The 57,671-nt window shown below is 43.6% G+C and carries 41 protein-coding genes and 2 tRNA genes (2 of these 43 only partly in view); 25 read left to right on the plus strand and 18 right to left on the minus strand.

All coding sequences use genetic code 11. The features are described from left to right. A protein-coding gene (gene rarD, locus JMX18_RS05275) for an EamA family transporter RarD (RefSeq protein ID WP_201585340.1) crosses the window boundary here: on the minus strand, positions 1-916 show its 5' portion. It extends 155 nt beyond the left edge of the window; 916 of the gene's 1,071 nt are visible here — the first part of the coding sequence; the start codon lies at positions 914-916; its stop codon lies beyond the left edge, outside the window. 235 nt (positions 917-1,151) lie between these two features. Continuing rightward, on the minus strand, positions 1,152-3,935 hold the full coding sequence (gene gyrA, locus JMX18_RS05280) for a DNA gyrase subunit A (protein ID WP_201585342.1): 2,784 nt from the start codon (positions 3,933-3,935) through the stop codon (positions 1,152-1,154). Positions 3,936-4,529: 594 nt separating this feature from the next. On the opposite strand from gyrA, the gene JMX18_RS05285 reads away from it, so the two are divergent. Together JMX18_RS05285 and JMX18_RS05290 are read left to right on the plus strand one after the other, a co-directional pair. Beyond that, positions 4,530-4,805 carry a hypothetical protein gene (locus JMX18_RS05285; RefSeq protein WP_201585344.1) on the plus strand — a complete coding sequence of 92 codons (276 nt, stop codon included), beginning with the start codon at positions 4,530-4,532 and terminating at the stop codon, positions 4,803-4,805. A gap of 85 nt (positions 4,806-4,890) precedes the next feature. Next, positions 4,891-5,769 carry a methyltransferase domain-containing protein gene (locus JMX18_RS05290; RefSeq protein ID WP_201585346.1) on the plus strand — a complete coding sequence of 293 codons (879 nt, stop codon included), beginning with the start codon at positions 4,891-4,893 and terminating at the stop codon, positions 5,767-5,769. A 7-nt stretch (positions 5,770-5,776) separates the two neighbouring features. On the opposite strand, the gene JMX18_RS05295 is transcribed toward JMX18_RS05290, so the two are convergent. The 7 genes from JMX18_RS05295 to JMX18_RS05325 all read right to left on the minus strand — a co-directional run bounded on the left by JMX18_RS05295 (position 5,777) and on the right by JMX18_RS05325 (position 15,899). Beyond that, positions 5,777-7,099: an ABC transporter ATP-binding protein gene (locus JMX18_RS05295; protein ID WP_201585348.1), complete on the minus strand. Its 1,323-nt coding sequence runs from the start codon at positions 7,097-7,099 to the stop codon at positions 5,777-5,779. Positions 7,100-7,231: 132 nt separating this feature from the next. Next, positions 7,232-8,899 carry an ABC transporter permease gene (locus JMX18_RS05300; RefSeq protein ID WP_201585350.1) on the minus strand — a complete coding sequence of 556 codons (1,668 nt, stop codon included), beginning with the start codon at positions 8,897-8,899 and terminating at the stop codon, positions 7,232-7,234. Positions 8,900-8,952: 53 nt separating this feature from the next. Then, positions 8,953-10,086, minus strand: coding sequence for an extracellular solute-binding protein (locus JMX18_RS05305; protein WP_201585352.1), 1,134 nt, complete (start codon positions 10,084-10,086; stop codon positions 8,953-8,955). A 212-nt stretch (positions 10,087-10,298) separates the two neighbouring features. After that, on the minus strand, positions 10,299-11,063 hold the full coding sequence (locus JMX18_RS05310; RefSeq protein ID WP_201585354.1) for a 16S rRNA (uracil(1498)-N(3))-methyltransferase: 765 nt from the start codon (positions 11,061-11,063) through the stop codon (positions 10,299-10,301). A 162-nt stretch (positions 11,064-11,225) separates the two neighbouring features. Then, a complete protein-coding gene (locus JMX18_RS05315; RefSeq protein WP_201585356.1) occupies positions 11,226-12,821 on the minus strand; it encodes a 3-deoxy-D-manno-octulosonic acid transferase in 1,596 nt (531 codons plus the stop codon). 59 nt (positions 12,822-12,880) lie between these two features. Continuing rightward, on the minus strand, positions 12,881-14,227 hold the full coding sequence (locus tag JMX18_RS05320) for a tetratricopeptide repeat protein (RefSeq protein WP_201585358.1): 1,347 nt from the start codon (positions 14,225-14,227) through the stop codon (positions 12,881-12,883). Between the two features lie 34 nt (positions 14,228-14,261). Next, positions 14,262-15,899, minus strand: a complete 1,638-nt coding sequence (locus JMX18_RS05325) for a cardiolipin synthase (protein ID WP_201585360.1) — start codon at positions 15,897-15,899, stop codon at positions 14,262-14,264. 393 nt (positions 15,900-16,292) lie between these two features. Here JMX18_RS05325 and JMX18_RS05330 point away from each other — a divergent pair. The 10 genes from JMX18_RS05330 to JMX18_RS05375 all read left to right on the plus strand — a co-directional run bounded on the left by JMX18_RS05330 (position 16,293) and on the right by JMX18_RS05375 (position 30,662). Then, positions 16,293-16,368: transfer RNA gene (locus JMX18_RS05330), tRNA-Val, on the plus strand. Between the two features lie 51 nt (positions 16,369-16,419). Next, positions 16,420-16,496: transfer RNA gene (locus tag JMX18_RS05335), tRNA-Asp, on the plus strand. A gap of 252 nt (positions 16,497-16,748) precedes the next feature. Beyond that, on the plus strand, positions 16,749-18,482 hold the full coding sequence (locus tag JMX18_RS05340) for a BCCT family transporter (RefSeq protein ID WP_201585362.1): 1,734 nt from the start codon (positions 16,749-16,751) through the stop codon (positions 18,480-18,482). A 415-nt stretch (positions 18,483-18,897) separates the two neighbouring features. Further along, on the plus strand, positions 18,898-19,659 hold the full coding sequence (phbB, locus tag JMX18_RS05345; RefSeq protein WP_201585364.1) for an acetoacetyl-CoA reductase: 762 nt from the start codon (positions 18,898-18,900) through the stop codon (positions 19,657-19,659). 104 nt (positions 19,660-19,763) lie between these two features. Continuing rightward, the gene (locus JMX18_RS05350) at positions 19,764-20,333 is read left to right on the plus strand and encodes a phasin family protein (RefSeq protein WP_201585366.1); all 570 of its coding nucleotides are present in this window, start codon (positions 19,764-19,766) and stop codon (positions 20,331-20,333) included. A gap of 235 nt (positions 20,334-20,568) precedes the next feature. Then, positions 20,569-22,755: a class I poly(R)-hydroxyalkanoic acid synthase gene (gene phaC / locus JMX18_RS05355; RefSeq protein ID WP_201585368.1), complete on the plus strand. Its 2,187-nt coding sequence runs from the start codon at positions 20,569-20,571 to the stop codon at positions 22,753-22,755. 105 nt (positions 22,756-22,860) lie between these two features. Further along, positions 22,861-25,374, plus strand: a complete 2,514-nt coding sequence (locus JMX18_RS05360) for a DUF3141 domain-containing protein (RefSeq protein ID WP_201585370.1) — start codon at positions 22,861-22,863, stop codon at positions 25,372-25,374. Between the two features lie 269 nt (positions 25,375-25,643). Continuing rightward, positions 25,644-26,378 carry a tetrathionate reductase subunit TtrB gene (gene ttrB / locus JMX18_RS05365; protein WP_201585372.1) on the plus strand — a complete coding sequence of 245 codons (735 nt, stop codon included), beginning with the start codon at positions 25,644-25,646 and terminating at the stop codon, positions 26,376-26,378. Further along, positions 26,378-27,436: an NrfD/PsrC family molybdoenzyme membrane anchor subunit gene (gene nrfD, locus JMX18_RS05370; protein WP_201585379.1), complete on the plus strand. Its 1,059-nt coding sequence runs from the start codon at positions 26,378-26,380 to the stop codon at positions 27,434-27,436. Before ttrB ends, nrfD begins: the two co-directional genes overlap by 1 nt. Beyond that, on the plus strand, positions 27,429-30,662 hold the full coding sequence (locus JMX18_RS05375; RefSeq protein WP_201585388.1) for a molybdopterin-dependent oxidoreductase: 3,234 nt from the start codon (positions 27,429-27,431) through the stop codon (positions 30,660-30,662). Before nrfD ends, JMX18_RS05375 begins: the two co-directional genes overlap by 8 nt. 74 nt (positions 30,663-30,736) lie before the next feature. Here the strand turns inward: JMX18_RS05375 and JMX18_RS05380 are convergent, their stop codons facing one another. Beyond that, positions 30,737-31,117 (minus strand): carboxymuconolactone decarboxylase family protein, encoded by a 381-nt coding sequence (locus JMX18_RS05380; protein WP_201585396.1) that lies wholly within the window; start codon positions 31,115-31,117, stop codon positions 30,737-30,739. Between the two features lie 52 nt (positions 31,118-31,169). Beyond that, complete coding sequence (locus JMX18_RS05385) at positions 31,170-31,820, minus strand: GntR family transcriptional regulator (protein ID WP_201585398.1); 651 nt, start codon at positions 31,818-31,820, stop codon at positions 31,170-31,172. Positions 31,821-31,964: 144 nt separating this feature from the next. Between JMX18_RS05385 and JMX18_RS05390 the strand changes: the two genes are divergently transcribed. The 8 genes from JMX18_RS05390 (at position 31,965) to JMX18_RS05425 (ending at position 41,965) form a co-directional block, all read left to right on the plus strand. Next, positions 31,965-32,582: an amino acid synthesis family protein gene (locus JMX18_RS05390; RefSeq protein ID WP_201585399.1), complete on the plus strand. Its 618-nt coding sequence runs from the start codon at positions 31,965-31,967 to the stop codon at positions 32,580-32,582. A gap of 13 nt (positions 32,583-32,595) precedes the next feature. Next, complete coding sequence (locus JMX18_RS05395; protein WP_201585401.1) at positions 32,596-33,438, plus strand: alpha/beta fold hydrolase; 843 nt, start codon at positions 32,596-32,598, stop codon at positions 33,436-33,438. 18 nt (positions 33,439-33,456) lie between these two features. Beyond that, positions 33,457-34,368 carry a flavin reductase family protein gene (locus JMX18_RS05400; RefSeq protein WP_201585403.1) on the plus strand — a complete coding sequence of 304 codons (912 nt, stop codon included), beginning with the start codon at positions 33,457-33,459 and terminating at the stop codon, positions 34,366-34,368. Between the two features lie 89 nt (positions 34,369-34,457). Continuing rightward, positions 34,458-35,495 (plus strand): LLM class flavin-dependent oxidoreductase, encoded by a 1,038-nt coding sequence (locus JMX18_RS05405; protein WP_201585405.1) that lies wholly within the window; start codon positions 34,458-34,460, stop codon positions 35,493-35,495. A 70-nt stretch (positions 35,496-35,565) separates the two neighbouring features. Next, on the plus strand, positions 35,566-37,053 hold the full coding sequence (locus tag JMX18_RS05410) for an aldehyde dehydrogenase (RefSeq protein ID WP_201585407.1): 1,488 nt from the start codon (positions 35,566-35,568) through the stop codon (positions 37,051-37,053). A gap of 199 nt (positions 37,054-37,252) precedes the next feature. Continuing rightward, positions 37,253-38,677: a purine-cytosine permease family protein gene (locus JMX18_RS05415; protein ID WP_201585416.1), complete on the plus strand. Its 1,425-nt coding sequence runs from the start codon at positions 37,253-37,255 to the stop codon at positions 38,675-38,677. Positions 38,678-38,726: 49 nt separating this feature from the next. Beyond that, positions 38,727-40,190 carry a dipeptidase gene (locus JMX18_RS05420; RefSeq protein ID WP_201585418.1) on the plus strand — a complete coding sequence of 488 codons (1,464 nt, stop codon included), beginning with the start codon at positions 38,727-38,729 and terminating at the stop codon, positions 40,188-40,190. Positions 40,191-40,228: 38 nt separating this feature from the next. Continuing rightward, positions 40,229-41,965 carry a BCCT family transporter gene (locus JMX18_RS05425; RefSeq protein ID WP_201585420.1) on the plus strand — a complete coding sequence of 579 codons (1,737 nt, stop codon included), beginning with the start codon at positions 40,229-40,231 and terminating at the stop codon, positions 41,963-41,965. Positions 41,966-42,243: 278 nt separating this feature from the next. On the opposite strand, the gene JMX18_RS05430 is transcribed toward JMX18_RS05425, so the two are convergent. The 6 genes from JMX18_RS05430 to JMX18_RS05455 form a co-directional block, all read right to left on the minus strand. After that, positions 42,244-42,573 carry a DHCW motif cupin fold protein gene (locus tag JMX18_RS05430; protein WP_201585422.1) on the minus strand — a complete coding sequence of 110 codons (330 nt, stop codon included), beginning with the start codon at positions 42,571-42,573 and terminating at the stop codon, positions 42,244-42,246. Positions 42,574-42,624: 51 nt separating this feature from the next. Next, positions 42,625-43,203: a GNAT family N-acetyltransferase gene (locus JMX18_RS05435; protein WP_201585424.1), complete on the minus strand. Its 579-nt coding sequence runs from the start codon at positions 43,201-43,203 to the stop codon at positions 42,625-42,627. Positions 43,204-43,254: 51 nt separating this feature from the next. Beyond that, a complete protein-coding gene (locus JMX18_RS05440; protein ID WP_201585426.1) occupies positions 43,255-44,301 on the minus strand; it encodes an AraC-like ligand-binding domain-containing protein in 1,047 nt (348 codons plus the stop codon). A gap of 148 nt (positions 44,302-44,449) precedes the next feature. Further along, a complete protein-coding gene (capA, locus tag JMX18_RS05445) occupies positions 44,450-46,534 on the minus strand; it encodes a caprolactamase subunit alpha (RefSeq protein ID WP_201585427.1) in 2,085 nt (694 codons plus the stop codon). Between the two features lie 129 nt (positions 46,535-46,663). Continuing rightward, positions 46,664-48,454: a caprolactamase subunit beta gene (capB, locus tag JMX18_RS05450; RefSeq protein ID WP_201585429.1), complete on the minus strand. Its 1,791-nt coding sequence runs from the start codon at positions 48,452-48,454 to the stop codon at positions 46,664-46,666. A gap of 164 nt (positions 48,455-48,618) precedes the next feature. Next, positions 48,619-50,001, minus strand: coding sequence for a purine-cytosine permease family protein (locus JMX18_RS05455; RefSeq protein ID WP_227674569.1), 1,383 nt, complete (start codon positions 49,999-50,001; stop codon positions 48,619-48,621). 679 nt (positions 50,002-50,680) lie between these two features. Between JMX18_RS05455 and JMX18_RS05460 the strand changes: the two genes are divergently transcribed. The 5 genes from JMX18_RS05460 to JMX18_RS05480 all read left to right on the plus strand — a co-directional run bounded on the left by JMX18_RS05460 (position 50,681) and on the right by JMX18_RS05480 (position 57,107). After that, positions 50,681-52,474 (plus strand): glycosyltransferase family 2 protein, encoded by a 1,794-nt coding sequence (locus tag JMX18_RS05460; RefSeq protein ID WP_201585436.1) that lies wholly within the window; start codon positions 50,681-50,683, stop codon positions 52,472-52,474. Between the two features lie 85 nt (positions 52,475-52,559). Then, on the plus strand, positions 52,560-53,801 hold the full coding sequence (locus tag JMX18_RS05465; RefSeq protein ID WP_201585438.1) for a glycosyltransferase: 1,242 nt from the start codon (positions 52,560-52,562) through the stop codon (positions 53,799-53,801). Between the two features lie 74 nt (positions 53,802-53,875). Continuing rightward, positions 53,876-55,177, plus strand: coding sequence for a hypothetical protein (locus JMX18_RS05470; protein WP_201585440.1), 1,302 nt, complete (start codon positions 53,876-53,878; stop codon positions 55,175-55,177). Positions 55,178-55,208: 31 nt separating this feature from the next. Continuing rightward, positions 55,209-56,222, plus strand: a complete 1,014-nt coding sequence (locus JMX18_RS05475) for a glycosyltransferase family 2 protein (protein WP_201585442.1) — start codon at positions 55,209-55,211, stop codon at positions 56,220-56,222. 132 nt (positions 56,223-56,354) lie between these two features. Beyond that, positions 56,355-57,107, plus strand: a complete 753-nt coding sequence (locus tag JMX18_RS05480) for a YidX family protein (RefSeq protein WP_201585444.1) — start codon at positions 56,355-56,357, stop codon at positions 57,105-57,107. Positions 57,108-57,388: 281 nt separating this feature from the next. On the opposite strand, the gene JMX18_RS05485 is transcribed toward JMX18_RS05480, so the two are convergent. Then, positions 57,389-57,671: the 3' end of a lytic murein transglycosylase gene (locus tag JMX18_RS05485; RefSeq protein ID WP_201585446.1), read on the minus strand. It continues 1,043 nt past the right edge of the window; 283 of the gene's 1,326 nt are visible here — the last part of the coding sequence; its start codon lies off the right edge, out of view; the stop codon is at positions 57,389-57,391.

Consider the following 57,671-nt stretch of genomic DNA (forward strand, 5'->3'; position numbering starts at 1 on the left):
TATAACCATGCAAGCGGTCATCACGACGACGGGAGATATAGCCGATTATACTGTCCATAATCATGAATAGTAATGCCAAGCTAACCATGCTATACATAAATAGAGAGCCGCCTTCATCGAGACTTTGTTGTAAAACCGTCACGGATAATACGAATAAAAGCATAGGCTCAAGGTAGCTTAAAGCTCCAAATAGCGATACTGGCAACTTACTACTGGCCACCATAGATAATGACATCGCCAGCGCACTAAAAGCACCCAATAGTGGCAGTAAGTACCAAAATTTACTCGAAGCTGCCGCCATACTAAAGCCACCAGTGATAAACAGCATAATTAACACTATAGGTGTCAGTAAAGTTAGATCAGATAGTAAGCCAGTAATTGGCGGCACAGCAAGCTTTCGCCGTAAAAGGTAATAAGGAGGATACCCCAAACAAGCAAATAAAGTCACCCAAGATACCGATCCATATTGAAAGATATCATAGCCCACACCCGCTGCTGCCACTGTCGCAGCCACCCATTGCAAGCTGCTCATAGGCTCTTTATAAAAAAAGCGGCCCACCAATATCATAACTAAAGGTAGTAAGAAGTAGCCTAAAGTGACATCTAGACCAAAACCATTGACTGGCCCCCACATAAATAGCCAAATCTGTCCACCCAAAATCGGTGTAGGTAAGATAAATAACAGCCAATCCTGCGGCGTTTTCAAGGTTTTTAGGTAATCAAAGACATGCTGCCACTGCTTGGTAAAACTGACCAATAGTACCAAACTTAACAACATCATTAATATACGCCACGAGGCTACTTGCGTACCTGATAAAGGCTGCATGAACAACCCAAACAAGAACATTAGTGAGAATAAAACGCTCGATAAAACCGATGCTACGGTTCCTTGAAAGGTTCGATTGGTAGTTAACATAACAACAGCCTTTGAAAATGACACTCCTTCCAAAAAAACCAATCAGCTCGATCAAAAGACTCATTAACACTGCTATTTCGTTAGTTTTTGCTATGGTTTTCTTGATTTTGAAAGTGGTATTAAAATTTTTTATTAGCAATTTTTAGAAAAAAACAAAAGCCTCCGACGATAACGTCAGAGGCTCTTTTCTAGAACCGTTATAAAAAACTAAACTAAAAGCTATGCCGCTAGACTTTTAATCGTCATTATCAATTATATTGTCTTCATGCTCTGACTGATCGTTTGATTGGTCGTTTAATGAATAGTCATTGGCAATATCAATTACTTCATTAACATCAGTTAGTACCGTGCTATCAGTCACCGTATCAACCGCTAGCTGCTCTTGACCTTCTAGCTCAAAAGTCCCGTCATTCTTCATCGCATCGACTAGCGCTTCATCATTTTCTTCGTGTTCGACACGGGCCATCGAAACCAATTTCTCGTCTTTTGACAGACGAATCAAGGTGACCCCTTGGGTATTACGACCCGCACTAGCAACGTGCTCTACTGGCGTACGTACTAGCGTGCCTTTGTCTGATATCAGGATAATATCATCCTCAGGATCAACTTTAGTCGCACGAACTAGAGCGCCATTACGCTTACTAGTCTTGATAGCGATAACGCCGCCACCGCCACGGTTTTGAGTATTGAATTCATCAATAAAGGTACGTTTACCAAAGCCATTTTCGCAGGCAATCAGCACTTCTTTAACATCGTCGTTAATAACCACCAAGGACTTGATAAACTCATCATCAGCGAGGCGCATACCACGCACCCCTTTAGCTGTCCTGCCCATAGAGCGCGCATCGTTTTCATCAAAGCGAATGGCTTTACCACTTGAGGCAAACAACATCACATCTTGGCTACCATCAGTAATATGGGCACTGACCAGCTTATCGTCATCTTCAAGACTGATAGCGATGAGACCATTAGAACGAATATTAGCAAACTGCTCAAGCTCAACACGTTTAACCGTACCGTTAGCTGTTGCAAAGAAGACAAAATGATTGCTTATTTCGTCAGACATCTCAGGTATTGGTAAAATAGTCGTAACCGACTCGTCACCATCGATACCGATTAGGTTAACCAATGGACGTCCACGCGAACCACGGCTGGCAATTGGCACCTCAAAACCACGCAAACTAAAGACTCGCCCAGTATCAGTAAAGCACAGCACCGTAGCATGAGTTGAAGTCACTACCAAATGATCAATAACGTCATCTTCTTTCATGGCAGTAGCCGACTTACCTTTACCACCCCGTTTTTGGGCAACATAATCGTCAATAGGTTGAGTTTTGGCATAGCCGGTACGTGAGACCGTCATTACGACTGTTTGTTCAGGGATTAAATCCTCACGGCTAAAGTCAGTACGCGAGTCAATAATGTCAGTACGACGCTCATCACCAAAATTCTCACGAATCTCAATTAGCTCGTTTGAGATAATAGTCATCAGCTTATCAAAATTACCTAGGATAGACTCTAAATTAGCGATTTCACGCAGCAGATCTTGATACTCCTCGGTTAACTTATCTTGCTCAAGACCGGTTAGACGATGCAACTGCATATCTAAAATAGCGTTAACCTGCTCAAGCGATAAGCGGTAGCTTTGCTCTACATGCGTGCCACCTTCAATCAAGCCAAACGGCGCTTTGGGGTCTTCGCCTTCGATATAATCAGGGCGTACTGACTGACTGCCAGCCGCTTCTAACATAGCAACCACGCTACCCGAACCCCAAGTATTATCAAGCAAACTCTCACGAGCTTCACCGCGATTGGCAGAAGCTTTGATCGTAGCAATAATATCGTCAATATTGGCCAATGCTACAGTCAAACCCTCGAGCAAATGTCCACGTACGCGCGCTTTATTAAGCTCAAAAATAGTACGGCGGGTCACTACTTCTTGGCGATGGCGCACAAAGGCGGCGATCAGCTGACGCAAGGTCAAAAGCTTAGGTTGACCATTGTCGAGTGCCACCATATTGATACTAAAGCTAGTCTCAAGCGGGGTTTGCAAGAATAAATTATTAACAATAACTTCAGCCGTTTCTCCCCGGCGCAGATCAATAGCGATACGCATACCGTCTTTGTCAGACTCGTCACGAATCTCAGTAATACCCTCAATTTTCTTATCACGTACCAGCTCAGCAATACGCTCAATGAGCTTGGCTTTATTGGCTTGATAAGGAACTTCGGTAAAGACAATGCGCTCACGATCTCGGTTGACACCGGTATCGCTCATAGCTTCAATATGATAGCGTCCACGGACATGCAGGCGACCTTTACCGGTGCGATAAGCGTCTTGAATACCAGCACGGCCGTAGATGATCCCTCCTGTAGGGAAATCAGGGCCTGAGATATGCATCATTAACTCTTCACCGGATATTTGTGGGTTCTCGGCATAAGCTAAACAAGCATTAATCACTTCAGTTAAATTATGCGGTGCCATATTGGTCGCCATACCTACAGCGATACCGGTTGCACCATTGACTAACAGGTTTGGAACGCGTGCGGGCAGCACGCTGGGCATGCGCTCAGAACCATCGTAGTTATCTTCCCAGTCGACGGTATCTTTATCTAAATCGGCGAGCATTTGATGGGTTAACTTGGTCATACGCACTTCGGTATAACGCATCGCTGCCGGTGGATCATCATCGATTGAACCAAAGTTACCTTGACCATCGACCATCGGATACCGCAAGCTGAAGTCCTGCGCCATCCGTACGATAGCGTCATAGACGGCACTATCGCCATGTGGGTGATATTTACCGATGACATCACCGACTACACGTGCTGACTTTTTATAAGGCTTGTTATAATCATTGGACAACACGTGCATCGCATACATCACACGGCGGTGTACTGGCTTGAACCCATCACGCACATCAGGTAGCGCGCGTGAGACAATCACGCTCATCGCATAATCCAAATAGGACTGTTTCAACTCATCTACGATGGCAATAGGACTGACCGATTCGCTCATATACGTTCCTTCACTCACATCCACTCTCTAGTATTTGCTATTCACAATCACATCACTGTCTAATTATCAGAAATAACGGCGCAAACGCACCGTTATGTTATAAATATCCTGACCCTAAAAAGTGTTGCTGCCTGTAAAAATAATAGGAAAATGGCGATAGTTTTAATGTTGAATAAAAGAAGCTATTTTAGCACAAATTTGCCTACTTGGGGGTATCTATACGCTATTAAAATCAAGCAAAATTACTCACAGTAAGCGCTATCCATGGTGATTTGACTGCAATAAACCAAAGTCAAGCTATCAAGGATTCTCCGTGTTATTTACGAGAACTTAAACCGGATATTTTAATTATTTTTAGAGAGCGTATTAGGGGTCTATCTCAAAGATTAACCACAAAATTACCTTGCACACTAGGTACCACAGTAGTAGCATCCCATTTATTCATTAAAGCTTCACCAATCATAATAAAAAGTGCTTTGCGTCATTCGTTTGGCAAATCTTCAGCGGGCAAACCTGTATTGAGTGGGGATTAAACCATTAGGGTTTTGCAATATATACACAACATACTGCGCTCTACAAATAGGTATTAATATTATGGACATCGTTTTAGCAATTATTTGGATATTAGCGATGGTGCTATATAGCTTTTCTAGCGACTACGCGCACCATTTTCCCGCTCATAATAACCGCGCACTCCCCTTTATCCGCTGGGGTTCATTATTGGTTGCTATAGCTTTATCCGTATATCTCACCCAAGTCTATCAGCAGAATTTGCAAGATACTGGTATCTGGATATTTATAGCCGTGGTCTTTGTCATTATCACGGTATCCAAACTGATATTTCAGTGGGTGCTTAAACGCCGGCGCTGAACCTGTTCATAAAAAACCTTTAGCAATAATCATTAAATTCAACTGCTTATGCAAACTAATTTCTTATCGAGATTAACGATAAACAATGATAAATAATAATAGCCAAACTGAAGCGCTCACAGAGCACCGAACCGATCGCAGTTTTGAGGCGATTGCTGATCACTTTGAAAAAAAGGTCTATGGTGGCTTAAAAGGTCAGATTAGGCTGGCGGTTTTGCGCCGTGATATTTTTGAATATACTGAGCAAACGAGCAAGGATTTGGGACGACCCTTAAGGGTCTTAGATGTGGGGGCAGGACTGGCGCAAATCGCCATAGAGCTTGCCGTTCAGGGTCACAGTGTGGTCATTAATGATATCTCGGAGAACATGTTAGCTAAGGCAAAAACTCATGCGGATAAAAAGGATAAGAATCTCGATATCACTTGGTATGCCTGTCCTTATCAACAGCTTGAAAATAAATTAAGTACAGACCACTCAAGCCAATCTCTAGATCAAGATAGCAATAAATTCGATTTAATTTTGTGTCACGCTTTGCTGGAATGGCTGGCAGAGCCTGCGGAAATTATGGACTTCTTTGATCGTCAGCTGACTGAGAATGGCGGGTTATCGTTATGTTTTTACAATCCTGCTAGCTTTGATTATCGTAACCTGATTATGGGTAACTTTAACCTGCTTAATAATCAAGATTATAAAGCGGACAATAAGAAAAGCTTGACTCCGAACCATCCGGTCGCACGGCAGGAGGTGGAGTCTTGGTTGCAACAGCATCAATATAAAACAATACTCACGAGTGGCTTACGAGTCTTTCATGACTACGCTCCGCTAAAGCGTGGTGGCCATAATGACCCAGAAGCCGTTATAGAAATGGAGTTACGCTACTCACGCCAGGAGCCTTATAAATGGCTTGGGCGTTATTTGCATATATTGGCCAGTCGTCATACTAACGATAGTTTTTTGATTTAAAAGTAGTTTATATCCTATCGTACTCTGACCAAGTCGTGGCATTGATGTCTTTTTCATCAAATACCACCACGTGCTCAAGTATAGGTAAGATACCAATGTGGGTGCCGATTTCATGATTATGATGGCTAGCCACTAGTGACAAAACCGTTTGTCCATTGTCTAGTTGCAAACGATACAGATAGTTAGCGCCACGAAATACTCGTCCAACCACCAATGCCGTCTGGGTACTTTCATCATCATGAATAATATCATCAGGGCGTACTAGCACTTTAATAGGCGTTCCATTAGGATAATCATACTCGCAGTATTGCGGCTGTCCTGATTCATCATAGATCTCCATGCGCCGATAGATATCACCCAGTGCGGTCTCAACATGCCCTTCTTTAATAATGCCATCTATCATAGCCCCTTCACCAACGAATTCAGCAACAAAGGGGCTAACAGGCTCATGATAAAGCTTACTAGGTGTTGCCCATTGTACCAATTTACCTTGATGCATGACCCCTACTTTATCAGCAATAGCAAAAGCCTCATTTTGGTCATGAGTCACCAAAATCGCCGTAGTATTAGTACGTTTTAAAATATCACGCACGCTCATGGCAAGCGATTCTCGCAGCATCACATCAAGATTGGAGAAGGGCTCATCTAATAATAATAATTTTGGCTTGGGTGCCAGCGCGCGTGCTAATGCTACTCGCTGCTGTTGACCACCAGAGAGCTCATTTGGACGTTTATCCGCATGCTCAGTCAACTCGACCAAGGCTAACATCTCGCTCACCCGTGCTTTGGCATCTGCCGCTGACCATTTATTCAAACCAAAAGCGATATTCTTTTTGACACTTAAATGACCGAATAAAGCATAGTCCTGAAAGACCATGCCCATACCGCGCTTAGCGGGCGCCACCGCAAAAGATTTACGGGCACTCTTATGAGTCAAGCGCTGACCATTTAAGTAAATCGAACCGTGTTGGCTTTGCTCTAACCCTGCAATCGCTCGTAAGGCTGTGGTTTTTCCGCAGCCGCTATAACCCAAAAAACAACCAATCTCGCCCTGTTGTAAATTTAACGAGAGTCCATTAACTACTGTGACATCGTCATAACCTACTACTAAATCTTTTACGGTCAGATAAGGTTTATCCGCGCTTTTTTTATCCCTATCATCAGGTAGTGAGTTATTAGCATAATTAACGTGCTGATCACCGTTCTTTGATACCGTCGATGCTGCAGCTACCGAACCCTTAGCATCATGCACTTGTGCTGCAGTAGTTACCTTCTTATGTTTAGTAGGCATTTTTTGGTCTGTCACATTATTCATTAGATCAGTAGGCATAGACGGTACCAATAGGTTAAAAGCAATTAGGTAAAACAATTGAGAGACACCATACTATATTTGGGTCATATACAACATTCACAAGAGACTTGTGAGCTGATTCACTTTAAAAACGATACAGTGCTGCGGCGATTAACTGGTTTTATCACTTTGACGCAGTAATATCCAAACAGGAATCAGACCGACCAGCACTATCAGTAAACTTGGCAAGGCGGCGCGGCCCCACATCCCTTCACTGGTCATCTCAAACACGCGTACAGCAAGCGTGTCCCAACCTTGCCTACGGGTCATTAAAGTGATAGGCATTTCTTTCATGACCTCTACAAAACCCATTAATAAAGCGGTCAGCACACCCGGACTAAGCACCGGTAATACCACTTGTCGCCAGCGCTGAACCGGACTATCACTCAGTAATTTAGCAGCCGCTTCTTGATTGACAGTTAAGCGCTGCAGTTGGCGGTCTATTGGCTGAAAGCTAACGGTCATAAAGCGAGTGGACAGAGCTAAGAGCATCACAATAACGCTGCCTGAGAGAATTTGCTGTGAAGTAATACCAAAACCAATCAGCTGATTGTCCAGCCAAGCAATGGGAATAAAGACCCCAACCGCCAGCACCGTACCCGGAACCACGTAGCCTAAATTGGCTAAAGTGACCATCAGCTTGGTCGATTTATCCGGATATTGGCGCTTAATCCACGCAATAATAATCGCCAAAACCGCAATAAGCAGCGTAGTCATACTGGCAATCATAAGGCTATTAGTCACAAAGTCGATATAACGCGCATCAAAATCTTGGCGAAAATTAGTTGCGGTCCAATATATGAGTTGCAAGAACGGCACTAAAAAGGCAATTAAAAATACTACGCTACATAGCAAGCTCATGGCTATTTTAGCAGGTTTACTGGCCTCAAAGCGACGAGTACTACCTTGAGTGATGGCATTGCCGCGCCGTGCTTGCCAATACTGCTCAAAGAGCACCACGATAAATATGACCCCAATAAGTAAGGCAGCTAATTGAGCGGCCGTAGTTAGACTAAAAAAGCCAAACCACGCTTTGTAAATAGCCGTAGTAAAAGTATCGACATTAAATACCGATACGGCTCCAAAGTCAGCCAAAGTCTCCATAGTAGCAAGTAATAAACCGCCTAAAATCCACGGTAGCGCTTGCGGTAATGCTAATCGGAAAAACACTCGGCTACGGCTAAGCCCTAACATTTGACCGGCTTCGATAGCCCGTCGCCCTTGCGATAAAAAGGCTTGGCGAGCTAATAGATAGACATAAGGATAGAAGGCTAATGACAATATTAAACCTGCGCCCCATACATTACGGACAGAGGGAATAGCTGTAGTCATACCCATATCGCGTAACATCGTCTGTAGAGGCCCACTAAAATCTACAATACCCACGGTAACAAAGGCCAATACATAAGCGGGCATCGCCAGCGGTAGCATGAGTGCCCATGAGAAAAAACGCTGGCCTGGAAAGCGGTACATACTGGTCATCCATGCCAGCGCAGTACCAATACTACCGGCAATCACCGTTACCATCAGCAATAAAATCGCCGTATTTTTTAGGACTTGCGGCAATACATATTCACGCATATGCGTCCAGATGTCAGCCGGCGGCTGCAGCCAAGAGAGCAACACAATAGCAATCGGTACCAGCATAAACAACGAAATCAGTCCTAGGACTGATTTTGAAGTGATGCGCTTACGCACAGTATGGTCTGGGCTAACCGCTTGGCTGTCAGTGCTAACCGTGTCGTCTGGATTAGCGGACACATTTGGCGTTGTCATCATAAAATTATTACCACATCAGCTGCGCAAGCAACCGATAGATTTATTAGGAACGATTATTTATAGCCTGCTTTATCCATCATTTGAATAGCTTGGGTTTGCAAAGAGCCAAATTTTTGCACATTAATATCGTCTTGCTTAAAAGTGCCCCAAGATCTAAGTAGCTCAGACTCATCAATACCTTGCTTCACAGGGTATTCTTTGTCAGCGCTGGCATAAATACCTTGAGCTTCATCTGAAGACAGCCATTCCATCAATTTTAATGCGCCATCTGGATTGTCAGATCCTGCTACTACACCAGCGCCAGAGATATTAACATGGGTACCGGTTGTACCTTGGTTAGCCCAAAATATCTCTACTGGAAAGTCAGGCTTTTCATCAAGGATACGACCATAATAGTAGCTGTTAGCGATGCCCACTTCACATTGACCAGCAGCAATAGCTTCTAATAAGCTAGTATCATCACTGAAAACGTCAGTTGCTAAATTATCTACCCAACCACGAATGACCTGTTCGGTTTGTTCAGCGCCTAAATGCTCAATCATACTGGCAACCAGCGATTGGTTATAGACTTTTTTTGAGGTACGCAAACACAGCTTGCCTTTCCACTTTGGATCCGCCAAATCGGCATAAGTAGATAACTGATCCGCATCAACTTTAGTAGGATCATAAAAGATAGTACGGGCACGTAGGGATAGTCCAGTCCAATGACCAGCTGGATCACGATACTTCGCAGGAACGTTAGACTCAAGCACGGTAGAGGCTACTGGCTGCAATAGACCTTGTTCGCCTGCTTGCCATAAGTTACCGGCATCAACCGTTAATAGTATGTCAGCTGGTGTATTGTCGCCTTCAGCTTGCAAACGAGCCATCAATGGACCTGTTTTATCGGTTACCAGCTCAATCTTAACGCCAGTCTGCTCGGTATAGCGATCTAATAATGGCTTGATCAATTGCTCATTGCGTGAAGAATAAATGGTAACGGTTTGATCATCAGTACTGCTAGCGGTTGTGCTATCAACCACCACCTCTTGCTCACCTACTGGCGTCTCTGTATCAGTATTCTGCTCAGGAGTAGACGCATTATTACATCCTGCCAGCCCCAACATCATGCCAAATACGGCAACAGATAAGGTAGCCTTGACAGGACGGTTAAAAGATAATGATTCTGTGATCGCATTCAATGACATCGTTTTCTCCAGGATAGTGCAGCAGATATATAAGAGGGTAAATGTAGGCTACTAACCCAAATTGATAATAAGTGAGTAGACGAATATAAAGTATGATGAAATCTAACAGCAACATACTAATACAAATGATAGTAATTATCAATAACTTTGTTTGACTGGCTAAATGAGTTTACTTGTTGAATGACCTTTTATTTTTCCCTGATATATATTGTTCAACTATGTAATAACCATTGACCCAAAATGACATTGACGGCAGCTTCTGTACGTAAGATACGCGAGCCTATATTAACGGCCTGACAACCTTGCGCCTTTAACAAGTCAACTTCATAATCAATCCAGCCGCCCTCAGCACCAATACAGACCACTTTGGGTAGCTTTTTGTCTATACTAGAATCTGTATCAGAGCACTCATTGAAAGCTAATTGCTGTAAGTATTGCGCTAATGACTGCTCACTATAAGGATGCGCTACGATTGCAGGTGACCCCTCAATTAGACTTTCCAGCTTATCTTCCACAAACGGTTTAAAACGTTTTTGTAGGCTAATAGTAGGTTTTACTGTATCAATCCCTTGTTGCAATCCCTCTAGTACAAACTCGTCTAAACGTGATAATAACGGACTTTGCCAATAGCTTTTTTGCGTTCGGTAACTATTAATTAATACGATATCATTTACACCCAGGGCGGTCATATCCATAATCAAACGGCGCAGCACTTTAGGTCGTGGTAGCGCTAAGATAACGCTGACGTTAAGCTTTGGCGGTGGCAAGCTATCTAACTGCACCTCCTTTAACTGAATATGATCCAAAGTCATGCTATCGATAATAGCGCTACCTAAATTTCCCTCCAGTTGTCCTATTTTTAGGCTATCGCCTACTTGTGCTCCCAACACTTTATAAATATGGGTAATTTGTACGGGGTCATCGATATAAGCGCTGGATGACGAGAAATGATCGGCAGGCAATAAAAGACAGTTCATAAACTTTGCTACTTATAGTTAAGATAATTTAAAAACGGCACAATATGGCGCTGCTGGGACTAAATAGCGCTGCTGGGACTAATTTTACTTGCGTGCTGTGTCTGCGCTGACAGAGGCTGCGTAAAATTAATCCCAGCAGCACGTGACAGTTTTATTTAGGGTTTACTTTATAGCCTTCCCGACGACATCTTCAATCAACGCTAACTGACGGCTAAGGACATTTTGTTGTTGCACCGTCATTTGTTCTCCAGCCTGTCCTGCCTGTTGAGCCAACTCTGGCTCGCTAAGCCAAAACTGCAACTGCTGATAAATAAGTGCAGTGTCCTCTATGACTGGTGAGCCGGAGGTCAGTTGTTCATTTTGTAGATCTTTACTATTCTCTATACTCTTTATATTCTGCTCCATATTAAGCGCTTGGTAAAAGTTATTATTAGGTTGATATAACGCCCCCACACTAGCGAGCTGATCGACGACACTTTGGCAAGACTGAGTATATTGACCCATGATTACTGGCGTTGCCACACTAGCGGGCTCCACTGGATTATGACCACCAATATCTACCAAGGAGCCGCCAACCAGCGCCACATCAGCCTGCGCATACCAGTGCATCAACTCGCCCATGGTATCAGCCAGATATACTTGCGTTTGAGCACTAATAGCATCATTGGTACTACGCCGCGCCATCTGTAGCCCTGCTTGTTTAATCAAGTCCGCTACTTCGTCAAAGCGCTCAGGATGGCGTGGGACGATAATCAATAAAGTATTTTTCAGCTCAGGAACGGTCAATAACTGCTGATGCCAAGATAATGCCGTCCTCTCCTCACCACTATGCGTACTGGCGGCTATCCATACAGGACGGTTTAGGTGGGTAAGATCAGGCTTGGTCGGTTGTGATGATTCGAGCTCGGTAGCAGTGTCATTAGCTCTAGCATGGATTTGATGGGTAGGTTTGGGTGTATTAATTACCCATTTAAGAGAGCCGGCCGTATGTATCTGCGCTGGACTTGCGCCTAATTGTTCAAAACGTTTGGCAGAGTCTTCATCTTGAGCAATGATTAAAGTAAGGTTCTGCATCATACTAGCACTGACAGCAGCAATCTTTTGATAGCGAGTAAACGACGCAGCTGATAAGCGCCCATTGACCAAAATACTTGGAATACGTTGTGTGGATAGCTCGATGAGGATATTTGCCCACAGCTCAGTCTCCACAAATAAAGCAGCAATCGGCTGCACATGCGCCAAAAAAGTCTTAATCACTGCTGGAGAGTCTACCGGTACATAGCTATGGCTCATAAACCCTTGCTCAATCTCATCAGCAAAACGGCTCGCCCCTCTAGCATAGCCAGTTTGCGTAGTATTGGTGAGCCAAACCTGATAACCCTTGGCTATCAAAGCATCTAGTAATGGCGCAATAGTATTAGTTTCACCTAGCGATACCGCATGACACCAAATCACTTGGTTTTTGATATCCAAATTAGCACTATTTACTTGAGAATTAATGGTTTGAATATTTTGCAAGCGAGCGTCAGCCATAGGGCGCGGCGGATAGTGCTTGCCAAAGCGTTGAGCGACTTCTTGTTGATAATTATCTCGTTTATGCGAGCGTTGCCATACTTGCAAACGATATAAAGGCTTTAATAGGCTGATAACCAAGCGATAATACCAAGGTGGATGAACAGGTGTTCTCATCGCTACAGTATGATTCAGTGGCTGATTTTCAGCTGCTGGATGTTTTGGTGGCATAGAAGAAGATGGCATAAATAAGCCCAGATTGATAAGTGATAGAAGTTTAAGGGAATTAAGGTTATAAATTAAGGCTATATAAGTACCATCAGCAACAGCGAGCCTGCCACAACTGCCCCAATTAATAGCTGGTAACGCTTGATGCTGTGCTGTTCTTGTTTCTGAGTTAGGATAAGAGTTTGGGCTTGCTGCCATTTTTCAATCAAATCAGCCGCCTCGAGATGACCATTTTTAGCAGCGCGCTCGAGCCATAGCTGCCCTTCATCGATGTCTTGCGGCACGCCGACGCCTTGGTAATACATTTTACTTAATAAACGCTGAGCACGGCTATCTTGCTTATCAGCGGCCTGTTTGACCCAAGCCGTTCCGGCTTCGCGGCTAGCCTTTTGATTATCTAGCAGTCCCTCACCTAATAACTCATACATTGCTAGACGCAGCATGGCACTGGTGTGACCATCGCTAGCGGCTTGTTTTAGAATACTAAGCGCTTGCTGGCGAGCCTCTCGATGCGATGCTGCAAACAGCACTTGAGCGCGCGGTTTATTTTGGTGAGCTATATGACGCTCAAATTGATCTAAAACTTTTCGCGCGCGCTGATAGTCATGATCGCCTATATTTTGCAGCATCTCAATCTCATCTAGCTCTACTAATAGCTGCGTGAATATCTCAGGTGTTGGCGTTATTTTTTTCTCTTGCGGTACTGATTTAAGTGATGGCTTAGCTATTGATGAGTGATTAGGCGTCATTTTCGCCTTTAGTACTTTGATGCCGCCATCATTAGTTGAAGCTGGTATTTCTTGGATTACTGGAGGGAGATTTTGATTGGTGGCCGGCAAACGTGCCGTTACTGCTTGATAGAGACCATTGGCAACCTGCCCGCCTTGTACCGCTAAGAACTTTCTATCAACACTCCCAAATAAGCGTAACCCTATGGGCTCTAAAGCAAAAAATAGCTCTGCATTAGCATTAGCATTACTGTTATCGTGGTTAACATCATTACGATAGCATACCGCCATTCGATGATAAAAATTATCAGCGCTTAGCGGCAGTTGCGGATAAAGGCTACGCAGCTCAGAGACTTCATACCAATGAGGTACATGTTGCCACTGTTTCGCTAATACGCGCCCTGCATAAAATGCCAAAAACAATAATAAATGACGATAACGCTCATCAGCTAATAGCTCTTTTTCAACTAAAGTGCCCGCTTTGATATGATTGCGGCGTATTGTTAATAATAAATCATCTACGCGCTGCAAGCTTATCAAGGTCTCATCTAATTGACAGCTCCTCAGCTCAGTTTCGTAAGCCACGCTATTACTACAACTGCTATCAATAGGACGAACCATTACGTAATCTTGCCAATAGCTATCCGCTATAGCTTCAATAGGTGTTTTTGTCACAGTAGCTGATTTAGCAGACATAAAAGCGGCGTATCCTTCAAAATATAAATCAAAATTATAGCAAAGGACTAAACAGGCGGATAACATTATCGAATAAATACTGATAATAGGGCCGCTTTTGCCACTCTTCTAATTGTAAATAATGGCAGTTCTGCAGATAAGCCTGCTGGCAATCCGCTATTTGAGCAACCATCTCTGGGGTATAAATGGCCAGACTGACTTCCATATTCAAATAAAAGCTGCGCATATCAATATTAACGGTGCCAAACAAACAGTAATCATCGTCTATCACTACCATTTTGGCATGTAACAACCCCCCTCTAAACAGCGCAATATTTACTCCAGCTTCTAGCAATTCCTGATAATAAGCCTGGGAGGCATGTTGCACCAAAAATGAATCGACCTTTTCAGGAATGATAAGAGTGACGTCCAAACCACGCTTGGCAGCGGTCATCAACGCTCCTGATAAGGCTTCATCGGGGACAAAATAAGGGGTAGTGATATGAATACGTTTATTAGCACGGTGAATGAGGGTCACTAAAGTATTATAAATGACATGTCCTGTGAGCTGCGGTGCTGAAGGAATAAGCTGGGCTATGACATTATCAACTACCGGCTTTTGCGGTATCGCAATAGAGGTCGAGCCGGTCTCCATTGGGATATAGTTATCCAGCTCATCGCTTAGTACCCTGACTCGACTATTAATCTCATTAATGGTTGGATTCGATATATAAAGCTTACGGGTATAGTTATTCAGACGCTGATTGAGCGCATTCAAATTATCATTACTCTCAGCGCTAATATCAGTCACCACTACCTTGGTCATAGCCGTCGAAATGCTCACTGGCTGCTGACTAACACTGCGCATCATGACATCAATCCACTGCCCTACATTTTTATTTTGTTTAAAAAACTCAGGATCAACCAAATTAAAACTGCCGGTATAACCGATATAACCATCGATAACGATGATTTTGCGATGATTGCGCAAATCTGAACGTTTAAATAAGGTCTTGAATAAGCCTACGGGCAAGGATTGATGGACAAACACCCCTGCCCGCTCAAGCTCTCGGTGCGATTGACTATTAAAAAAGCTAAAGCTCCCCACACTATCAGCCAATATATGACACTCTACTCTACGTTTAGCTGCTGCCTTTAAAGCCTCAAGAACGTCTAAAACCTGACCTTTGGGATAAATAATATAGAACTCTATCAAAATGTTACGCTTAGCATTATTGATATCGTTAATAAGGCGATCAAAGAGCGTTTGCGGTGAAGTTAGTAGCTGCATTTTATGGTCAGAGAACACCCCAAATCCAGTTTTACTAGTACCAATGAGGCTAACCCCGCGATAATTATCAGGAATAAGGTCTTGACCCTGATCAAATATCAATCGCTCACGTGCTGCCATATTGCTCATCAACAGACTAGCTTCGTCCATACGCTCACGATAGCGACGCCCAATCATCGGCTCACCCAGCAAGATATAAGCAATAAAACCAACTAGGGGCAACGTATAAAGCACTGCTATCCATGCAATCGATACCCCAATATTGCGCTGTATCGATACAATCCGCAAGGTCATCACCACCATGAGGATAATATGTAATATCAGACCTAACCCAGCAAAATTGCCCCATGTCCACGATGCAAACTGCTGCCCAGTAGTTAAAACGTTTATGTATGTCTCCATAATGATCTATAAAATATTAAAGTTGATGTTAGCAGCTAGTTTCAATTGATAAATATACTTTTAATAGCCCATTCTATCTTAAATAGACTTTAGGATAATCGGTTTCTCATAACAATGGCTGTACTTTCTTATTTGAGAGTAACGGTAGCACGTATAAATAGCTTATCTTAACGCTTATTGATAATTATTTGCTCAATTTATCAAATAGTATTTGACAGGCTAATGTAAATGTATATAATACACACCCACAGCAAGGGGCTTTAATAGCTTTTGAGCTGTTGGAAATCCTATTTAGAGGGTGACAGCTCTAGATATTATAGTTTTTAGAATTTTCCCTTTAAGGAAAATTCTCTTGCGAAGCTAAAAAAGCAGTGCTTTTTTATACGCTTCTTAGGGTGATTAGCTCAGTTGGTAGAGCGTCTGCCTTACACGCAGAATGTCGGCGGTTCGAATCCGTCATCACCCACCACTTATTAGCAAGTGGGCTCTGTTAGGAGTAAGATGCTAAGGTACGAGATAAGCAGCGGTAGTTCAGTTGGTTAGAATACCGGCCTGTCACGCCGGGGGTCGCGGGTTCGAGTCCCGTCCGCTGCGCCATATTTAAAAAAATACATTTGACCATAAGGTTTCAACATTTTTTCGCCTCAAGTATTCGTTTACTTGGGGCTTTTTTGTTTTAAAAAATTTTAACTTATTTTAAGAAATAACGCTCTTTAACAATCTAATACCAGTCAATTGAACCAAATAAATTTGGCAAATGAGAAGCGCTTATGTAAAAAAGCCATTGGCTCGTCTTTTCTCACTAAATAATCAAAATATGTAATTCGTTTTGCATATTGAGGAACAGCTATGGCTATTCACTCTCCATCAAAAAAGTTAAATATCAAAACTCAAGATAGCGGTTTTTTTGAAGGCTTTAATCGCTTCGTGGTCTTGACCTCACTTGCCTTAATCGCCTTAGTTGTCATTTGGATACTGAGTGATATTGAGCGCTCCGGTATGACGCTTAGCGCTATAAAAGATTGGTCCTATGCCAATCTTAATGGATATTACACTTACGCTATCGCCTTTTATATTGTTGTCTGCCTAACGGTTATATTGTGGCCCTCATTTGGGCGTACCAAGCTTGGAGTTGACCCCAATGGCAGGCCTGAGTTTTCGAATTTTTCATGGTTTTCTATGATCTTTGGAGCGGGCATTGGTATTGGAGTATTGACTTACAGTGCCGCTGAACCACTTTGGCATCTGGCCAGTAACCCCGAAACTATCATGTCCAAAGATTTGATTGTGACGGCGCTAACCAATAACGGTATTAGGCTACCTGAAGGCGCGGATGTCTTTGCAGTTTATCAAGAGCAAATCGCCGCGAATACCATAGCACCTGTTGAGGGCGTGGTGATGCCAAGAAGCGAGGAAGCTTTAACTGCCGCTTATCGCTACTCTTTCTTGCATTGGGGCCTTAGTGCTTGGGCGACTTATAGCTTAGTGGGTATCTGCTTGGCATTTTTTAGTTATGCCCGTGGCCTGCCCTTGACCATGCGCTCAGCATTGAACCCGCTATTTGGTAAGCACTTAGAGGGTAAGCTTGGCGATATCATTGATATCTCAGCGGTGATTGCCACTATCTTTGGGATTTCGCAAACCATTGGAGTGGGTCTGAGCACTTTTGCCTCAGGCTTATACAGTATCACTGGTGCTGAGTGGCTGGTGACGAGTGCGGTGAGTCCTGAACCAACGACGGGCGCGCTCTTATTGTCTTTATTTATAGTCATGTGCTTGTCGACTGCCTCTGCGCTGTCAGGAGTGGGCCGCGGCGTAAAATGGCTCAGTAATATCAATATGGTACTCTCCATTTTGCTGCTGGCTTTCTTCTTAATCTTTGGCGCAACGATGTTTGCTTTAGAGATGCTCGGCAAAGGAATTTTTAACTATATTATTAATCTACCGGCGATGATGTTTACCGTATGGGATCCGAATACTGAGCTTGGTGGTTGGCAGACTAGCTGGTCTATTTTTTATTGGGCATGGTGGATTGCTTTTGCGCCCTTTGTCGGTATGTTTTTGGCGCGTATCTCTAAAAACCGTACCATTCGCGAGTTTGGCCTAATTGGTATCGTCGCGCCTAGCCTGACGCTCTTTATTTGGTTCTCTTTGATTGGTGGTACGGGTATTGATTTGGAGCTAAGCGGTATCGCTGGTGGTCAGATATTTGACTCAGGAGTGACTGCGCAGCTGTTTGAGATTATAGGCTTTATGCTGCAGCCCACTATGGCTATCGCTGTATCTGTTATGGTCGTTGTACTACTACTCACCTACTTAGTCACCTCGGCTGATTCCGCGATATTAGTCGTCAATATCATCAATGCAGCAGGCGAGATCAAAGTCAAAGATAGAACCAAACATATCTTGATCTGGATTGTGGCTTTGACCGCTGTGATAGCTGCTTTATTATTAGCTGGCGGACTCAATGCCATTACCTCAGCAATGATTATTGCTGCTATCCCGTTCTCATTTATTATTATTTTAATGGCGATTAGCTTACTAAAAGCTTTGATTTTAAATAGTATGCGAGCGAAAAAGTAATAAAGGCAACTAAAGTATTGCTTATGTTGATTAATATAAGCAATGCTTTACTTTTTAAATCAAAGTGACAGTGTATGTAGCAAGAAAACTGCAGGTGGATATTCATTTGATTAAGGACTGCACTTTTACTGTCTAGCAGCCAAGCTTACTGAATATACCTATAGCCCTCACTTAACCATCTATTTGCCTAATCTCATCGATAATATAGCTAGTACGGCTAGCGTCTTCACACCCCTTCATATTACCTTCACGAAAGCATGGCATTAAAAACTTTTGTTGTTTCTTTAAAACTAATTCCATACAAATTATAATGGATTGTTAACAATACTATGGGCTTTACTATGAGATACTATGAAGTACAGCTGTAAACTCATTTACTGAGTGCTACATTTATTAATTATGGAGAGGATTGACTATGTCACAAGCAAATGTATCAGACAAAAAGGTCGCTTTAGTAACAGGGGCACTTGGTGGCATTGGTACTGCTATCTGTGACAAACTACTAGCGGCTGATTACCATATTATCGCGACCTTAAGTAAAGAGGATCCAGAGCGTACCAAAAAATGGTGTGAAGAAAACAAACTCGATTCGGACAACATTGAATTTGTGGCCGTTGATCTTAGCGATCACGAAACAGCAATGGCAGCCATTCAGCAAGCTATTGATAAGTATGATACTATTCATGCCTTGATAAATGGCGCAGGTATCACTCGTGACAGTAGCTTTAGAAAAATGAGCTTTGAGCAGTGGAAAGAAGTCATTGATACCAATTTAACTTCTCTCTACACCGTTGTTCATCCGGTCTTTACCAAAATGCTTGAACAAAAAACAGGACGCATTGTCAATATTAGTTCTATAAATGGCTTACGTGGTCAGTATGGTCAAACAAATTACTCTGCCACTAAAGCTGGTATTATTGGCTTTACCAAAGCCCTAGCTTATGAAGGTGCCTCATCAATGGTAACCGCAAACGTGGTCGCTCCTGGATACACCCATACCCCTATGGTAGAAAGTGTACCCGACCACATTATGGACAAAATCAAACAAACTATTCCGATGAATCGCTTGGCAAGCCCAAACGAAATTGCTGCCGCTTGTATGTACCTTATCAGTGAAGAAGCTGTATTTGTCACCGGTGAGACTATATCAGTTAACGGCGGCCAATATATGTCTTAATACAGACATTAAGTAGTATCTTTTTAACCACTCATTTAATGAGTATGTTACTTAATCCCTTTACCCCTCATTTACTTTTAACCCCTAATACATGGAGAAATAACATGTCACAGCAGACCCCTCAAGATTATATGAATCAGTTCAATGAGAGCACCCAAAAGATGTTCGAACCTTGGACCAAACTGAATCAAGCTTTTTTAAAAAATGCTGAAATGATGACCGAGTTCTCACTCAACACTATTAAATCCTACGCAGAGATGGGTTTAGAGAATATGCGTCAAGTTTCTGAGATAGACTCTCCTGAGTCTGCTGAGAACTTCAGTAACAAACAAGCTGAAATGATTAATAATATCAGTCAAAAAATGCTAGCAGATGCACAGCGTATGACTGAGCTTGGTAGTAGCATGCATGATGAGATTATGCAGGTTATGGGCGACGTTTACGGTCAAACTAACGAGCAAATGCAAGCTAATATGCAAAAAACGGCAGACCAAGCTTCGAAGACAGCTCAAGAATATACAGCAAATATGAGCAAAATGGCTGAGCAAGCGACTGAGCAAGCCTCAAAAGCTGCAAAAGCGGCTACCAGTAAAAATACCGATACTAAAAAGACTAATAGTAGTAGCAATACCAGTAGCAGTAGCACTAATACTGGAAAGTCTGCTAATAAATAATTATAACTACTATAAACATAGTGATTATCAATAAACTTAATCGTTGGTATTGCCGTCCTATCGACTGTCACCAGCGAAATATTACATAATCATGATACTCATGTAGTGGTAATATTTAATGATTACAACTATTTAAGAGGTGGGTTAGCAAGTACTTTCCCGCCTTTTTTCTATTGTACTAGCAGTGTATGTACCTGCTCTTTTGTATAACCGAAATATAAACAGGGATGCCAATATGACCAACCAGCGATCTGATGATTCCTCAAACCAAGACCATACCAAAACTAATCCACACGACTCACGCCAAGACAGCAAAAACCAAGACAATGAGAGTCATAGCGCAACCAACAATTCTTTTGATTTCACTAGTTTTGGCCAGTATTATTTAAATCAATTGAATCAAATTAATGAATTGAACCAGTCTTTTTTTAATCAAGCTGTTCTTAATCAACCTGATCCTCATACACCTAAGCAAGCCTTAAACCCATTTGAAGCCAATATGAAACTGTGGCAAGACTCCATGAGCCAGTTCAGTGGTTTTATGAGCCCCAAGCAAACACCAAATTCAGAGCAAAATGAACAAACCAGTCAGCAGAATCAAACTGTACAATCCAACTCTAGTCAAAATGCCTTCCAGTATATAAATGCGCTTAACGAGCTTACCCAAAGAGTTATTAGTGAAACGTTAAAGCGAACGAGCCAAGGCAACAGTAGCAATATCAGTCAATCGCTGATGTTTAACCTTGTAGACGGCTGGCAACATTTTATTACTGGAGTAACTGACAAAAGTCCAACCGCCTTAGCTGAGCAACAAACGGAATTATGGCAACAGCAGCTGCAACTGTATCAAAACACTTTGATGAAAGCGTTAGGCAATCAAACCGATCCTCTAGTTTCTCCAGAAAAAGGGGACAGACGCTTTACAGATGAAGACTGGTCAAAAAATCCTATTTTTGACTTTTTAAAACAAAGCTACCTGCTAACTGTCAATGGGGTTATGGATGCCATCGACAATACTGAAGGTATCGATGAAAAAACCCGCCAACGTTTGTCTTTTTTCACCCGCCAATGGTTAAACGCCATTGCTCCGAGTAACTTTCTATGGAGTAATCCAGAAGTTTTGCGGCTAACCATGGAGTCAGGTGGAAAAAATTTGATCAAAGGACTTCAGCAATTAGCAGAAGACATGGAGAAAAGCGCTCAAGTACTTAGTATCCGTATGACCGATCACGATGCTTTTAAACTGGGTAAGAACATCGCTACAACACCCGGTAAAGTGGTATTTCGTAATCGTATGTTTGAGCTGATTCAATACACGCCAACTACAGCCAAAGCTCATAAACGCCCCTTGTTAATCGTGCCACCATGGATTAATAAGTTTTATATCATAGATCTAAAAGAAGAGAACTCCTATATTCGCTGGGCCTTGGACCAAGGTCACAGTGTGTTTGTTATGTCTTGGGCCAACCCCAATCCGACCTATAAAGACGTCGGTATGGAAACCTACATGCACGAGGGGTTACTTACTGCTTTAGACGTGGTTCAAGAGATTACTGGTGAGCCTGATGCCAACGTCATTGGCTACTGTATCGGCGGTATGCTCCTAGCGCTAACTTTATCTTGGTTGACCGAAAACAAGCAGGCAGATCGTATTGCTAGCGCTACTTTTTGGGCGACTATATTTGACTTTAGTGACCCCGGTGATTTAGGCGTCTTTATTGACGAGCGTACGGTCAATGCTCTTGAGCAAGAAGGCAAGCGTCAAGGGGTATTCGATGGACGCATGATGGGCGCTGCTTTTAGCTTATTACGTGAGAACAGCTTATACTGGAATTATTACGTACAAAACTACCTAAAAGGTGAGCGTCCTGTGCCTTTTGATCTTTTATATTGGAACTCTGACTGCACCAACGTTACCGCTGCCCTACACAGCTTTATTCTGCGTGAGCTATATATGGGCAATAAGATGATCGAAAAAGGTAAGCTAGCATTTGATGGAGTGAAAATAGATCTCTCCAAAGTGACTACGCCGAGTTATGTTGTAGCTACTCTACAAGATCATATTGCTAAATGGAAAGGTAGTTATCAAGCCACGCAAGTACTTGGCGGCGATGTTACTTTTGTACTTGGCGAGTCCGGTCATATCGCCGGTATTATCAACCCACCTACCGGTAAATATGGCTTTTATGCTCATGAAGATTATGTAGCAGAGCCTAATAAATGGTATGCCGAAGCTGAAAAGCAGGATAGAAGCTGGTGGCTACACTGGGGAGAGTGGATTAATGAACATAGCACAGACAAAGTAGATAGTAGACAACCTGGTATAGATTATAAAGGTAAAGAGTGGCATGTACTAGATGACGCTCCAGGGAAATACGTACACGTTAGAGCTGATGAGGCACTGCGTTCGGTTAATAGCTAAATGCTATTCATGTTTGCTAACAATAACTTAGTAACTTGCTCTGCAGAGGCGTGTCATACTCAATCACATAAAAGCATTACCTAATCATCAAAATTGGAAAAATTCATGTCAGATATTATTGAAGAAAACATCGAAAATCCAGACAAAGCCGAAGTGTGGCAAAGTCTCCACAATCCCCATCATAGGATTACAGGTACACTACCCAGCTTTCATGATATGGTTAATAACCATTTCTATAAAGCTGAAATGACTGCGGATGATATTAACCGCCAAAAACACTATATGGAAGATAGTGCTAGCTTGTTAGTTGAAGTAACGTCAAAGCATCTAAAGCAAAACCAGCAACAAATTCAAGAGAATGTACAGACCCTGAATGATAATAGTAACGCTATCGTTAAAAGCTGGCAAAAAACCTATACCCCTGAGAGGCTGTGGCAAGAGTGGCTAAGCTATAGTGCGGACAGTAGCAAACGCCTCTTGCAAACCGCCGATGTACTCAAGGAGCGTGGTGACATTTTTCTTGAGCATGAACAAGCCGGGTGCCCACCAGTCCTAGATTATGATTATGAAATTATTATGGATGCCAGTGAGTTCGAGCGTCCATCCAACTATGTTCTGCTAAAAATAACGCCGCCTGCAGGAGTGATTACTAACGAGGACAATCGCCCTTACATCATTATTGATCCTAGAGCGGGTCATGGTGCTGGCATCGGTGGTTTTAAGCATGAAAGTCAGGTCGGGGTAGCGCTTAATCAAGGCCACCCTGTCTATTTTGTGGCATTTAAACGTCTTCCAGAGCCAACACAAACCATCGCTGACGTCACTTATGCAGAAGGAAGATTCGTCCGTGAAGTACAGAAAAGGCATCCTAAGGCTGAAGCGCCCGTCCTTATAGGTAACTGTCAAGGCGGCTGGGCAGCGCTCATCTTAGCAGCTACCAATCCAGATATTACCGGCCCTATTGTTATGAATGGTGCGCCGGTTTCAGCGTGGAGCGGTGAGGTTGGCATCAACCCCATGCGCTATAAAGCTGGTGTCAATGGAGGAACCTGGCTATCTATGCTTAGCGCTGATATGAATAATGGCGTATTCGATGGCGCTTGGCTGGTTCATAACTTTGAACAAATGACTCCCTATCGTAACTATATAGGAAAGTATTACGATCTATACAAGAACCCACTGGCTAACCGTCAGCGTTTTCTCGATTTTGAGCGCTGGTGGGGTGGATTTTTCTTAATGAATGATGAGGAAATCAGTTGGATTGTAGAAAACATCTTTATTGGTAATCGTATTGCTCGTAACACAGGGCAGCTCGAAAAGGGAGTAAATATTGACCTACGTAATGTTAAAGCACCTCTTATAGCTTTCGCTTCACGTGGTGATGACATTACTCCGCCCCCACAAGCATTAGCCTGGATTTTGGATGCTTATACTGACGAGAGAGACATTGAGATTTGCGGTCAACGCATCATTTATATGATTCATGAACAAGTAGGTCATTTGGGTATCTTTGTTAGCTCAAAAATAGCCAACCATGAGCATACAGGTATTGCCTCCATCATGGATATGATCGAAGTGCTGCCGCCAGGTCTTTATGAGATGGATATTACCAATATGGAAGGTTCGGGCCAAGACAAGACCTTCTCAGTAGATCTTGAGCGTCGTACCTTTGAGGATCTAACGGCAGCCATCGGAGAAGACCGGACAGATGAAGAGGCATTTAAAGCTGTCCATCGCTACTCTATGTCGCAGACGCAAGCTTATGAGCACAACTTACGCCCTTTAATAAAGGCTATGAGTAATGAGACCTCTGCTCAAATACTACGCAGCCTGCACCCACTAAGACTTCAACGTAGCCTATGGAGTAGCAACAATCCGCTGGCGACCGTAGCTAGCAATTTAAGCAAAACTATGACTGATCGTCTTGAGGAAAAACAAAGTGAGGACTATGTTCCTGCAAAAAAACAGAAGACTTATAGTTTTTATGCTAAACCTAAACTACCCGCTATTGAATCTCTCCAGCAGGATAACCTATTCTTGCAGGTAGAGAAAATGTTCATGGACAGCGTAAGAATGACTCTCGACTTCTGGCGTGATTGGCAAGGTAGATATACAGAAAGACTGTTTTTCGGTATTTGGTCCATGCCTTGGTTCCGCCAGTATGGTAAGCCAGTAGGCTCGCGCCGCCTGCTCAATGAAGACTCGCTACATGAACTGCCCAAAGTTGATAAAGCTTTGGCAAAGATTACCGAAGGCGGCTTTAATGAAGCTGTAGTACGTATGCTGATCTTAGGTAATATTGTTGCTGATAACAATATAGACCGTAACCAGCTGCTTCGCTTGACCGAAGTGCTTACTGAACAAGAGCCATTTAAGCATATACCACAAGCGGATCTAGCGTCCATGATACGTACTCAAACGATCATCGTTCGTTTTGCTGAAGATGAGTCTATTAAGACTTTAAGTACTCTATTGAAAACCAAAACCGACCGTGTTAAAGCCCTTAAATTGGTGCGTTACGTGGTTGGTGAAAAATTAGTCGAGCAAGACCTTGATATCTTATCTATAAAGAAACGTATCGAATCTGAATTAAATTTATCGGATGCTGATCTGGCTTAAAGGCAATAGTATATCTAAGTTAGATATGTATCAAGTTCAAACTCAGTTAAACGTTTAAGTTTAAGCAAGCTTAGCCCCAAGTATTTATTTACTTGGGGTTTTTTTGTCTATATTTCTTAAAAAAACTTAAATCCCTACTAATAATGTGGAAAACCACAATAGTATTTTTTGACTATATGCGCAACACTATAGTTAGAGAATATTATTAAGTAAAAATACGGTTTAATCCTTGAAAAAGCTAAGTTTACTCATTGTGGTAGGGGAAATTTATGAATAAAAGCAGACGCAGATTTATGATGGAGATGTCTGCCTTGACCGTTGGAGCGACGCTGGTGCCATTAAAAGAAGCACAAGCAATGCAGCCCAATCGGCGCGGAGGCAGTAACGATAATCGTTATGGCATGCTAATTGATTTGCGCCAGTGTATTGGCTGTCAAGCGTGTACCGTCAGCTGTACCGTTGAGAACCAAACACCACTCAATCAGTTTCGTACCACCGTGCGCCAATATGAAGTCAGCGATGAAGCCGGCAATACGGTAAATAACGTTTTATTGCCACGCTTATGCAATCACTGCGACAACCCGCCTTGTGTACCGGTCTGCCCTGTGCAGGCGACCTATCAGCGTAAAGACGGTATCGTGGTCGTTGATGCTGACGCTTGTGTGGCTTGCGGGTACTGCGTACAAGCTTGTCCTTATGATGCACGCTTTATCAATCACGAAACCAATACGGCTGATAAGTGCACCTTTTGTGTGCATCGTTTGGAGGCAGGACTATTGCCCGCTTGCGTTGAGAGCTGTGTAGGCGGCGCGCGCATTATCGGTGACATAAAAGATGCAAATAGCGTCATCAGCAAAATGCTACAAGAGCATGCTGATGACATCAAGGTATTAAAGCCAGAAGCAGGTACTGTCCCGCACGTATTTTATCTAGGTCTGGGTGATGAGTTTGTCAATCAGATAGCCGGACAGCCGATGCTTTGGCAAGGATTGGAGGCGCACTGATGACAATCATACGTGAAGTTTTAGTCGAACCGCAAGCTATGGCGTGGCTGCCTTGGGCAGTCAGTTATTTCTTTTTCGTCGGTATTGCCTTTAGCGCGGCGATGATTGGATTTGCCATGCGCTTTTTGCGCAAAAATCATAATGTTTATCACGAATTAATCGCCGTCACCATTGCTTTGAGCTGCGTGATTGTCGCACCTATCGCTCTGGTTGCTGACTTGCACCAGCCTGCCCGCGCTTATAACTTTTATTTTTCGATGGCACCTTGGTCTTGGATGGCGTGGGGGTCGTTTTTTATTCCGCTATTTGCAGTTTCGGTAGCCGGTTACTTTTTATTTTTGGTACGCCAAGTGGCGACTCCTGAGAGCTTTCCAAAGTGGCTACGCTTTATATTTTTAGGTAAAACCAATAACACCTTATTTACCAAGATTTTTAGCTTTTCATCCTTAATTACCGCCGGCTTGGTATTTTTATACACGGTAATGGAGATTTATATCGTCACCGCGCGCCCGCTTTGGAATGAAGTGGCACTCGCGCCATTATTCTTCTTTAGCATATTCCCCGTTGCCGCCTTGCTGATTGCCCTTGCTATTCGACTGGTATTTAAAGTGCAAGCTGACAAATGGCTAACGCAAGCCTCTTTAATTAGCGCAATTTTATTGGCATTAACACTATTTTGGTACACCCAAACCTCAGCTTTAAACGCCCAAGCTATTGGCATTCTTTGGCGCAATTCTAATTCCATATTATTGACGGTAATCAGTCTTAGCGCTTTAACGGTGCTATTGTTGATACCCAAGAATTCTTTAGCAGTGGTTGCTCTTAGGGCGTTGATGGCCTTGCTAGTCGGTGGTTTAGTGCGCTGGATTGTGCTGATGGAGGCGCAAATGATACCTAAATACAATGCGCTGATTAACTCGTACCAGTTTACGTGGACAACTGATGGCGGCTTAGGCATGGTGGGCATGCTCGGTTTATGGCTGTTGGTTGGCGTGATTTTATGGCAACTATTAACCTATGTTTTACAACCAAAAATAGGGGGACGTCACTATGGCTAACCATAACGACAATACTCATAAAGACAACAATCATAAAGATAACAACCATTATGAAAATGGCGATAAGCATGACGATAAACAGGACAATAAGCCTGATGAAAAAATGGACAACAAACGCCGCAATTTATTAAAGGGTAGTTTGGCAGCTGGCGGGGCGGCAGTATTCGCCGCTGGTTATAGCGCTAAAGTGCAAGACTTTGGTACCGGCATATTCAAAGGTACTTCCGGCGTCAAAACCAAACATCCTATTTATGGTAATGCTTTAGCACCTGAATTCAGCATAGTAAAAGGTGCAATGCGCCCCAATCCCGACCAAGTAGTATCCAATACCCAGTGTATGGGCTGCTGGACGCAGTGCGGAATACGGGCGCGGGTGGACGTAAAAGAAAATAAAGTCCTGCGCATCGTCGGTAATCCTTACCATCCCTTATCATCAGACCGCTATGTCAACTATAACGCTTCATTGCAACAAGCCAGCCTAACTCTTGGCGGTGATGCTGGTATCGCTCAGCGCTCGACCGCTTGTGCTCGCGGTGCGGTGTTTATGGACGGCATCGATAGCCCCTCTCGTATTACCCAACCCTTAAAACGGGTTGGTAAACGCGGCGAAGGTAAATGGCAAACCATCAGCTTTGAGCAACTCGTTGATGAGGTAGTTAACGGCGGCGATTTGTTCGGTGAAGGGCACGTCGATGGCCTACAAGCCATTCGTGACTTGGATACCCTCGTCGATAGTGAAAACCCTGAATTTGGTGCTAAGGTCAACCAGCTCATGGTCACTGACTCCGGCCCCGATGGCAGACGAGCACTATTGCAACGCTTCGCTAATAAAAGCTTTGGCACCATTAACTTTGGTCATCACGGCTCGTTTTGTGGATTGTCTTATCGAACCGGCTCTGGCGCGTTTATGAACGATTTGGATAAAAACGCCCATGCCAAACCCGATTGGGAAAATTGCGAGTTTGTACTATTTATGGGCACCTCTCCGGCACAAGCTGGCAACCCGTTTAAAAGACAAGCACGCCAGCTGGCAAAAGAGCGTACGGTTGCAGAATACGATTACGTGGTGGTGTCACCGCGCTTGGAGCTGACCTCAACGCGTGCCACAGATAACAACCGCTGGGTGCCCATTATGCCCGGCGGCGACTTGGCATTGGCGCTAGGTATGCTGCGCTGGATTATCGACCAAGAGCTTTATAATGCCGATTATCTAAGTTTACCCAGCCCCGCCGCTATGACCAAAGCTGGTGCTGTCAGCTACAGTAACGCCAGTCATTTATTTATCATTGATGAAGCGCATCCGCGCCATGGTCAAGCAGTGACATGGGCGGATATCTCTGGACAGTCATCTAGCCAATCAGCTAGTCCTGATGCCGAAAACGGTGATAAAGATGAAGCAGAAGAAAACTACCATCTGGTGAAAGATAAAGAAACTCAGCAATTTATAGCGGCTAAAGATGCGACGCGAGCAGACTTATGGGTTGATGAAGAGATTACTTTAAGTGATGGCAGTACCGTAGCGGTCAAATCAGCGATGACTTCGTTAAAAGAATCTTGCTTTGAGCATTCGCTAGACTTTTATGCCCAGCAGTGCCGTGTGCCCGTGGCAACGATAAAAGCTCTGGCGCAAAAATTTACCTCGCACGGACATAAAGCCGCTGCCATTAGTCATGGTGGCACCATGAATAGCAACGGGTTTTATACCGCTTGGGCTATCTTGATGCTCAATGCCATGGTCGGTAATATGAATAAAAAAGGCGGCATGAGCTATACCGGTGGTAAATTCAAAGAGTTTGCTGCCGGCCCTCGCTATGATTTGGCTGGATTTGCAGGACAAGTAAAGCCTTCAGGCACTAACCTATCGCGTGGCAAAAAGTCTTATGAGAACTCTAGCGAATATCAGCGTAAAGTCGATAAAGGGCAAAACCCTTATCCCTCAAAAGCAGCTTGGTATCCTTTTGCTGGTGGTCAATTATCAGATATGATTACCTCGGCTTTGCAAGGCTACCCCTATCCGCTAAAAGCATGGATTAGTAGTACCAGTAATCCCATTTACGGCATGGCAGGTATTCGTCATATCACCGATGAAAGGTTGACCGACCCCGAATATCTGCCTCTGTTTATCGCTATCGATGCCTTTATGAACGAAACCACTGCCCTCGCCGATTATATCGTGCCTGATACCCATAACTTTGAGAGCTGGGGGTTTGCCTCAACGTGGGCAGGCGTGCCGACCAAAACCACCACCGCACGTTGGCCAGTGGTTGAGTCCGCTAATGCAAAAACAGTCAATGGTGAAGTGGTTGGTATGGAAACCTTTATCATTGCCGTAGCTAAAGCAATGGCGCTGCCCGGGTTTGGCGACAAGGCGATTAGCGATAAAGCCGGTATCCTCTATCCGCTAAATCGTCCAGAAGACTTTTATCTACGCGCCGCGGCCAACGTCGCTTTTGACGGTGAGCCTGTTAATGAGGCGACCGCGGAAGATATGGTATTGACTGGGGTTTCGCGGATTTTCCCAACACTCAAAGAGACCCTCAAAAAGGACGAGGTGCTTAAAGTCGCTACGGTTTATAGTAAAGGCGGGCGTTTTGCACCCTACGAGAAAGCTTGGGATGGCGATAACATGAACGCCAAATGGAAAAACTGCTTACAAGTTTGGAATCCTCTCGTTGCCCAAAGCCGCAGTCATCATACTGGTGAATACTATAGTGGTTGCCCTAAATTCTATGAGCCGCAGTTCGCTGATAATACGACGGTTGAGCAACGCTATCCTAGCAGTGAATGGCCCTATAAACTCATCTCGTTTAAGTCCAATCTAATGAGTAGCATCACCGCGCCATTACTACGCTTACATAGCGTCAAGCCTAATGGCATCGTCGCTCTCAATAGCGCAGACGCCAAAGCGGCCGGATTAGTGCAAGGAGATTGGGTAAAATTGAGCACCCCCGGCGGCGAGGTGGAAACCCAGTTAATGGTATTGGACGGCGTGATGCCGGGCACCATTGCTATCGAACATGGCTATGGCCGTAAAGCCTTTGGCGCAATCGCTTATGACATCGATGGCCAACAAATCGCTAGCAATGAGCAAATCAGGCAAGGCATTAATCTTAATGACCTAGGTTTGCTGGATACCAGTAAAGAAATTGTTTCGCCTTGGCTGGATAGAATCGTAGGCTCTGCGGTGCGACAAACGCTGCCAGCGAAAGTGGTGAAAATTACTTAAGTTCTGCTAAAGATCAATGCAGCTTGTAATCACAAGCTCTCTATTTAGGTAGAGAGCTTTTTGATTCTAAAAACTTACAACAAACCCCGTTCCATCAACACCTTACGCGCAATACGAAAGCACTCTACCCCTTGCGGCACACCGCAGTAGATGGCAATCGCGTGAATAGCGGCACGGACTTCCTCTAGCGAACAGCCGTTAGTGATTGCGCCGTTTAGATGTAGCTCCCACTCATGCATTTTACCTAAAGCGGCAATCATGGTGAGATTCATGAGCGAGCGGGTTTTTACGTCGATGGCCTCGTCTCCCCACCCAAAACCCCAGCACCACTCGGTCATTGCCTCTTGAAAGGGTCGGTTAAAATCATCAGCAGCTTGCAAATTTTTCTCTACATACTCAGCACCTAAAGTTGCTTTACGCTGAGTCAAACCCAGCTCAAACCGTTGCTTATCCATAATTACTCCTATTCTTAATTATTAATATTTAAGTTATTCGTTAACGATCCAACTAATTATCGAAACGTAAGCTTATACGGCATACCTCATTAATGTGTTTTTTACAAGCATCCGTTGCTGCTTCACTATCGCCCTTGGCAATTCCATCGATGATTTTTTGTAAGTTATCAGGGCCTTCCACAGCTCGTCCTTTTGTAGATAAGGTCATAAATCGCAAGCGTCCAATGCGACCATTCAACCTATCTGTCAACTCCCATGCCACCGTCATACCGGCAGTCACAAATAGATATTCGTAAAAAAGGCGTGCATGTTCTAAAGCGCCTACTATATCTCCAGCGGACAGCTCGACTCGAATTTGATTCAAATCGTCCTGCAACGATTGCACGATCTCAGGAGTAACTTGCTGCGCGCAGTGGCGAACCGCTTCACATTCAAGCATCGCACGCAGCTGGTAAATTTGGCGAATCTCATCACTATCCAATATCGTAACCAAAGGACCACTGGCAGAGACGGTTACCAAATGCTCGCTTTCTAAATGCCGGATACATTCGCGTACTACGGTGCGACTGACACCTAATTGCTCACCAATGCTGCGCTCTACCAACCTCTCCCCTGGGGTAAGTTGCCCGGTCATAATCGCCATACGCAGCTGTTCTAACGCGGTTTCTTTTAAAGTTTTTGGTTTTATAACGGTTTCTAACATAAGTCTCTACTCTTCTTAGTCTAAAGAGATTATAACGACTATGAAAAAAAAGATAGTATTTTTTTGAATATCGTATTATGGTATACCATAATACATCGTTTTAAATTAACTGCTATTTTTACTAACTGTTATAGGAAGTTTGTAATGTCAAAGTCAGAGAATCCAGAACTAGAAATCAGAAAAATCGTTACTTTTGAAGAAGAAACTTTTATTGAAGGCTTCAAAGCCGCTGATACGCCACTGCGTATGTTTGCGGTGGCTGCGGTGATTACCAATCCATGGGCTGGGCGTTATGTAGAAGACCTAAAGCCTGAAATTCAAGCCTTCGGTCCTATTTTGGGTAAGCTGATGACCGATAAAATAATTGCCTTAGCTGGCGGTGCAGACAAAATACAGGCTTACGGCAAAGCTGCGGTAGTCGGATTAAATGGTGAAATTGAACATGCTTCAGGTTTGATTCATACCTTACGTTTTGGCAATTTTTACCGTGAAGCCTTATCTGCCAGTAGTTATTTATCATTTACCAATATACGTGGCGGCGCAAACTCTCCCATCATGGTGCCGTTGATGGATAAAGACGATGTCGGGCGGCGCTCACATTATTTGACCATTCAATTTGCCATTCCTGATGCGCCTCGTGACGATGAAGTGGTCATTGTATTGGGCGGATCTACAGGTGGTCGTCCGCATCATCGTATTGGTGATCGTTATCAAGATTTAAAAGACCTAGGTCGCAATTTAGATAATCCAGCCGCCGTTTGAGGAGCAGTCATAGATGAAGTGGTCACGTAAAATCTCTGATGGCATTGCCTATCACTACAAGGGTAATGATACGGCAAGTGACAATATTAATAGCAAAGCCATTCCCATCGTTTTTATTCATGGTGTGGGTTTGCGAGCCGAAAGCTGGTATCGGCAGCTACCAGCATTTAGCGAGAATTATCAGTGCTACTCCATTGATATGCCCGGACATGGAGAAAGCGCGTTACTGCCCAACCCTACTTTATCGCTAACTGACTTCGCTGCCGTGCTAAAGACTTTTATTGATAAAGTTATTGGTCAACCAGTAATTGTAGTTGGGCACTCTTTGGGAGCAATGACCGCACTACAAACCGCGGTAACTTATCCCGAAATGGTAACCGGTGTTGCCGCTCTTAATGCCATTTATGAGCGTCCAGATTGTGCCGCTCAAAACGTTCAAGCCCGCGCCGAATCGCTGCTAGACAATCTTGACCAAGAGGTCTCCAAGCAACCTATCGCACGCTGGTTCGATGGCGATGAGCAATATCAGGACGATGCTGAGTTATGCCGAACATGGTTAGATAATGGCAATCGTTTAGGATATGCACGAGCTTATCAGATGTTTGCGCACCTGCGCGGTATTAGTGCCGATGATCTACAAAACATTCGGGTTCCTGCGGTGTTTTTAACGGGTGAGATGGATATTAATTCCAAGCCTGAGATGTCATTAGCTATGGCAGAGATATTACCCAATGCTCATGCGGTTATCGTACCGAAAGCTCGTCATATGACGCAGATGACACATGCCAGTAGCGTTAATGCCGCATTGGCGACATTTTTTACCCAGTGCGACTCGTATGATACGAGTGACGCCTAATTCACATAAGAGGTCTTTATGAAACAACTTGACTCGAAAGCTTTACGCAATGCTTTTGGCAGTTACATGACTGGGGTTACAGTGATAACCACCATGACCGATGATGGAACCCCTGTAGGTTTTACCGCCAATTCATTTACTTCGGTATCGCTTGAGCCGCCATTATTATTGGTATGTCCAGCAAAGTCCTTATCGAGCTTTGAGGTGTTTGCCAACTGTAAGCATTTTGCGGTCAATATTCTAAGCGAAGACCAACAAAACATCTCCAATATTTTTGCAGGGTCAAAAGAAGATCGTTTTAGTCAAGTTGAGTGGCAGACAGACGCGCAAGGTAATCCCATTATCGATGGCGCATTGACGCATTTTTCTTGTAAAACCGAGCGCAACCTTGAGGCCGGTGACCATCATATTTTAATCGGCGAAGTGCTTGATTTTTCGGCTCGTGAAGGGCTGGGTTTAGGCTATGCTTCTGGCGGTTACTTTAGCTTAGGGCTTGAACGCGAAGCGGCAGAGATTAGTTCGCAGCAAAAGCAAGTCAATGTGGGGGTCATTATTGAGCACAATGGTAAGGTTTTGCTCAGTCAAAACGATGGCAAAGCCGCCCTGCCTATTACCACTACTGATGACCATAGCAGTGCTGTGAGCACCATTAGGCAATTTTTAATAAATAATGGCATTGATGCAGAGCTGGGTGCGGTATTTTCCATTTATGAAAGTACCAAAAATAATAACAGTTATATTTTCTACCGAGCTTTTGCAGAGTCAGCAGACACTCAAGGATTGGGCGAATATGTTGCTATTGATAGCCTTGCCAAACAAGATTTTGCGTCCCCAGCCATGGCTCAGATGATGACCCGCTATGCCATAGAGAGTAAAAACGGCTTTTATGGCGTCTATGTCGGACAAGAAGAGCATGGCAAGGTTCATTAAACTTTACGTTTTGACCTAAAATTTAAAGAAAAAGTCAAAGCAAAATTAAATCAAATGTTAAAGCAAAAACCAAGCAAAGGAGTTGCATTATGAGATTTTCATTATTTGTACACATGGAACGGATTGATGAATCGCAAAGCTATCGCCAGCTATATAACGATTTTATTGAGCTGGCAAAGATGGCGGACGAAGGTGGCATGCACGCTATTTGGACCGGCGAACATCACGGTATGGATTTCACCATTGCTCCTAATCCGTTTTTAAATCTAGTCGATTTAGCACACCATACCAAAAACGTGCGCCTCGGTACAGGCACAATAATTGCACCTTTTTGGCACCCAATTAGACTGGCAGGTGAAGCGGCAATGACCGACATTCTCACCAAAGGTAGATTGGACTTGGGTATTGCTCGCGGTGCTTATAGTTTTGAGTACGAGCGTTTGATGCCCGGTATGGATGCGATGGAAGCTGGCGGTCGCATGCGTGAGCTGGTACCAGCGGTTCAGCAATTATGGCAAGGCGATTACGCTCATGACGGCAAATATTCAAAATTTCCATCGACCACCTCAGCGCCAAAACCCATCCAAGAAGGCGGCGTACCCATGTGGATTGCTGCACGCGACCCCAACAGTCATAACTTCGCGGTTGAAAACGGCTGCAACGTGCAAGTTACCCCTTTGTGGATGGGTATAGAGGAGATTGAAACCTTGATGCAGCGTTTTAAAGACGCCAAGGCTGAGCATGGACAAGGTAAAGACCCCAAAATCATGCTACTGCAACATGCTTATGTCGGCAGTGATGCCGATGACGTGGCTGAAGCGGCAAAATGTATCAGTCGTTTTTATTGCTACTTTGGCTCATGGTTTAAAAATGAGCGTCCGGTCAAGCAAGGACTTATTAAAGCCCTCAGTGAGGATGAGATGGCAAAGATGGAGATGTATGCGCCTGAAAAAATGCTGGAAAACATGCCCATAGGCACACCTGACCAAGTCATCGAAAAACTTAAACGTTATGAAGCTTTAGGCTATGACGAATTTGCCTTTTGGATTGACTCTAGTATGACTTTTGAGCAAAAACGCGACTCTCTGCGTCGTCTCATTGATGAAGTCATGCCAGCGTTTGCGTAACCTTTTAAACCTCATCCCTTATTAATGAATGAGCAGATTAACGAATAAGCAGATAATTTGGAGAACAAACATGACTAAACCCCATTACCAGCTCTATATCAACGGGGAATGGTGCGAAGGCAGTAGCAACCAGCAGATGGACAGCTATAATCCGGCAACAGGCGAGGCATGGGCAACCTTTGCTTGTGCTGACGCAAGCGATATCGATCGTGCGGTAAGCGGTGCAAGAGCGGCACTAAACAATCCTGAATGGAGCAAAATGAGCGCAACCCAGCGTGGCAAATTACTCTATCGCCTCGCTGAGCTGGTTGAGCAAAACGCTGAAAATCTAGGCGAGATTGAAACCACCGATAGCGGTAAACTGGCGCATGAAACCGTCGCCCAAACCCGCTATGTCGGTGATTATTATCGTTACTATGCCGGGCTTGCTGATAAAATAGAAGGCGCAACGTTACCTATTGATAAACCTGATATGCACGTCTTTACCCGCCGCGAACCGATTGGGGTCGTTGCAGCTATTGTGCCTTGGAATGCGCAGATGTTTTTGACCGCAACCAAGCTTGGTCCTGCGCTGGCAGCGGGTTGTACCATTATCTTAAAAGCATCCGAGATTGCCCCCTGCCCGATGTTTGCCTTTGCTAAGTTGGTCGAACAAGCCGGTTTCCCAAAAGGAGTAGTTTCTGTCATCACCGGCGATGTCGAAAACTGCGCTATTCCGTTGACCAGTCATCCTGATATTGACAAAATCGCCTTTACTGGTGGACCTGATGCGGCGCGTCATGTGGTCAGGAACTCTGCCAACAGCTTTGCGGTGACTAGCTTGGAGCTGGGCGGCAAATCACCGATTATCGTCTTTGAGGATGCGGACTTAGAAAGTGCCACCAATGGCCTTATTGCTGGTAACTTTGGCGCCTCCGGTCAGTCTTGTGTTGCAGGCTCGCGCGGCTTTGTGCAGCGTTCCATCTTGCCTGAAATTATCAAGCGCATTGAGGAAAAAGCCAAAAATATCGTCATCGGCAATCCGCTGAATCCTGATACTCACGTAGGGCCTTTGTGCACCAAAGCGCAAGTCGAGCGTATCAAAGACACGCTAGAAAAAGCAGTCGCCCAAGGCGCTACCATCCGTTTCGGTGGTTATCCGCCTACAGACTCAGACTTGGCAGCAGGTAATTATTTCTCTCCTACCTTGGTAGAATGCCCGCATACCGATATCGAAACCCAAACCGTTGAGATGTTTGGCCCGGTCATGTCATTGGTCGCGTTTGATAGCGAAGAAGAAGTCATTGCGATGGCAAACGACAGTGTTTACGGCTTAGGCTCAGGGGTCTTTACCCAAAATCTCGCCCGCGCGCACCGCGTCTCTCAGCAAATTCGCTCCGGTATTTGCTGGGTCAATACCTACCGCGCCATCTCCCCTGTCGCGCCGTTTGGTGGTTACAATCAATCGGGGTACGGGCGTGAAGCCGGTAGCGAATCGGTACTAGAATACACGCGTACCAAAACCACATGGATTAATATCTCAGCAGAGCCGATGGCTAATCCGTTTGTCATGAGGTAATGCGATAAAGAATAATAAGGAGGTTAATCGAGACGATAACTAGCAAATCTAATTCATTGCATTACTTATAACTTATAGCACCATTTGTACATTATATTTTGAGGAAAAATAGGGTTAATAGCTATTCATCTGAATCTGCTAAAAAAACCATTAATTAAGTTTGACTTTGTTTTAAATAAAATACAATAAGGAATTCACAGTGGAAAAGAACAACGATACGCAACAAAGCGAGATACGCGACTATGCCATTGATGAATATGTGCCCATGGACGCCAGATATTACGGTGGCAAAGAGATGATGTCCACTTGGATTTGTGCTAATGCAAATCCAACCACTTGGTACATGGGCACCATTATGGGCGCTCTAGGCTTAAGCGGCGTCGTTATTGCCTCTTTAATAGGTAATCCGATTGTCTATTTCATTTTGGCCTTAGTAGGCTTTATGGGTTACAAGATAGCCTCGACTAATATGGGCTTGTGCCGAGTGCCTTTTGGTATCAAAGGCAGTAAACTACCCTCTATCCTGAATGCGCTACAGTTCGTTGGTTGGTGCGGGGTTAATACTTATATCGCCGCTACCGCATTATCTACCATAATCACCTCTTTTACAGGCGGCGATATTTATTCCGCAGGCAACATCATTGTCTCTGTGCTGTTGATTATGCTGGTCTCTACTGTCACGGCCGTTTACGGTGCTAGATACATCTCAAAAGCGCAAGTGATAGCCGTAGTCTGTCTGGTGGCTTTGAGTGTTTGGATATCTTACAAAGTGTTTACTTTAGTGTCTTTTGCTGACTTATGGGGTTGGACATTGGCTGATAATCCAGAGAATACCAGCTGGTCTCTAACCATGGGCGGCGGCTTGGATATTGTTTTGGCGAATGGCTTTGCGTGGGTGATGTGTATTGCTGATTATACCCGCTACACCACCAGCAAAAGAGCAGCTACCGTTTGGCCAATGTTTGGTGCAGCCTTTGGTATGCTCTGGTTTCTTATTGTTGGAGCAGCAGGTGCCATCGCCGTTGCCGTCATGAATGACGGTTTATTTGACCCTTATTCTGCAGATTTGGCTTATATCACAGGCACGCTAGGTATGGGCATGGTAGCAAACATCTTGATTGTTATCTCTACCGTCGCAGTTAACATGATTAATATCTACTCTGGTGGATTTTCGACTGCCAATATCAGCGAGAAGCTGCCAGCCAAGCTATCAATGATTGCCGTTGGTACATTAGCCGCTCTGATTGGCTTATCACCTTTAATACTAGGCTCGTTCTTAGATACTTTCCAAGTCTTCCTTATTTTCTTAGGCGCATTTTTCCCAGCCTGTATCGCTATTATGTTAGTGGATTTCTATCTACTGCGTAAGCAAGACTATGATATTACCAAGTTCAATGTAAAAAATGGTCCTTACTGGTATGGCAATGGCATCAACACGATGGCTATCGTTTCATGGTTTGTAGGTGCTGGGTCGTACTTTGTTGCCCCTAACCTGCCTTTTGTCAGCAGTACCATAGGTAGTGTGTTCTTTAGCTTCTTAGTGACTGCTGTGGTTTACTATTTTATAGGCAAAAATGCAGCAACTCAGAGTTTAGCCAGCAGCCGTCTAAAAACCTCAGCCTAAAACTGAGGTATGAATACCAAAATAGCTCATCGAGATAGGAGTAATAATTATGTGTTTCTCTATTATCGCAGGACGTAATACCACCACCACAGGGTGCGTCATTATGGGCGTTAACGATGACTGGCCCGGTAGTCCGGGTCAAGTTCACCACCAGCCCCATCAAGTTCATGACAAAGCAGATACCTTTGTTAGCGTAAAAGGCATTCAAATACCACAAGTATCAGAAACCTACGCTTATACCTATACGGTTTGTGATTACGCAACGGGCACCCGCCCTCTGTCATGGGCTAACGGTATGAATGAGAATCAAGTAGCCGTCGGCATGATGGGCGTCTACACCTTTCATAATGCTCAAGGCGAAAAAGACATTTTGGAGGCCGACGATATCTCAATTTTGATTTTAGAAAGAGGTAAAACGGCCAGACAATCTATCCAAATGATTGGTGAATTAATCGATGAATACGGCTATAGCGTATCGTCTATAGAAGGCGGCGAAGGCGCAGTCGTTATAGCGATATCTGATCCCAAAGAAGGCTTTTTCTTAGAATTGGTGCCGGGCGGCTTATGGGTTGCCAAAAAAGTTGCTGATGATGAAATCGAATGCAGACCCAACTGTTTTGGAACGCAAGAAGTCGACTTCTCGGACCATGACACCTTCATGTACTCTGCCAATTTGCGCTCGTATGCTATAGAGCACAACTTATATGATGGCAGCTTGGATGATGACAGCAAGCCTTTTAACTTTTCCAAAATTTATAGTCAAGGGCCAATCGTATCCGAGGCCTTTGGTGGCACAGATAGAGCCGTTAATCAGCTCAGAAGATACAACGGCGTCAATAGACTATGCGGCCTCGAGCATGACCCAAGCTCATATATCTATAAAGGTAAACCCAATAAAAATCTCTCTGTAGCAGACATTATGGCTCTATTGGGAGACACCTTTGAGGATACTGAATACGATTTGTCACAACGTGAGGAAGCTGGACTGGCTCACAATCCACTTTGGATGGAGGTCAGTCACAGTATAGGCCAAGGCGGCACCGTATTTTCTATGGTATTTGAGCTGTCAGATAATGAGGGGGTTGTTGAAGCTAATAAAAGTACAGCAGGCTGTATGTGGATAGCGCCTGCCGCCAGTAAGCTTAGCTGCTTTGTGCCGTTTTACATTGAGGTAAGTGATATCCCTAAACCCTATCAATTGGCAATCACTGGAGACTACGATTTGGACTCTGCTTGGTGGGCATTTCAAGAAGTGGGACAGCTTTGTTATCGTAATTACGACGCTATAGCCAAGGATTTAGTAATCCCTAAGTTCAAGCAATTACAGCATGAATTTTTTGCTGAACAACAGCGTATTAACCAGAAAATAGCAACGCTAAACCACGATGAGCGCATTAAGCTATTAACTGAATTTACTCATAACAGTGCTATAGAAGCTTATGAAGTCGCTTTAGAGTTGGGAAAATATATAAAGGGTAAATATTTGAGCAATACTATCGTTGAATGGCTATAAATTAGTAGTTAATTGCATTTAGTTTTAAGGAAAAAACTATGCCTATTCGTCCTCCGATAAAAGAGTTAAATATAAAAACTGAAGACAAAGGTTTTTATAAAGATTTTAATCGCTTTGTCACTGTGACCTCAAAAGTCCTAGTAACCTTATTTATTATTTGGATTTTAAGTGATATCGAACGCTCCGGTATCATTCTTGACGCTATGAAAAATTGGTCGTATGCCAATCTTAATAGCTACTATACTTATGCCGTTGCCTTTTATGTAGTGGTCTGCTTGACTGTGATTTTATGGCCGTCATTTGGGCGTACCAAACTTGGCTCTGACCCCAATGGCAAGCCGGAGTTCTCAAACTTTTCGTGGTTTGCTATGATTTTTGGTGCTGGTATTGGTATTGGGGTATTGACCTATAGCGCCGCTGAACCCATTTGGCATCTGGCAAACAACCCTGACACCATCATGGCAAAGGAGTTAATTGTTACGGCATTAACCGCTAGTGGTACGTCATTACCAGAAGGTGCTGACGTCTTTGCCTTTTACCAAGACCAAGTCGCTGCCAATACCTTAGTGCCGATTGAAGGGATAGTCATCCCTAAAACAGAAAGTGCTTTAGATGCCGCTTTTCGTTACTCTTTTTTGCACTGGGGGATTAGTGCTTGGGCAACGTACTGTTTGGTGGGTATCTGTTTAGCCTTTTTTAGCTATGCTCGCGGCCTGCCTTTGACGATGCGCTCCGCTCTTACGCCATTATTTGGCAAGCATTTAGAAGGACCCTTAGGCAATATCATTGATATCTCAGCGGTGATCGCCACTATATTTGGTATCTCGCAAACCATTGGTATCGGCTTGGGTTCTTTTGCCTCAGGGCTGTATAGCATTACTGGTATTGTGTGGCTAGTGACCAATCCTGTCAATCCTGAACCGACGACAGGCGCTTTATTATTGTCACTATTCGTAGTGATGTGCCTCTCGATAGGCTCTGCGCTATCTGGAGTTGGACGCGGGATAAAATGGCTCAGTAATATCAATATGGTGCTGTCATTCTTACTGTTAGCGTTTTTCTTGATATTTGGGGCGACGATGTTTGCCTTAGAGATGCTAGGTAAAGGTATATTTAGCTATGTCGTAAACTTGCCAGCTATGGTGGTTACGGTCTGGGATCCTAATACTGAATTGGGCGCTTGGCAAACCAGCTGGTCGATCTTTTACTGGGCATGGTGGATTGCCTTTGCGCCATTCGTTGGCATATTCTTAGCCCGTATCTCCAAAAACCGTACCATTCGCGAGTTTGGTTTGATTGGTATTGTCGCCCCTAGCCTCACCTTATTTGTCTGGTTCTCCTTTATTGGCGGCACAGGCATTGATTTAGAGTTGAGCGGCGTTGCTGGCGGTAAGATATTTGATTCTGGATTGACCGCTCAGATGTTCGAGATTATCAACTTTATGTTAGAGCCTGCTATGGCAAACATGATGTCGACCATGGTCGTTATCCTGCTGCTGACTTATCTGGTCACTTCTGCTGACTCTGCGTTATTGGTGGTGAATACGGTGAATTCTGCCGGTAAAGCCGAAATCGCGAGTGGCTCAAAACATCTCATTATTTGGGGCGTGGCGTTAACTGCGGTTATTGCCGCCTTGTTATTGGCCGGCGGTCTTGACGCGATCACCTCGGCGATGATTATCGCTGCTATACCCTTCTCGTTTATCATTATCTTGATGGGGATAGCTTTATTAAAAGCACTTATTTTGGATGGTATGCGTTCAAGAGAACCCTAAAGATTACGAAATTAGTCTTAAACTATCGTTAAAATTTAGCTTACTTTTTAAATAGACCTCTTGCATAAGTCATCGCTAGCCTTCGTCACTCCGTTAATAGAGGTCAATACAAGCCGTCAAAAAAAGTTAAGAAATAAAAAAGCTCGCTAAATTAATTTAGTGGGCTTTTCTATTTTTGATCCACCGTTATTAAAAGCAGGCGCAGCAAACTTGCCACTATGAAAATCATTGATAGCTTGACGTAGCTTAGCTTGGGTAACTCAAGCAATGATAAATAGTTAATCAACAATAAACAACTTCGCACCATTTTTAGTAGACGAGCGATGCGCTATCGTATCGTCCGCGACTTGATAAGTCATACCCGGCGTTAAAGTAAAGGTGCGACCGTCTTTGAGCTCAGTATTTAATTCACCTTCCATACAAAGCAAAATATGCCCTTTATAGCACCAGTGATCGGCCAAATAACCCGCAGAATACTCCACCATATGTACCTGAATATTATTAAAATCCAGCGTTTTCCAGTAGCCTGCGCCGGTCTCACCTTTAACTTCTACAGCTTCTACGCTCGTCCAGTCGGTAACGCCAAATGGTATATTTTCCATTTTCATAATATTATCTCCTGATTTATTAAATTAATAACACTTAATAGCCTTTAATAACTATTGAGTACTGGCTAGTCTTTCTTGCAACTGAGTTTTTATCTCAGGCCACTCAGACTTTAATAGACTGTACATGACCGTATCTGAAATAACACCATCACGGCAAACTCGATTGCCACGAATGACGCCATCCTTTGTTACCCCCAAGCGTTCAATCGCTTGCTGGGAGCGATGATTACCGATGTCTGTTCGCCAGCCTACGGTTAAATAATCAAGGGTCTCAAAAGCGTAAGTTAACAGCATAAGCTTGCAGGTGGTATTAACCTGAGTGCGCCAATACGACTGAGCGTACCAAGTGTAGCCAATCTCTAAGCGTCTAGGTAATGGCAAAATATCATGGTAACTGGTTGATCCAATGGCTTTACCCGTGTGCTCATCAATAACAGCAAAAGCAGATCGATCAGGCATTTCTTGTGCTTTATTAATATACTCAATCACCTTATCCGGCTCGGGTACAGAAGTGGTGGTTATTGTCCATAAATCGCCATCTTGGCAAGCCGCAGCTAAATCATGGGCATGCTCTAACGTTAATGGTTCAAGGGTAATGCCATTTTTAGATAAGGTAGGAAGATTGAGCATATTTTTTCTCTTAGAACATTTACTTATAGTTAGGGTCTGTTTATTCAAATGCTAATGCGGTTTGGCATGATGAGACGGGGTATCTTTGGGCGAATAGCCAAACTGCTGCTTGTAAATACGTGAAAAATAGCTCTGATCGGTAAAACCAACCTGATAGCCAATATCAGCAACTGAGCTATGACTACCTTTTATAAGTAGTTTATTCGCGACAGCCAGCCTTGTGATTTTGACCCATTCTGCAAAAGTATAAGGCATCTCTTTGAACAATATATGCAAATAGCGTTCAGATATATGGCAAGCTTGTGCTACCAGCTGCGGGGAGAGCTGCGGGTCAGCCAAATGGAAATAAATGAAGTTTTCGATACGTAGCAAGTGAGCGGCCTTTATAGTAGATACCTGACTATCTGCTAATGAGAGCGTAGGGCGATGCAAAGTCAGAATAATTAAATCTAATAGCTGTTGTTGTAATAGCTGCGACTCTGTAGTCGAGAGAGTTAGGGAGGTCGCTAAATGCAAGGTATGGGTGATTTGATGTTGTAGCAGTCGTCCAGAGCCTTTTTCGGTAGTAATTGGCTTAGCAAAATACTGCTCTATCAAACGCTGGTGGGAGCTTAGTTTACCAATAGGCACTTTTAGCACTTGTAGCTCTGCCGTTTGAGTGTGATAAAACTGATAGGGCTGATGAGATAACTCTATGAAGAACTGGCCGGGATGACAGGTCAGCTCGCGCTTTTGTTGCTCGAAATGCACCGATCCCTGAAGCGGAAAGGTTAATAAAATACTATCGCCGTTTTGGGATAAATGCTGTCCACTACGTTGGTAATGAGCAGCGTCGGCAAAATATCCCGAGATACCCATCTGAGCTAAATTGGCTTGTTGCATTTGTCCCGCGAACTGATTGGATTTTCTGACCTGTACCTTTAGATCAAAGTAGGTTTCATTGATCACTCGTTGCCAACCATCAGCACCAAGTAGCTGTTGATGCAACTGCTGATTTTGTAGTTCAGGCTCGCTTTTTTGTCGATTATTCAAACGACTACCGTCAGCATATTCGTGATTTTTTCTATCAGCTTCCTTATCGTGACTAGTATTTTTCATCCGCATTTATCCTTAAATGCTAAACAATTAATTTAAAACTCCTTATTCTTATCATTATATTCTAACTGATATTGACTATGTTAAGTAAAATATCCTTCTCCCTCAACGATGAGGAGAGAAAGATGTTTTGTACTGCTATAGATTCTTATTAACTAACTTTACTTAGTCTATAAGTGCCAGACTGATGCAAATCAGCCTGCCAGTTAGGTTTAATCACAATAGTCGTGGTGGGCTCTTCAATAAGTGCAGGTCCTTTTATAACCGCTCCTGCGCCAAATTTCGTCCCATCATAAATAGGGGTATTAACCCATTCATAACTGTGATCGTGTATCATCTGGCGTTCATCAATTTTAGCGTTTCCTACTGCACCCGATTGAGCATCAAGCGTTGGCAAACTTGGTTTTTCAACGCTACCAATCACTGAGACCTCGACATTGACCAGCTCGACGGCGCTATCTTGCTCATCATAAGTGTACAGCTCTTTATGACGCTTATGAAAGGCTTGCAAAATAGCAGCGGCGGCATCGCTATCAATCTTGCCATTGGGTACAATGACATTACACTCGTGTACCTGCCCTACGTAACGCATTTCCATAGCGCGTTCAATTACAATATCGTCGTCACTAAAGCCATCTTCTTTGAGCTTGGCGATACCTTCTTGCTCTAAACGCAAAAGCGTGGCATTTAAAGCATCCAAATTAGCATCGGAAGACATAATCATAATCTGGGTGGCAAGGTAGGAATATTTAACATCGGATATGATCTGACCAAAGGCACACAAACAAGAAGCTATTTTAGGAACCAGTATAGTATTGATGCCCATCTCTTCTGCCAAATCGATAATGTGCATGCCCGCTGCGCCGCCTGCGCAAATCAAGGCAAAATCACGTGGATCATAGCCTTTTTCAATGGTAATGCGTCTGATACCATTAGCCATATTTTGATTAACGATCGTACTGATACCAGCGGCGGCGTGAGGAAGATCGATACCCAATGGATCAGCGATATGCTCTTTGATGGCGGCCGCCGCTTTGTCTTCATCTAGGGTGACGATACCGCCTAATACAGCGCCAGAACGCAAGTATCCTAATACTAAGTTGGCATCGGTGACCGTCGGTAGCGTTCCGCCTTTACCATAACAGGCAGGACCTGGAGTTGCGCCCGCACTTTGCGGCCCGACTTCTAACATGCCGAAATTATTGATATGACCAATAGAACCACCGCCTGCCCCTAAAGTCTCGACGTGAATCATAGGTACGCCGATGCGATTACGTAGAAAATCAATATCCCTATTGAGACTGGTTTTGCCGTCTTTTGCTAAAGTGATGTCAAAGGAGGTGCCACCCATATCGACGGTAATGACGTTGTTGATACCAAAGGGTTCAGCGACGTATAATCCCGCTTGCGGCGCAGAAGCAGGTCCTGAATTAATCGCATTAACCGCCCGCTCCTTCATAACCTCTCCTAACGCCAGTCCGCCATTTGACTGAAAATAACGCACGGGCTGATTGGCACCCAATTGTTTAAAATAGTCGTCAATTTTGTACACATAGGAGGACATAATCGGACTTAGATAAGCATTGACCAAAGTCGTTGAGGTGCGCGTATATTCTTTAATTTGCGGATAAACCTCACTACCGCAGCAGACGAAGACACCGGGCATATGCTGCTCTACCAGCTCTTTAGCGCGCTGTTCATGCTTGGTGTCGCGTATTGACCAGACAAAAGATATCGCTACGCTTTTTACTTTTTGACGTTTGAGCTCTTCAATGGCTGCCAAAATATCGTCTTCGTTCAGCTCTTCACGCTCTGTACCATCAGCCAGTATGCGGCCACGTATAGGAAAACGCAGGTCGCGCGGCGCTATTTGCGGCGCTGGCGGATAGCTGGCATCATAGCGATGGCCTTCTTCTTTATGACCGAGGCGAATCTCAATACTGTCCTCGTGACCTTTGGTGCATAGCAAACCCACCTTTACCCCTTTCATTTGGATCAGAGCATTTAGCGCAACTGTGGTACCGTTAATGCACAAATCACAGGCTTGAATAATCTCTGAAATAGGCCGCTTAAACTTGTCAGATATTTGTTGCAGTCCATTAGCGATGGCTTTGGTACCATCCTCTGGGGTCGAAGGGGCTTTAAACAGATGGATATCGCCAGTACTTTCCTCTGCCAATACGAAATCTGTAAAAGTACCACCAGCGTCTACGCCTAAGCGAAAGTCATAACTCATAAGTCATCCTTAACTATTTATACTATATTATTGGTACTGAGGTTATTGATACTGAATGACTGATACTGACTTTTGAAACAGTGTTAATCATTCAGTACCTTAATAAAATTTAGTACATCCCTGTACTCTTTAGGCTACCTCTTTACGCAAGGTCTCAGTAGCGTCTTCATCTAGTTGGAAGTCGCTACTAATCACAACACCATACTCTTTGGCTGCTGACGGTATAGATACGATACCTTCTATAACGTCACGCAGTACTGCTTGGGGTTCGCGTTCAAAAGAGCTGCCAAAACCACCGCCGCCCGGATTGGTATTGCGGGCGCGTTCGCCAGCCTTTATCTCTATCACGGTATTATGCAGATGCAAGTCAGTGGTGCCGCCTTCGCGGAACACCTCCAACTTACCTAATTTCAGCTCTGGTGAGATTTGCTCAGCACCGCCGGCCCCCATGGTTGGGATATGACGTCCTTCACCGAAGGCCACGACGGTCATGGTATGGTCAAGCGGTTCGACCTCCCAGATCGTACCGCAGCCGCCGCGCAGTCGCCCAGCTCCGCCACTGTCTTCGGCAAGTCCATATTTATGAATGACGATAGGATACTGATATTCAAGCAATTCAATATCACCTGAGCTTAACGCCCCAAAACAGCACAGTGGCCCGCAAGCATGCCAGCCATCCATTTGCTGGGTCGCGCCCGCCCCTGAAATAATGGACGCCAGTACCATCGTCACATATTGCTCACCCGTTTTTGGATCGATACCAGCGATGTTGACCCCTGACGAATGTCCCCACGAGGCCGTCACGCGCTCGGGTGCCGCGTCCTCTAACGCTTTACGCACCGCATCGGTCAAGGTTTCCATCGGTGTGGTGGTACAGTTGACATGAGGCGCGGGCTCTTTGGCATTACATAGCGTGCCATGCTCACCTAAATCTACGGTGACGCAGCGATACAGCCCTTCGTTATAGGGCGGATCGACTTGCGCAAACATCATCAATCCAAGTAATACTCCTGACATCGAATTACCAGCGTAGGAGTTGATAAAGTAAGGCACTTGCGGCGGACTGTCGATCTTGATATGGACATCGCTACCTTTGATCGTGATATCAGCCTTGATGGTTAAATCACCAAGACCATGACCTGAATCCTCTAAGATAGCCTCACCGTGATAATCACCATCTTTTAGCGATTCGATGAGCGAGCGCATATGTCTATCCGCCATATTTTTTAGCTCATTAATGGCAGCGCGTACCGTTTCTACGCCGTATTTGTCCAGTAAGGCGATCATGTTACGCTCACCGACCGCGCAAGCGCCGTACTGGGCGTTTAGATCGCCTTCTTGGTTGCGACGTGAGCGCATATTGCTATGGATGAGATTGATCACATCATCGCGTCGCACGCCTTTTTCCCATATTTTGATAGGCGGAATGCGCAAACCTTCAGCATAAATCTCTTTGGCATCTGGGTTATAACCCGCTGGCACAGGGCCGCCGATATCGGTGACGTGACCTTTACATACCGTCCAAAATACCAGCTCGCCTTTATAAAACACCGGCTTATACATACAGCAATCTAAAATATGACTGCCCATGACGACGGGATCATTATGATAAATAATATCGCCTTCATGAATGTCATCGCCATAGAATCCGGCTACTGCTTTCATGGCAGGCATAAGTGAACCTAAATGAATAGGAATATCCTGACCTTGCAAAATCATCTCAGGCAAATGGTCAAATAGCGCATTGCTATAATCGTGTGCAAGGTTAAAGACGCTTGAGCGTGCGGTTTTTTCTAAAGTCAGCGTCATCTCGCGCTGGGCGGTTTCTAGTGCGCCGCGCACAACCGATAAGGTGATAGGATCGAGAGCGGTAGTTGAGCCTGTGGGGGCATTAGTTTGGGTAGGGTTAGCTTGATTCATGATTCATTCCTTGTAATCTTATTACTGCTTGATAGCATCATGCTGTCTTTAATATAACAATGCTTGAATTAAATAAATGACCTTAGCGAGTACAGTTTTTGACTGTGAGCGCACTTTTTGAGCCTTAAATATTCAGACTCAAAAAGGTAATAAACGGTTCGATATTAGTTGATAATTGCTTTTGATGTTGTGGTCACCATGTGCTGCTGAGTTTTGGGCATTAATACCGCGTACAAAATAGTAGCCGTCACAAAAGTTAAAGTTGCATACCAATTGAGCCAGCTACCACCTAAGTTCATGAGTACGATGCCGACTAGTGATGCCACTATCCAAGCGATTAGTCCTGATTTATCAAAAGCAGGCAAGCGCACAGGATCAATAACCGGAACTGCACCAAAGATATTCTCCCTTTTGGGATATAAAATATGGGTCAAAGCAATCGCCACCCACGCCACCACAAATACGCCTTGATAAGCCAATGCTTGCAGTAAGTAAGCAAAAACATCAAGTAGCATCAGAATAAAAATAAAGACGCCAATTAATAACGCCCCAACGAATTTTGGCATCTGAATATTAATCGTATCTTTTACAAACGCCTGCAAGTTGGTCGTTGCCAATAGGTAATTGGCGGTGTTGATACGAGTTTGGGTAATGACCACGAAGATAAGCCCAAATACGCCCATCAGTTTTACTAGCGCTAGCGTGATGGACACCTCAGATAATGCGCCTTCTAGTGGAATAGTGCTGACTAAATAAATCCCCGCAAGACCGCTTAAAAAGAAAGCCACCAAGTAAAAAGGAATACCAAAATTAAACCAAGATAAGTATTTACTGTCTTCTTGTTTGCCGTAACGCGCATAGTCGAAGGTATACATCATCAGTACCCAAATACCCATGTAATAGACGGCAACATTCCACCAGCCAAAGGGCGAGGTTTCCTCAGGCCCTACGGTAAGCCATGCATTACTATAACCATACTCGTTCGTTGCCATGACTATCGCCGCAATGAGTCCTATAATATAAAACGGCAACAGCACGCCATTGAGCTTATCTAGCCAGTTTTGCACACTGCCCATAATCATCGGCACACTATAAGCCACCACGATTAAAGCGGCGATCCAATATGGAATAGAGGGGTAAGTTTGGCTAAAGGTAACGGCGATGACAGAGCCTTCAAATACAGCGTAGTACATGGCGGTGGCAAAGAATATCAGAGTCGCTAAAGCCGCGCCTTTGTGTCCGAATAACACGCGAGAAAATAGCGCCACTGACATGCCAGTACGAATGGCATAGCGAGTAATGATACCGTTGATAATGCCATAAGCCACACAGCTTATAAGCAGACCGATAATGGCGTTTTTGGTGCCGTAATTCTCCGCCATGGCGATACCAATGACCAGATAAAACATGGCACTACAGACGCCCCACCACGCCATGGTTAAGGAGCCTCTAGTAGCACGATCATCAACTGGTATCAGTTCTTGATTAGGGTCAGAGGGAGCGGCGGTGCCCTCTCCTGAGTTTTTTGGTTGTAATACACCTGCCATATCACACTCCTTATGATCGTTGAATAACTTTTACATCCTGTAAAAGGCACTTATCTTTACAGCATTTCTAGCGGTAAAGATAAGAGCAGCTATTTAACTATAAAGAATTATCAAATAAGTAAAATGACTGGCGGTGCAGTATTTTTGACTAAGGGTGCAGTTTTATGAGTTTTTTGTTAGATATCTTCTGTGTCCACTTACATAATAGTTTTTATGTAGGGTTTGAATTTTCCCTCGATTACAACTGACTTTGGTAAGGCTTTATTACAGGCAATAGGTTTTAACAGCAATGGTATTCATTTATTTAGTTCTATACAGTCACACGCTAAATCAAATTTAGTCATGCGGCAGACTTTTCGAATCTTTTATAATCTCATCTCAATCCCTACTACCTTTACTAATCCAATCTCTCCTAAAAGACGATAACGTAAAAAAATAAGCATTTACCCTAAATAATTTCACACATTTTTACGCAGATTACTTGACGTTACAGTATGGATGGTTCAGGCACATTTTAGCTATACATTCAAATTATCAAATATCTTATTCTATTTATACGTCTACGGCCAAAAAACAGCCTAACCCATTCTTTATTATACTAATTTATATAACTATCTCGGTGAGGTTTATTCCGACTATTGTGGTCATGTCTATTAATATTGGAGCTTAAGGATAAGTGATGAACATTGATAATATTATTAAACATAAGCATAGCGCAGCATTGAACTGTAGTGCTACTGTTGCTAGCTTTGGATTAACTCATAGCACCAATAATCTATTATTTATAAAAGATAAATTTAAGCCAATAGACGCTATCGAACTGCTCGAAAAAAGCCATTTTAATGAGAGACCAAACAGTTTAGTAAACCATGACATAATTGAGCCTGATAAAAAAAGCACTGCAAATCATAAGCCTGCAATAAAGCTCAGTTTCCAGCTTATGACTCGCGCTGAACCGGTACAGTTAGTCATTGATACTATTTGCTCTTTGCTCGCCATAAAATCAGCGGATGATGAGATCTTAATCATTGATAATAATCATACCGATACGGCTCAATATAAACCGCTAGAGCATTACTGTCAGCAGTTAGATGAGCGCTTTAACGTACACTTTTATCATGTGGATGCAGTGGCAGGTTACAAATCAGGCGCACTCAATTTGGCACTGGGGTTAATGGATCCAACCAGTACCCATATCGTGGTAGTTGATAGCGACTATCAAGCACTGCCCCACGCTCGACACTCCATTGTGCAAGCTATTAAGCAATATCCTAATTGTGCGTTACTACAATTCCCACAGTTTTACCGTGATACAGGGTTAGTGGATGTCCATAGCGAGCTTAATCATTATTTTAATTATCATTTTTATCGCCCTTTTAACCGCAAACGTGCTTTATCTACTGGCACTTATGCCGTCATTCAACGTGATGCTTTGTTGCATTTAGGCGGCTGGTCGAGTGCTTCCATCACAGAGGACGCGCAAATGGGGGTGCTAATGCATCGGCAAGGTTTGCGTAGCCAATTTATTCCAGAAGTTATTGCCACAGGACTACTGCCAACGACTTTGCCTGATTTAATCGCTCAGCGCCAGCGCTGGATCTATGGCAATGTGCAAGTGCTTAATCATTATTTTTCGATAGCTAATAATGCTCATAAACCGCCTATTGGTCTTATTGAGCAATTAGCTTATATGCGCGCACATTTATCCCAGCTTAGTGCTTGGATAAACTTTAGCGCCATTTTTATCATTATGCACGCCTGTACGCTTCTACTTATAGCAATCTTAGCCATTATGTCCACCAATATGAATCTGCAAACCCTACTTACGCCGCTCTATGCAGTTTATGCTGCTTATGCCTTGTTTTTAGGGCGGCGTTTGTGGGCGTATCTGCATGATAAAGCACCGCTAAATAAACAGGTTAATTCTAATAAAAGTAACGGAATTGGTAGTCGTTTGCGCTCTTGGGCACTGCATTTAAACTTTTGGGAATTGGGCGCACTGTCTTGGTTACCCGTACTTTGGGGTCAAGATAGACCTTTCATTTGTACCCCTAAAGAAAAACACTTGCAATCCAAACGGGCTTTATTCATCGCTAATATTTGCGCTTTACCCAAGCTGATATTAGCACTCAACTTTATTACAGCGTTAATAGTTGCCCCTTTTTCACCTTTATATTCGCCGCTCTTATTTGTTTTATCCTTAACTATCTGCGCCCTCAAAATTTGGTCGATGCAAGTAATCTTTACTAATTATAAATACAACTCCCCTAGCGAAGAATCTACTAGCGATGCTATTGATCGCCCTGCTTTTATTAAAAAAAGCAAGTATAAAAGCTTTAGTGAGATAAACAATCACCTTACTGGCTCTACCGTCAAACAAGTTAACAAGCAGAAAATGCTAGTAGCCGATACCCTAAAATCAGCTAAAAATGTAGCACAATCTTTAGAGGTCGAAAAACAAAAACTTCGTTGACTTTTAGTATATTTTTAATTCATTTCTATTTAGCTTACTTTTATTTAAATGAGCTATTATCTAGCTTTTATTTAGGGAATATTGTATGTCACCTACTTATGTTCAAAATAGCCTTGCTCATTCTGCAACAGTTCTACCTAAAGACTCTATAACAAATATTCATACCAAAAACCTTCAACGTCCTCTGAAAATAGCGATTATCGCACACTCGCTCTACCCTATTGCCGAGCCTTATGCTGGTGGTCTTGAGATGATAACCCAGCTGATTTGTGATGAATTGGTAGCTCAAGGTCATGAGGTGCTGCTGTATGCGCATGCTGATAGCCAAACAAAAGCGGATTTGATTCCCTTTTTGACTCGTGAAATGTTCGATGAGCTGGTTTATGACACGGAGCACGAGATGGTTGGCATGAGCCGTGAGGAGCTATATCAGTACCTGACTTATCAGAATGCTATGCGTGATATCATCGCTCGTGATAGGCGCGGCGAGATTGATATCGTGCATAATCATAGCCTGCACCATGTGCCTATGCTAGTGGGTCAAGCTTTTGGAGCGAGATGCTTTACAACTTTTCATACGCCTATTTTTCCGCAGCTACGCTTGGCGTTACTAACCTTACGTCATGGCACTCAGACGCAGTTTACCGCTATCAGTCGGCATCAGCAGCAACTATTTGCTGAATTCGTGCCCGCGCAGGTGGTCTATAACGGTATTGATGTGGCGTCCTTTAAGGCTAATACCGATCCTGTGGAGGATGAGGTTTATTTTTGGTACGGGCGTATTTGCCCTGAAAAAGGCACCCATTTAGCTATGGAATACTGTCTGACAGCTGGCAAACGTTTGGTTATCGCCGGGCCAAAAAGCAATCAAGACTACTTTGATAAAGAGGTTGCGCCTTTATTAAAAAAAGATGAAATACAGGCAGAAACTAATCATAGCCAGCGATTATTAAACTACGTGGGTCACTTATCAAAGTCCCAAATTAACGACTATCTGTGTCAATCAACGGCGATGCTATTTACCAGCACTTGGGATGAACCTTACGGCTTGACACTCGCTGAGAGCTTAGCTTGCGGTACGCCGGTTATCGGCTTCGATGTGGGCGCTGGCGCTGAGATTGTCACTCAAGATACCGGTATTATTGTAGAAAAGGCAGATAAAGCCGCTTTTGTGCAAGCTTTTGATACTATCGCTAATATTTCCCGTCAAGCTTGTAGGCATCGCGCCGAACAGTTTTGTTCGGTAGCAGCGATGGTGAATGGTTATCTTGAGCTCTACAACCAGACGCTAATGCAAACTGAGCACCCCTTCTCAATAGCAGGCTGAGATCAATTATAGTAGGCAAATATACAACAACATCTTAATTATTCCAATTACTGCCAACTTTAGGGATTATCGCTATGCGTATCGGTTATTACGCTCATCATCATGGTTCAGGTCATTGCCGACAAGCGGACAAATTAGTCGCCCTTTTGCCGCTAGCATTAAGAGCGCAGTTGACGGTTTTTACCAGTCTAAATAAGGAAGCTTATCAATTTGAGGCATTAGACGAGTTGCAAATAGTGCGCCTAAGTCCTGAAGATGAACGTATGGATGAGGTGTTACCCGGACGTTCTGGGGAGTATTGGCAACCCAAGAGTTTGCACTACTCGCCCGTAGGTAACAGCGATATTCAAACTCGTAGCTGGCAAATTCTTGATGCTATCAAACGGCGAAATATTGATTTGATGATTATTGATGTTAGCGCGGAGGTAGCTATGTTATGCCGTGTCGCTAGCATTCCTTTTTTATATGTAAGACTTGCTGGCATACGTGATGATACCGCGCACCTAGATGCTTTTGCAGGAGCGCTTGGGTTATTAGCGCCTTACCCTAAAAGTCTTGAGACCCCATTAACCCCTGATTGGGTGCAACAAAAAACCTTTTATCTCGACTTTTTGCCCAGTAAAGCCGTAACACCTATTAGCTATCAAGACTTTATTAAAAGCTTAAAGGTTTTAGCCTCGTCAACGAATGGCATTAGTAATACTACTGAAACTTGCCCGCGTTTAGATCAACTGGCGTCTATGCAAAATAGCGCTCAAAGTAGTGCTCAATTTGCTAATAGTAAAGATAAGCCGTTGCTGGTCACCGTTATCAAAGGCTACGGCGGTCATGAGGCTATCGATACTAAATTGCCTAATCTACGCCGAGCTCTACCTAATGCTTTTATTATCTCATTAGGACCTATTTCTGATGCTATGCGTGCTTATGTCGATATTGCTACAGAAGTTGCTGACGTGACTCCTTTTATTATCCATAATGAGCTGTTATTAATGGCGTGCGGGATGAATAGCGTGGCGCAAGTTTACTATCACTCTACCCCGCTAATAGCTTTGCCTGCGGATAGACCGCATCAAGAACAGCAAGTACTGGCGGAAGCGCTCATTGGTCAAGGTCGAGCACTGAGCTGGGAGCAATTTATAAACTTATCTTTGGCAGGCTCTAGCGATACCACCATTAATAACGAGTCAGTTATTTATCAAAATATAATAGCGGCGTTGTCTAGTAATCATGAAACGGATGATAATAAAAATGCAGATAACCCCTTAATAGCACAAGATTTTATGAACAATCTAATCAGTTATTCTAGGGTCAAACACTGGTTCCAAGATTGGTTATTACCGCGTTTAGAGATTACGCCTGAGCGTATGAAGTGGTAAAAAATAACAGTAATAAAAATAAGAGAGTGCCATGACTTTATCGTCTATTAATAAACCCTTTCCTGTCAGTGTCATTACCACTTGCTACGGGCGCAATCATCATCTTTATAATCTACTAAGTAGCTTAGATAATGGCAGCGTCAAACCTGATGAAGTTATTATCGTTAACGATGACGCTGACCCTAATCAATTAACAAAGTATGCGCTTAATATCGTCCAAATCCCTACTAACGAAGCGCTTGCAAATAAAAGCTTGTCCTCTGCAAAAACAGGCTTTGATATTGGGCGTAACCGTAATATTGGCGCTCCCAAAGCTACGCATGAGGCGCTGATATTTTTGGATGTCGACTGTATCGCCGCTCCCACATTTATAGAAAGCTTAGCTGCTAATCTACAAGCAAATCCTGATGCGCTATTCATGGGACAGCCGCGCTATCTTACTCGACCGCTAAACACTACTGAAAGCAATCAACTAAAACAAGGAATGCTAGCGGTTGAAACGCTAAATGAATTATCAGTATTCAATCCTTACCGCTTTAATTTTGAGCCCAAAAATCATTTCAATTTTAGTGATAAAACAGCAAAAAGCTCAGATACTGAAAACACAGATATGAGCAATACACAGATGCAATTAACTGAAGATTATGGCGGATTTTGGAGTCTATGCTTTGCCATATCTCGCCAGCAGTTTGAACGTATTGGCGGCTTTGATACCCGTTATATCGGTTATGGCGCCGAGGATACTGATTTTGCCTTTATGGCACGTGCTTTAGATATAGCGTTTTATCTGACTAATGATGTGGTTTATCATCAGCAGCACAGCGTCTATCGTCCTCCGCTCAACCATTTATCTAGCATCGTAATTAATGCCAACCGCTTTTATGATAAATGGCAGCACTGGCCAATGGGCGGCTGGCTTGAGAGTTTTGCAAAAATGGGCTTGATTGCTTGGCAAGAGCAGCAACAAACCCCTATTGAAATTCTAAGACAGCCTACTGAAGTTGAAATCAATGCAGCGCATTATCCTGATGCCGCTTATGTGTAGTGCTTACTTTATAGGCTAACTAAATTTTGTAAAAAATTAATAGTAGATTATTGCTAGCTAAACCCTGTAGGATAGCTTTAGAATCAGTATTAAAAAACTATGAATAATAACTTTAAACAAGGACGTATTGTTATGAATCAAAGTAATCAGCTTAGAGCTAGCTCTACTAAATCATCTTATATCGCTAAGTCAGTTATGAGCAGTGCCGTAATTGCAGCCTTATTAGTAAGTTCAGGCTGTGCCACCAGCTCGCTCCTAGAGAATGAAAACCGCGTTAGCTCAAAGACTGTAACCAATGTTCTGTCTGAAGATCAAATCGTCGCATTTGGTCGCCCTGCACAGCCTATACCTAACCTGCCGACGGGCAACATGGTTATTGTTGGCGAAAAGAACAGCTATGTCCTAGTTCAAGGAGGGGCTGAAATGGTCACTCTGCTCACCAATCTAACTGCAAAAAATATTCAGGTTGAGAATGACATGAGCTTTGAAGTGCCCAATAACGACGGCTACTTCCAAGGACAAATGAAAATGTCTTATGCCAAATTAAAAGATGAGTTTCAACGCTCTGATTATCAGTTCTTTTTGCAAAATGGCGGGCAAGAATGCACGTCAGCCAGTGATATGCGAATGAATGCTCAGCGCTTTTGCTTTAGCGTGCCAGTAAAAGGCGCTATCTATCCGCAAGTGAGTAATTTGAGCTTGATTCAATCCAAATACCGCGCTTTGAGTAAACCTTATACGGTGACATTTTATAACCGAACCGCACAAAATGAAGTAACTCGTAGTGGTAGGAATGGGGCTGAAAAATTGATACTACTCCCTTTTGCGGTCGCTTTTGATGTGGTGACTTTCCCTGTACAATTATTGGACAGCATCGCTAATTAACAGTACCAATATAGTCAACTGTAAATAAAAGCAACATGTCTTTTGCCACATGCTGCTGGCATAAATTTTACTTGCATGCTGTGTCTACGCTGACAGAGGCTGCGCAAAATTAATTCCAGCAGCATTGGACTTACCCTTCTTGAAATATCTTAACATTCATTAATAAATCAGACTTTCCCTACAGCAAAAAAGCACTCAATTATGAGTGCTTTTTTAAACTTAAATCCAATGACCTAACCTTTAAATGAAAGTTATCGAAAAATCAGAAATAGCAAATACCTTCACCATGAAGTTAGCGAGGAGGCGCTACTTTGAGTGATAAAGCCATCTGGCGTTTGTCCATTATCCGCTTGCCAACGCTGGAAAGCTTTGCGGGTATTGGTACCGATAATACCGTCTGCACCTTTGGTATCATAGCCAGCACTAGTTAAGCGGCGCTGTAGAGTAGTCACTTGATAGGTCGATAAAGGACGCTCATAGCGTGGCCAAGATTTACGTAATCCGCTCTGCCCAGCGATAGCTTTACCTAATAAGCTTACTCCCAGCGCATAGTTTGATGAGTTG

The sequence above is a fragment of the Psychrobacter jeotgali genome (assembly GCF_904846315.1).
GTDB lineage: Bacteria > Pseudomonadota > Gammaproteobacteria > Pseudomonadales > Moraxellaceae > Psychrobacter > Psychrobacter jeotgali.

Excerpts from the sequence above, each read along its gene's own strand:
- capB (WP_201585429.1), bottom strand. The coding sequence starts at position 48,454 with ATGAATCAAGCTAACCCTACCCAAACTAATGCCCCCACAGGCTCAACT.
- gyrA (WP_201585342.1), bottom strand. The coding sequence starts at position 3,935 with ATGAGCGAATCGGTCAGTCCTATTGCCATCGTAGATGAGTTGAAACAG.
- JMX18_RS05465 (WP_201585438.1), top strand. The coding sequence starts at position 52,560 with ATGTCACCTACTTATGTTCAAAATAGCCTTGCTCATTCTGCAACAGTT.
- JMX18_RS05475 (WP_201585442.1), top strand. The coding sequence starts at position 55,209 with ATGACTTTATCGTCTATTAATAAACCCTTTCCTGTCAGTGTCATTACC.
- JMX18_RS05430 (WP_201585422.1), bottom strand. The coding sequence starts at position 42,573 with ATGAAAATGGAAAATATACCATTTGGCGTTACCGACTGGACGAGCGTA.
- JMX18_RS05375 (WP_201585388.1), top strand. The coding sequence starts at position 27,429 with ATGGCTAACCATAACGACAATACTCATAAAGACAACAATCATAAAGAT.
- JMX18_RS05350 (WP_201585366.1), top strand. The coding sequence starts at position 19,764 with ATGTCACAGCAGACCCCTCAAGATTATATGAATCAGTTCAATGAGAGC.
- JMX18_RS05295 (WP_201585348.1), bottom strand. The coding sequence starts at position 7,099 with ATGCCTACTGATCTAATGAATAATGTGACAGACCAAAAAATGCCTACT.
- JMX18_RS05285 (WP_201585344.1), top strand. The coding sequence starts at position 4,530 with ATGGACATCGTTTTAGCAATTATTTGGATATTAGCGATGGTGCTATAT.
- nrfD (WP_201585379.1), top strand. The coding sequence starts at position 26,378 with ATGACAATCATACGTGAAGTTTTAGTCGAACCGCAAGCTATGGCGTGG.
- JMX18_RS05405 (WP_201585405.1), top strand. The coding sequence starts at position 34,458 with ATGAGATTTTCATTATTTGTACACATGGAACGGATTGATGAATCGCAA.
- JMX18_RS05325 (WP_201585360.1), bottom strand. The coding sequence starts at position 15,899 with ATGGAGACATACATAAACGTTTTAACTACTGGGCAGCAGTTTGCATCG.
- JMX18_RS05455 (WP_227674569.1), bottom strand. The coding sequence starts at position 50,001 with ATGGCAGGTGTATTACAACCAAAAAACTCAGGAGAGGGCACCGCCGCT.
- phbB (WP_201585364.1), top strand. The coding sequence starts at position 18,898 with ATGTCACAAGCAAATGTATCAGACAAAAAGGTCGCTTTAGTAACAGGG.
- ttrB (WP_201585372.1), top strand. The coding sequence starts at position 25,644 with ATGAATAAAAGCAGACGCAGATTTATGATGGAGATGTCTGCCTTGACC.
- JMX18_RS05395 (WP_201585401.1), top strand. The coding sequence starts at position 32,596 with ATGAAGTGGTCACGTAAAATCTCTGATGGCATTGCCTATCACTACAAG.
- JMX18_RS05385 (WP_201585398.1), bottom strand. The coding sequence starts at position 31,820 with ATGTTAGAAACCGTTATAAAACCAAAAACTTTAAAAGAAACCGCGTTA.
- capA (WP_201585427.1), bottom strand. The coding sequence starts at position 46,534 with ATGAGTTATGACTTTCGCTTAGGCGTAGACGCTGGTGGTACTTTTACA.
- JMX18_RS05315 (WP_201585356.1), bottom strand. The coding sequence starts at position 12,821 with ATGCCATCTTCTTCTATGCCACCAAAACATCCAGCAGCTGAAAATCAG.
- JMX18_RS05360 (WP_201585370.1), top strand. The coding sequence starts at position 22,861 with ATGTCAGATATTATTGAAGAAAACATCGAAAATCCAGACAAAGCCGAA.
- JMX18_RS05390 (WP_201585399.1), top strand. The coding sequence starts at position 31,965 with ATGTCAAAGTCAGAGAATCCAGAACTAGAAATCAGAAAAATCGTTACT.
- JMX18_RS05300 (WP_201585350.1), bottom strand. The coding sequence starts at position 8,899 with ATGATGACAACGCCAAATGTGTCCGCTAATCCAGACGACACGGTTAGC.
- JMX18_RS05310 (WP_201585354.1), bottom strand. The coding sequence starts at position 11,063 with ATGAACTGTCTTTTATTGCCTGCCGATCATTTCTCGTCATCCAGCGCT.
- JMX18_RS05320 (WP_201585358.1), bottom strand. The coding sequence starts at position 14,227 with ATGTCTGCTAAATCAGCTACTGTGACAAAAACACCTATTGAAGCTATA.
- JMX18_RS05420 (WP_201585418.1), top strand. The coding sequence starts at position 38,727 with ATGTGTTTCTCTATTATCGCAGGACGTAATACCACCACCACAGGGTGC.
- phaC (WP_201585368.1), top strand. The coding sequence starts at position 20,569 with ATGACCAACCAGCGATCTGATGATTCCTCAAACCAAGACCATACCAAA.
- JMX18_RS05400 (WP_201585403.1), top strand. The coding sequence starts at position 33,457 with ATGAAACAACTTGACTCGAAAGCTTTACGCAATGCTTTTGGCAGTTAC.
- JMX18_RS05410 (WP_201585407.1), top strand. The coding sequence starts at position 35,566 with ATGACTAAACCCCATTACCAGCTCTATATCAACGGGGAATGGTGCGAA.
- JMX18_RS05435 (WP_201585424.1), bottom strand. The coding sequence starts at position 43,203 with ATGCTCAATCTTCCTACCTTATCTAAAAATGGCATTACCCTTGAACCA.
- JMX18_RS05380 (WP_201585396.1), bottom strand. The coding sequence starts at position 31,117 with ATGGATAAGCAACGGTTTGAGCTGGGTTTGACTCAGCGTAAAGCAACT.
- JMX18_RS05460 (WP_201585436.1), top strand. The coding sequence starts at position 50,681 with ATGAACATTGATAATATTATTAAACATAAGCATAGCGCAGCATTGAAC.
- JMX18_RS05425 (WP_201585420.1), top strand. The coding sequence starts at position 40,229 with ATGCCTATTCGTCCTCCGATAAAAGAGTTAAATATAAAAACTGAAGAC.
- JMX18_RS05470 (WP_201585440.1), top strand. The coding sequence starts at position 53,876 with ATGCGTATCGGTTATTACGCTCATCATCATGGTTCAGGTCATTGCCGA.
- JMX18_RS05305 (WP_201585352.1), bottom strand. The coding sequence starts at position 10,086 with ATGTCATTGAATGCGATCACAGAATCATTATCTTTTAACCGTCCTGTC.
- JMX18_RS05440 (WP_201585426.1), bottom strand. The coding sequence starts at position 44,301 with ATGAAAAATACTAGTCACGATAAGGAAGCTGATAGAAAAAATCACGAA.
- JMX18_RS05340 (WP_201585362.1), top strand. The coding sequence starts at position 16,749 with ATGGCTATTCACTCTCCATCAAAAAAGTTAAATATCAAAACTCAAGAT.
- JMX18_RS05480 (WP_201585444.1), top strand. The coding sequence starts at position 56,355 with ATGAATCAAAGTAATCAGCTTAGAGCTAGCTCTACTAAATCATCTTAT.
- JMX18_RS05290 (WP_201585346.1), top strand. The coding sequence starts at position 4,891 with ATGATAAATAATAATAGCCAAACTGAAGCGCTCACAGAGCACCGAACC.